General features: G+C 71.6%; 57 protein-coding genes and 1 riboswitch (2 of these 58 only partly in view). Of the genes, 33 read left to right on the top strand and 24 right to left on the bottom strand.

Annotated elements, in window-relative coordinates:
- Positions 1-322, bottom strand: partial view of an acyl-CoA dehydrogenase family protein gene (locus tag ACFRIC_RS19045; protein WP_339127945.1) — the start only. The gene continues 908 nt to the left of window position 1, outside the view; 322 of the gene's 1,230 nt are visible here — the first part of the coding sequence; the start codon lies at positions 320-322; its stop codon lies beyond the left edge, outside the window.
- Between the two features lie 169 nt (positions 323-491).
- Between ACFRIC_RS19045 and ACFRIC_RS19050 the strand changes: the two genes are divergently transcribed.
- Complete coding sequence (locus ACFRIC_RS19050; RefSeq protein ID WP_382787066.1) at positions 492-1,136, top strand: TetR family transcriptional regulator; 645 nt, start codon at positions 492-494, stop codon at positions 1,134-1,136.
- Positions 1,137-1,210: 74 nt separating this feature from the next.
- Here ACFRIC_RS19050 and def read toward each other — a convergent pair whose 3' ends face one another.
- Positions 1,211-1,750 (bottom strand): peptide deformylase, encoded by a 540-nt coding sequence (gene def / locus ACFRIC_RS19055; RefSeq protein ID WP_382787069.1) that lies wholly within the window; start codon positions 1,748-1,750, stop codon positions 1,211-1,213.
- Positions 1,751-1,903: 153 nt separating this feature from the next.
- Here def and ACFRIC_RS19060 point away from each other — a divergent pair, with 153 nt between their 5' ends.
- The 5 genes from ACFRIC_RS19060 to ACFRIC_RS19080 all read left to right on the top strand — a co-directional run bounded on the left by ACFRIC_RS19060 (position 1,904) and on the right by ACFRIC_RS19080 (position 6,596).
- Positions 1,904-3,142 carry a MurT ligase domain-containing protein gene (locus ACFRIC_RS19060; protein WP_339127947.1) on the top strand — a complete coding sequence of 413 codons (1,239 nt, stop codon included), beginning with the start codon at positions 1,904-1,906 and terminating at the stop codon, positions 3,140-3,142.
- A 19-nt stretch (positions 3,143-3,161) separates the two neighbouring features.
- Positions 3,162-3,890, top strand: coding sequence for a glutamine amidotransferase (locus tag ACFRIC_RS19065; RefSeq protein WP_339127948.1), 729 nt, complete (start codon positions 3,162-3,164; stop codon positions 3,888-3,890).
- Between the two features lie 308 nt (positions 3,891-4,198).
- A complete protein-coding gene (locus ACFRIC_RS19070; RefSeq protein WP_037616657.1) occupies positions 4,199-5,224 on the top strand; it encodes a 6-phosphofructokinase in 1,026 nt (341 codons plus the stop codon).
- Positions 5,225-5,361: 137 nt separating this feature from the next.
- Positions 5,362-6,315 carry a cytochrome c oxidase assembly protein gene (locus ACFRIC_RS19075; RefSeq protein WP_382787072.1) on the top strand — a complete coding sequence of 318 codons (954 nt, stop codon included), beginning with the start codon at positions 5,362-5,364 and terminating at the stop codon, positions 6,313-6,315.
- Between the two features lie 122 nt (positions 6,316-6,437).
- Positions 6,438-6,596, top strand: coding sequence for a hypothetical protein (locus ACFRIC_RS19080; RefSeq protein ID WP_261704251.1), 159 nt, complete (start codon positions 6,438-6,440; stop codon positions 6,594-6,596).
- A 151-nt stretch (positions 6,597-6,747) separates the two neighbouring features.
- Here ACFRIC_RS19080 and ACFRIC_RS19085 read toward each other — a convergent pair whose 3' ends face one another.
- Genes ACFRIC_RS19085 through ACFRIC_RS19100 form a run of 4 tightly spaced genes read right to left on the bottom strand, consistent with a single transcriptional unit; the run spans position 6,748 to position 10,939 of the window.
- Positions 6,748-7,953, bottom strand: coding sequence for a sensor histidine kinase (locus tag ACFRIC_RS19085; protein WP_382787076.1), 1,206 nt, complete (start codon positions 7,951-7,953; stop codon positions 6,748-6,750).
- Entirely contained in the window at positions 7,950-9,809 is a 1,860-nt protein-coding gene (locus tag ACFRIC_RS19090) for a cation acetate symporter (protein ID WP_382787079.1), read from the bottom strand. Before ACFRIC_RS19090 ends, ACFRIC_RS19085 begins: the two co-directional genes overlap by 4 nt.
- A gap of 3 nt (positions 9,810-9,812) precedes the next feature.
- Positions 9,813-10,172 (bottom strand): hypothetical protein, encoded by a 360-nt coding sequence (locus tag ACFRIC_RS19095; protein WP_382787082.1) that lies wholly within the window; start codon positions 10,170-10,172, stop codon positions 9,813-9,815.
- 11 nt (positions 10,173-10,183) lie between these two features.
- The gene (locus ACFRIC_RS19100; RefSeq protein WP_382787084.1) at positions 10,184-10,939 is read right to left on the bottom strand and encodes a LytR/AlgR family response regulator transcription factor; all 756 of its coding nucleotides are present in this window, start codon (positions 10,937-10,939) and stop codon (positions 10,184-10,186) included.
- A 98-nt stretch (positions 10,940-11,037) separates the two neighbouring features.
- Between ACFRIC_RS19100 and ACFRIC_RS19105 the strand changes: the two genes are divergently transcribed.
- The 4 genes from ACFRIC_RS19105 (at position 11,038) to ACFRIC_RS19120 (ending at position 14,801) form a co-directional block, all read left to right on the top strand.
- Positions 11,038-11,541, top strand: a complete 504-nt coding sequence (locus ACFRIC_RS19105) for an Lrp/AsnC family transcriptional regulator (RefSeq protein ID WP_151470518.1) — start codon at positions 11,038-11,040, stop codon at positions 11,539-11,541.
- A gap of 125 nt (positions 11,542-11,666) precedes the next feature.
- Entirely contained in the window at positions 11,667-12,479 is an 813-nt protein-coding gene (gene ddaH / locus ACFRIC_RS19110) for a dimethylargininase (RefSeq protein ID WP_382787088.1), read from the top strand.
- Positions 12,476-13,726: an ornithine--oxo-acid transaminase gene (gene rocD / locus ACFRIC_RS19115; protein WP_382787090.1), complete on the top strand. Its 1,251-nt coding sequence runs from the start codon at positions 12,476-12,478 to the stop codon at positions 13,724-13,726. The genes ddaH and rocD overlap by 4 nt, the downstream gene beginning before the upstream one ends.
- A 349-nt stretch (positions 13,727-14,075) precedes the next feature.
- Positions 14,076-14,801, top strand: coding sequence for a lysophospholipid acyltransferase family protein (locus ACFRIC_RS19120; RefSeq protein ID WP_382787093.1), 726 nt, complete (start codon positions 14,076-14,078; stop codon positions 14,799-14,801).
- Positions 14,802-14,888: 87 nt separating this feature from the next.
- On the opposite strand, the gene ACFRIC_RS19125 is transcribed toward ACFRIC_RS19120, so the two are convergent.
- The 3 genes from ACFRIC_RS19125 to ureG form a co-directional block, all read right to left on the bottom strand.
- The gene (locus ACFRIC_RS19125; protein ID WP_382787096.1) at positions 14,889-16,499 is read right to left on the bottom strand and encodes an alpha/beta hydrolase; all 1,611 of its coding nucleotides are present in this window, start codon (positions 16,497-16,499) and stop codon (positions 14,889-14,891) included.
- Between the two features lie 168 nt (positions 16,500-16,667).
- Entirely contained in the window at positions 16,668-17,426 is a 759-nt protein-coding gene (locus ACFRIC_RS19130; RefSeq protein WP_382787099.1) for an urease accessory protein UreD, read from the bottom strand.
- Positions 17,423-18,100 carry an urease accessory protein UreG gene (gene ureG / locus ACFRIC_RS19135; protein ID WP_382787102.1) on the bottom strand — a complete coding sequence of 226 codons (678 nt, stop codon included), beginning with the start codon at positions 18,098-18,100 and terminating at the stop codon, positions 17,423-17,425. Before ureG ends, ACFRIC_RS19130 begins: the two co-directional genes overlap by 4 nt.
- Before the next feature lies 1 nt (position 18,101).
- On the opposite strand from ureG, the gene ACFRIC_RS19140 reads away from it, so the two are divergent.
- Complete coding sequence (locus ACFRIC_RS19140) at positions 18,102-18,299, top strand: pentapeptide repeat-containing protein (RefSeq protein ID WP_382787105.1); 198 nt, start codon at positions 18,102-18,104, stop codon at positions 18,297-18,299.
- 112 nt (positions 18,300-18,411) lie between these two features.
- On the opposite strand, the gene ACFRIC_RS19145 is transcribed toward ACFRIC_RS19140, so the two are convergent.
- From ACFRIC_RS19145 to ACFRIC_RS19165, 5 genes are all read right to left on the bottom strand, one after another.
- The gene (locus ACFRIC_RS19145; RefSeq protein ID WP_382787108.1) at positions 18,412-19,086 is read right to left on the bottom strand and encodes an urease accessory protein UreF; all 675 of its coding nucleotides are present in this window, start codon (positions 19,084-19,086) and stop codon (positions 18,412-18,414) included.
- Positions 19,086-20,807, bottom strand: coding sequence for an urease subunit alpha (locus ACFRIC_RS19150; RefSeq protein WP_382787111.1), 1,722 nt, complete (start codon positions 20,805-20,807; stop codon positions 19,086-19,088). Before ACFRIC_RS19150 ends, ACFRIC_RS19145 begins: the two co-directional genes overlap by 1 nt.
- Positions 20,800-21,111: an urease subunit beta gene (locus tag ACFRIC_RS19155; protein WP_382787114.1), complete on the bottom strand. Its 312-nt coding sequence runs from the start codon at positions 21,109-21,111 to the stop codon at positions 20,800-20,802. The genes ACFRIC_RS19150 and ACFRIC_RS19155 overlap by 8 nt, the downstream gene beginning before the upstream one ends.
- 14 nt (positions 21,112-21,125) lie before the next feature.
- Complete coding sequence (locus ACFRIC_RS19160; protein ID WP_382787117.1) at positions 21,126-21,428, bottom strand: urease subunit gamma; 303 nt, start codon at positions 21,426-21,428, stop codon at positions 21,126-21,128.
- Positions 21,429-21,881: 453 nt separating this feature from the next.
- Positions 21,882-22,160 carry a type II toxin-antitoxin system Phd/YefM family antitoxin gene (locus ACFRIC_RS19165; protein WP_382787120.1) on the bottom strand — a complete coding sequence of 93 codons (279 nt, stop codon included), beginning with the start codon at positions 22,158-22,160 and terminating at the stop codon, positions 21,882-21,884.
- A gap of 187 nt (positions 22,161-22,347) precedes the next feature.
- Between ACFRIC_RS19165 and ACFRIC_RS19170 the strand changes: the two genes are divergently transcribed.
- From ACFRIC_RS19170 to ACFRIC_RS19180, 3 genes are all read left to right on the top strand, one after another.
- Positions 22,348-22,983: an ATP-dependent Clp protease proteolytic subunit gene (locus ACFRIC_RS19170; protein ID WP_382787122.1), complete on the top strand. Its 636-nt coding sequence runs from the start codon at positions 22,348-22,350 to the stop codon at positions 22,981-22,983.
- Between the two features lie 7 nt (positions 22,984-22,990).
- Entirely contained in the window at positions 22,991-23,296 is a 306-nt protein-coding gene (locus ACFRIC_RS19175) for a hypothetical protein (protein ID WP_382787124.1), read from the top strand.
- A gap of 337 nt (positions 23,297-23,633) precedes the next feature.
- Positions 23,634-23,830, top strand: a riboswitch (cyclic di-AMP (ydaO/yuaA leader).
- Positions 23,831-23,833: 3 nt separating this feature from the next.
- A complete protein-coding gene (locus ACFRIC_RS19180; protein WP_351865790.1) occupies positions 23,834-24,307 on the top strand; it encodes a C40 family peptidase in 474 nt (157 codons plus the stop codon).
- Between the two features lie 260 nt (positions 24,308-24,567).
- Here the strand turns inward: ACFRIC_RS19180 and ACFRIC_RS19185 are convergent, their stop codons facing one another.
- A complete protein-coding gene (locus tag ACFRIC_RS19185) occupies positions 24,568-25,029 on the bottom strand; it encodes an ATP-binding protein (RefSeq protein WP_382787127.1) in 462 nt (153 codons plus the stop codon).
- A 212-nt stretch (positions 25,030-25,241) separates the two neighbouring features.
- Here ACFRIC_RS19185 and ACFRIC_RS19190 point away from each other — a divergent pair, with 212 nt between their 5' ends.
- Positions 25,242-26,099: a helix-turn-helix domain-containing protein gene (locus ACFRIC_RS19190; RefSeq protein WP_382787130.1), complete on the top strand. Its 858-nt coding sequence runs from the start codon at positions 25,242-25,244 to the stop codon at positions 26,097-26,099.
- Positions 26,100-26,110: 11 nt separating this feature from the next.
- Positions 26,111-26,335 (top strand): DUF397 domain-containing protein, encoded by a 225-nt coding sequence (locus ACFRIC_RS19195; RefSeq protein WP_382787133.1) that lies wholly within the window; start codon positions 26,111-26,113, stop codon positions 26,333-26,335.
- A gap of 99 nt (positions 26,336-26,434) precedes the next feature.
- Here ACFRIC_RS19195 and ACFRIC_RS19200 read toward each other — a convergent pair whose 3' ends face one another.
- The gene (locus ACFRIC_RS19200; RefSeq protein ID WP_382787136.1) at positions 26,435-27,559 is read right to left on the bottom strand and encodes an 8-amino-7-oxononanoate synthase; all 1,125 of its coding nucleotides are present in this window, start codon (positions 27,557-27,559) and stop codon (positions 26,435-26,437) included.
- Between the two features lie 169 nt (positions 27,560-27,728).
- Between ACFRIC_RS19200 and bioB the strand changes: the two genes are divergently transcribed.
- The 4 genes from bioB (at position 27,729) to ACFRIC_RS19220 (ending at position 31,865) form a co-directional block, all read left to right on the top strand.
- The gene (gene bioB, locus ACFRIC_RS19205) at positions 27,729-28,955 is read left to right on the top strand and encodes a biotin synthase BioB (protein WP_382787139.1); all 1,227 of its coding nucleotides are present in this window, start codon (positions 27,729-27,731) and stop codon (positions 28,953-28,955) included.
- On the top strand, positions 28,948-30,228 hold the full coding sequence (locus ACFRIC_RS19210) for an adenosylmethionine--8-amino-7-oxononanoate transaminase (RefSeq protein ID WP_382787142.1): 1,281 nt from the start codon (positions 28,948-28,950) through the stop codon (positions 30,226-30,228). Before bioB ends, ACFRIC_RS19210 begins: the two co-directional genes overlap by 8 nt.
- Position 30,229: 1 nt before the next feature.
- Positions 30,230-30,946, top strand: a complete 717-nt coding sequence (bioD, locus tag ACFRIC_RS19215; RefSeq protein ID WP_382787145.1) for a dethiobiotin synthase — start codon at positions 30,230-30,232, stop codon at positions 30,944-30,946.
- Between the two features lie 229 nt (positions 30,947-31,175).
- On the top strand, positions 31,176-31,865 hold the full coding sequence (locus tag ACFRIC_RS19220; RefSeq protein ID WP_382787148.1) for a class I SAM-dependent methyltransferase: 690 nt from the start codon (positions 31,176-31,178) through the stop codon (positions 31,863-31,865).
- Between the two features lie 31 nt (positions 31,866-31,896).
- On the opposite strand, the gene ACFRIC_RS19225 is transcribed toward ACFRIC_RS19220, so the two are convergent.
- Together ACFRIC_RS19225 and ACFRIC_RS19230 are read right to left on the bottom strand one after the other, a co-directional pair.
- Entirely contained in the window at positions 31,897-32,271 is a 375-nt protein-coding gene (locus ACFRIC_RS19225) for a fic family toxin-antitoxin system, toxin component (RefSeq protein ID WP_382787151.1), read from the bottom strand.
- A gap of 4 nt (positions 32,272-32,275) precedes the next feature.
- Complete coding sequence (locus ACFRIC_RS19230) at positions 32,276-32,515, bottom strand: toxin-antitoxin system HicB family antitoxin (protein ID WP_339127977.1); 240 nt, start codon at positions 32,513-32,515, stop codon at positions 32,276-32,278.
- 207 nt (positions 32,516-32,722) lie between these two features.
- Between ACFRIC_RS19230 and ACFRIC_RS19235 the strand changes: the two genes are divergently transcribed.
- The 7 genes from ACFRIC_RS19235 to ACFRIC_RS19265 all read left to right on the top strand — a co-directional run bounded on the left by ACFRIC_RS19235 (position 32,723) and on the right by ACFRIC_RS19265 (position 41,287).
- Positions 32,723-33,679, top strand: a complete 957-nt coding sequence (locus tag ACFRIC_RS19235) for an ABC transporter ATP-binding protein (RefSeq protein WP_382787155.1) — start codon at positions 32,723-32,725, stop codon at positions 33,677-33,679.
- Between the two features lie 7 nt (positions 33,680-33,686).
- Positions 33,687-36,251 carry an ABC transporter permease gene (locus tag ACFRIC_RS19240; protein WP_382787158.1) on the top strand — a complete coding sequence of 855 codons (2,565 nt, stop codon included), beginning with the start codon at positions 33,687-33,689 and terminating at the stop codon, positions 36,249-36,251.
- A 121-nt stretch (positions 36,252-36,372) separates the two neighbouring features.
- Positions 36,373-37,290, top strand: a complete 918-nt coding sequence (locus ACFRIC_RS19245) for an LLM class F420-dependent oxidoreductase (RefSeq protein WP_382787161.1) — start codon at positions 36,373-36,375, stop codon at positions 37,288-37,290.
- Between the two features lie 57 nt (positions 37,291-37,347).
- The gene (locus ACFRIC_RS19250) at positions 37,348-37,773 is read left to right on the top strand and encodes a GNAT family N-acetyltransferase (protein ID WP_382787164.1); all 426 of its coding nucleotides are present in this window, start codon (positions 37,348-37,350) and stop codon (positions 37,771-37,773) included.
- 306 nt (positions 37,774-38,079) lie between these two features.
- Positions 38,080-39,405: a hemolysin family protein gene (locus tag ACFRIC_RS19255; protein WP_382787167.1), complete on the top strand. Its 1,326-nt coding sequence runs from the start codon at positions 38,080-38,082 to the stop codon at positions 39,403-39,405.
- Positions 39,402-40,415 (top strand): hemolysin family protein, encoded by a 1,014-nt coding sequence (locus ACFRIC_RS19260; RefSeq protein ID WP_382787170.1) that lies wholly within the window; start codon positions 39,402-39,404, stop codon positions 40,413-40,415. The genes ACFRIC_RS19255 and ACFRIC_RS19260 overlap by 4 nt, the downstream gene beginning before the upstream one ends.
- 74 nt (positions 40,416-40,489) lie before the next feature.
- A complete protein-coding gene (locus tag ACFRIC_RS19265) occupies positions 40,490-41,287 on the top strand; it encodes an SGNH/GDSL hydrolase family protein (RefSeq protein WP_382787173.1) in 798 nt (265 codons plus the stop codon).
- Between the two features lie 722 nt (positions 41,288-42,009).
- On the opposite strand, the gene ACFRIC_RS19270 is transcribed toward ACFRIC_RS19265, so the two are convergent.
- Both ACFRIC_RS19270 and ACFRIC_RS19275 read right to left on the bottom strand, forming a co-directional pair.
- Positions 42,010-43,389 (bottom strand): BN159_2729 family protein, encoded by a 1,380-nt coding sequence (locus ACFRIC_RS19270; protein WP_382787175.1) that lies wholly within the window; start codon positions 43,387-43,389, stop codon positions 42,010-42,012.
- Entirely contained in the window at positions 43,386-43,967 is a 582-nt protein-coding gene (locus ACFRIC_RS19275) for an RNA polymerase sigma factor (protein ID WP_382787178.1), read from the bottom strand. The genes ACFRIC_RS19270 and ACFRIC_RS19275 overlap by 4 nt, the downstream gene beginning before the upstream one ends.
- Positions 43,968-44,931: 964 nt before the next feature.
- Between ACFRIC_RS19275 and ACFRIC_RS19280 the strand changes: the two genes are divergently transcribed.
- The 3 genes from ACFRIC_RS19280 to ACFRIC_RS19290 all read left to right on the top strand — a co-directional run bounded on the left by ACFRIC_RS19280 (position 44,932) and on the right by ACFRIC_RS19290 (position 48,520).
- Positions 44,932-45,444, top strand: a complete 513-nt coding sequence (locus tag ACFRIC_RS19280; protein ID WP_382787181.1) for a hypothetical protein — start codon at positions 44,932-44,934, stop codon at positions 45,442-45,444.
- Between the two features lie 286 nt (positions 45,445-45,730).
- Positions 45,731-47,173 (top strand): adenylosuccinate lyase, encoded by a 1,443-nt coding sequence (gene purB / locus ACFRIC_RS19285; RefSeq protein WP_382787183.1) that lies wholly within the window; start codon positions 45,731-45,733, stop codon positions 47,171-47,173.
- A gap of 531 nt (positions 47,174-47,704) precedes the next feature.
- Positions 47,705-48,520, top strand: a complete 816-nt coding sequence (locus tag ACFRIC_RS19290) for a nucleotidyltransferase domain-containing protein (protein WP_382787185.1) — start codon at positions 47,705-47,707, stop codon at positions 48,518-48,520.
- 21 nt (positions 48,521-48,541) lie between these two features.
- Here the strand turns inward: ACFRIC_RS19290 and ACFRIC_RS19295 are convergent, their stop codons facing one another.
- Genes ACFRIC_RS19295 through ACFRIC_RS19305 form a run of 3 tightly spaced genes read right to left on the bottom strand, consistent with a single transcriptional unit; the run spans position 48,542 to position 50,713 of the window.
- Positions 48,542-48,997 (bottom strand): hypothetical protein, encoded by a 456-nt coding sequence (locus ACFRIC_RS19295; protein ID WP_382787187.1) that lies wholly within the window; start codon positions 48,995-48,997, stop codon positions 48,542-48,544.
- 58 nt (positions 48,998-49,055) lie between these two features.
- A complete protein-coding gene (locus ACFRIC_RS19300; protein ID WP_382787189.1) occupies positions 49,056-49,781 on the bottom strand; it encodes an ABC transporter permease subunit in 726 nt (241 codons plus the stop codon).
- A 2-nt stretch (positions 49,782-49,783) separates the two neighbouring features.
- Positions 49,784-50,713, bottom strand: coding sequence for an ATP-binding cassette domain-containing protein (locus ACFRIC_RS19305; protein WP_382787192.1), 930 nt, complete (start codon positions 50,711-50,713; stop codon positions 49,784-49,786).
- A 108-nt stretch (positions 50,714-50,821) separates the two neighbouring features.
- Between ACFRIC_RS19305 and ACFRIC_RS19310 the strand changes: the two genes are divergently transcribed.
- From ACFRIC_RS19310 to ACFRIC_RS19320, 3 genes are all read left to right on the top strand, one after another.
- Complete coding sequence (locus ACFRIC_RS19310; RefSeq protein WP_382787194.1) at positions 50,822-51,985, top strand: sensor histidine kinase; 1,164 nt, start codon at positions 50,822-50,824, stop codon at positions 51,983-51,985.
- 14 nt (positions 51,986-51,999) lie between these two features.
- Positions 52,000-52,662, top strand: coding sequence for a response regulator (locus ACFRIC_RS19315; protein WP_382787196.1), 663 nt, complete (start codon positions 52,000-52,002; stop codon positions 52,660-52,662).
- A 97-nt stretch (positions 52,663-52,759) separates the two neighbouring features.
- Positions 52,760-53,917, top strand: a complete 1,158-nt coding sequence (locus tag ACFRIC_RS19320; RefSeq protein ID WP_382787198.1) for an ROK family transcriptional regulator — start codon at positions 52,760-52,762, stop codon at positions 53,915-53,917.
- A gap of 37 nt (positions 53,918-53,954) precedes the next feature.
- Here the strand turns inward: ACFRIC_RS19320 and ACFRIC_RS19325 are convergent, their stop codons facing one another.
- Positions 53,955-54,659, bottom strand: partial view of a GntR family transcriptional regulator gene (locus ACFRIC_RS19325; RefSeq protein WP_382787200.1) — the 3' portion only. Its footprint extends 57 nt past the window's final position; only the last 705 of its 762 coding nucleotides appear in the window; its start codon lies beyond the right edge, outside the window — the gene reads right to left on this strand; the stop codon is at positions 53,955-53,957.

Below are 54,659 nucleotides of genomic sequence, written 5' to 3' on the forward strand. Positions count from 1 at the left end.
TCTGTTCCTCGGTGCCGTTGGCGAGGACGCCCACGGCGGCGAGGCCGGTGCCGACGATGGACAGCGCGATGCCCGCGTCGCCCCAGAACAGCTCCTCCATCGCCATGGGTATGCCGAGCCCGGTGGCGTCGAAGTACTGCTGGGCGTAGAAGTCCAGGGAGTAGATGCCGACCTTCGCGGCTTCCTGGATGACCGGCCAGGGAGTCTCTTCGCGCTCGTCCCATTCGGCGGCCGCGGGACGGATCACATCGGCGGCGAAGCCGTGCAGCCAGTCCCGGACCTCCTTCTGTTCGTCGTTGAGCTCCATGGTGAACTCGGCCATGTCCCCTCCAGCGCTGCACTAAACTGTTACTTGCGGTAACTGGAGTCTGTTACTGGCTAGTAGGAAAAGTCAACTCCCGAGCCCGGCTCGGCATCCCGTTCGATACCCATACGACGATCAGTGTTAGTTTGCGCAGGCGTCACCGAATCACCACGGGTGGGGAGAGCACATGGACACCACACAGCGGACCGATCAGCAGAGGTCCGCCGACCGCCGCCGGCGCGAGCTGCTGGAAGCCGCCGACAGAGTGGTGCTCCGCGACGGCCCCGGGGCCTCCATGAACGCCATCGCCGCCGAGGCCGGCATCACCAAGCCCATCCTGTACCGCCACTTCGGCGACAAGGGCGGGCTCTACGCCGCGCTCGCCAAGCGGCACACGGACGCGCTCCTCGAGGCGCTGCGGGCGGCACTGGACGCCCCGGCCGACCGGCGTGAGCGCGTGGAGTCGACGCTCGACACCTATCTGGCCGCCATCGAGGCACGCCCGCAGGTCTACCGCTTCCTGATGCATCCGGCGGAGGGCGGCCAGCCGGGCGACGCCGGGTTCGACGTGGGCAAGTACTCCGCGCCCGTCCTGCGCCGCATGGGCGAGGAGCTGGCCGAGGTGATCGAGGAGCGGGTGGACCTCGGACCGGGCAGCCAGCAACTGGCACGGGTGTGGGGCCACGGCATCGTCGGCATGATGCACGCGGCCGGGGACTGGTGGCTCGGCGAACGGCCGTGCACGCGCGCCGAGTTGGTGCGCAGCCTGGCCGACCTGCTGTGGGGCCGCCTCGCGGCGGCCGGCGACCGGGTCGGCGGCCCCGGGTTCTGACCGGGACTCACCCGGACGTCCCGTCAGGACAGCCCGCTCCGACCGCCGGAGGCGGCCGGAGTCCTGAGCGGCCCTCAGCCGCTCCAGGAGGCTCGCGCCACCTGGCGCAGCAGGCGCCGCCGGCGCCATCCGGTGACCCGGTCCGCGTACACCCCGCCGTCGAGGTGGTCGCACTCGTGCTGGAGGCAGCGGGCGAACCAGCCGGTGCCGTGCACGGTGACCGGCTCGCCGGTGACCGTGCGGCCCTCGACGACCGCGTGGTCGTACCGCTCGGTCCCGGCCTCCAGACCCGGCAGCGAGAGACAGCCCTCCGGTCCGCGCAGGACCACACCGTCCGCCTCGACGAGTCGAGGGTTCACCACATGTCCGACATGACGGACATCGTCGTCGTCAGGGCAGTCGTACACGAAGACCCGCAGACCGACGCCGATCTGGTTCGCGGCGAGCCCGACGCCCTCGGCGGCGTACATCGTCGCGAACATGTCCTCGACGAGCTCCGCGAGTTGGGGGCCGAAATCCGTGACGTCCGGGCAGGCTGTACGCAGGACGGGGTCACCTAGCAGGATGAGGGGCCGGACGCGCCCGTGCGTGCCGGGGATGGAACCGTGTCGCATGGCGGCAAGGGTACGGTCCTGGTAGGCGCGCGCATGTCGCGCCGGCACCGAGGTGGTGCCGCGATTCGGGCCCGTGAGTGGATCTCGATAGGCTGACCCCCACATGTGCCGGGGGCAGGGGCGCGGCGCGTACGCAAGGAGGATCGAGAAACGATGTCAGGCAACTCGGACCCGCTGTCGCCGCGGGCCAAGCTGGCCGTGACGGCGGGCAAGGCGGCGGCTGCCGTCTCGCGAGCCGCCGGACGCGGCAGCGGATCGGTGATCGGCGGCCGGGTGGCGCTCAAGCTCGACCCCGACCTGCTGGCGAGGCTCGCCACGCACCTGGACGTGATCCTGGTGTCGGCGACCAACGGCAAGACCACGACGACCCGGCTGATCGCGGAGGCGCTGCGCGCCGCGGGCCCGGTCGTCTCCAACGCGCTCGGCGCCAACATGCCCGCGGGCATCACCTCGGCGCTGGCCGGCGGCTCGGACGCCAAGTTCGCGGTCATCGAGGTCGACGAGAAGTACCTCGCCGGTGTCGCCCGTGACACCGACCCGAAGTGCATCGCGCTGCTGAACCTCTCGCGCGACCAGCTCGACCGTGCCGCCGAGACCCGGATGATGGCCGAGCACTGGCGCGAGGGTCTGGCCGGCTCCAAGGCCGTCGTGGTCGCCAACGCGGACGACCCGCTGGTCGTGTGGGCCGCCTCCTCCTCGCCGAACGTCATGTGGGTGGCGGCCGGACAGATGTGGAAGGAAGACGCCTGGTCCTGCCCGTCGTGCGGCGGCGTGATGCAGCGCCCCGGCGACGACTGGTTCTGCGGCGAGTGCGGCTTCCGCCGTCCGACGCCGACCTGGGCGCTGTCCGGGGACCACGTCCTCGACCCGCACGGTTCCGCGTGGCCGATCCACCTCCAGCTCCCGGGCCGGGCCAACAAGGCGAACGCCGCCTCCTCGGCCGCCGTGGCCGCGGTCTTCGGAGTGCCGCCGCAGGTCGCCCTGGAGCGCATGTACCAGGTGCAGGCCGTGGCCGGACGCTACGACGTGGTCCAGTTCATGGAGCGCGACCTGCGTCTGCTGCTCGCCAAGAACCCCGCGGGCTGGCTGGAGACCTTCTCCCTGATCGACCCGCCGCCGACCCCGGTCATCCTGTCGGTGAACGCGCGCGGCGCCGACGGCACCGACACCTCCTGGCTCTGGGACGTCGACTACACCCGTCTGACCGGACACCCGATCTTCGTTCTCGGCGACCGCAAGCTCGACCTCGCCGTCCGCCTCGAAGTGGCCAACCAGCAGTTCCAGGTGTGCGACACCCTCGACCAGGCCGTGCAGATGGCACCGCCCGGACGGATCGAGGTCATCGCGAACTACACCGCATTCCAGGACTTGAGGCGTCGTGTCGGCAACTGAGCCACGGAGGACGAAGAGAATGACTGACAACAGCCTGCGGCTGGTGTGGATCTACCCCGACCTGCTGAGCACCTACGGCGACCAGGGCAACGCCCTCGTCGTCGAGCGCCGGGCGCGTCAGCGCGGCCTCGACGTGGCCCGTGTCGACGTGCGCAGCGACCAGCCGGTCCCGACCTCCGGCGACATCTACCTCATCGGCGGCGGCGAGGACCGGCCGCAGCGGCTCGCCGCGGAGCGGCTGCGCCGCGACGGCGGTCTGGAGCGCGCGGTCGGCAACGGCGCGATCGTGTTCTCCGTCTGCGCCGGCTACCAGATCCTCGGCCACGAGTTCATCAACGACCTCGGCCAGCGCGAGCCGGGCCTCGGCCTGCTCGACGTGGTCTCGGTGCGCGGCGAGGGCGAGCGGTGCGTCGGCGACGTCCTCGCGGACATCGACCCGCGGCTCGGTCTGCCCCAGCTCACCGGCTTCGAGAACCACCAGGGCGTCACCCACCTCGGACCCACCGCCCGCCCGTTCGCGAACGTGCGGCTCGGCAAGGGCAACGGCACGGGCGACGGCACCGAGGGCGCGTACAACGACACCGTGTTCGGCACGTACATGCACGGGCCCGTCCTCGCCCGCAACCCGCAGATCGCGGACCTGCTGCTGAAGCTGGCCCTCGACGTCAACGCGCTGCCGCCGACCGACGACCGCTGGTACGAGGCGCTGCGCTCCGAGCGCATCGCGTCCGCCACGCAGCCCGCGTAGGGCCGGCCCGCCCAGGCGGGTCAGAGGAACCGTTTCTCGAGGAGGAACGGTTCCTCTTCGCGTTTCCCGGGGAAGAACGGTTTCCGTCGTCGCAGCGAACGCCGAGGGAACCGTTTCCGCTGCTGCGAGACGGACCCGTCGGACCTCGTCCGGAGCCCGTCTGAAACGGTATCCGCACAGGTGAGCGGGTGCGTCCAGCAGGCGGACGCACGGTACGGCGCGGGCCCCTCCCGCCGGTAGGCTGGCCGCGATCCTCGCCGGACAACGTGGTCCGGTCCCCGGACCACGTTGAGAAGGTATTTCGGGCTATGCGCATTGGTGTCCTCACGTCCGGCGGCGACTGCCCCGGCCTGAACGCCGTCATCCGGTCGGTCGTACACCGTGCCGTCGTCGACCACGGCGACGAGGTCATCGGCTTCCGGGACGGCTGGAAGGGTCTCCTGGAGTGCGACTACCTCAAGCTCGACCTCGACGCGGTGAGCGGGATCCTCGCTCGCGGCGGCACCATGCTCGGCTCCTCCCGGGTCCAGCCCGCGCATCTGCGTGACGGCGTGGAGCGGGCCAAGGGCCACGTCGCGGACCTCGGTCTGGACGCGATCATCCCGATCGGCGGCGAGGGCACGCTGAAGGCGGCCCGTCTGCTGTCGGACGGCGGCCTGCCGATCGTCGGCGTGCCGAAGACCATCGACAACGACATCGCGGTCACGGACGTCACCTTCGGATTCGACACGGCCGTCGGTGTCGCGACCGAGGCCCTCGACCGCCTCAAGACCACCGCCGAGTCCCACCAGCGCGTCCTGATCGTGGAGGTCATGGGCCGCCACACCGGCTGGATCGCGCTGCACTCCGGCATGGCCGCGGGCGCCCATGCCATCGTCGTACCGGAGCGCCCCTTCGACATCGAGGAGCTGGCCGCGCGGGTCGGCGAGCGGTTCGAGGCGGGCAAGCGGTTCGCCATCGTGGTCGCCGCCGAGGGCGCGAAGCCCCGTGAGGGCTCGATGGCCTACGACGAGGGCGGCAAGGACATCTACGGCCACGAGCGCTTCGCGGGCATCGCCCGGCAGCTCTCCATCGAGCTGGAGGAACGGCTCGGCAAGGAGGCCCGGCCGGTCATCCTCGGGCACGTCCAGCGCGGCGGCACCCCCACCGCGTACGACCGCGTGCTCGCGACCCGGTTCGGGTGGCACGCCGTGGAGGCCGTGCACCGCGGCGAGTTCGGGATGATGACCGCCCTGCGCGGCACCGACATCGTGATGGTCTCGCTCGCGGAGGCGGTCGAGACCCTCAAGACGGTTCCGGACGAGCGTTACGCCGAGGCGGAGTGCGTGCTCTGAGCCGTACGCCGTCGGAACCGCCCCCGGTCGCAGTCGCAGCCGGGGGCGGTTCTACTCTGGTGCGGACAGACAGCGCACAACCTCCCCCAGTGCCGTAAAAGGGCCGGGGAGGTATCCCCAGAAACAGGAGCCGGCGGATGGATCACAGCGGGCACGGCATGACCATGGATCTGCCGCCGTTCACGCTGGGGCGGGGGCTCGAGTGGTCCGCGGACCCGTTCTTCCTCGTCGCGTGCCTGCTCGGGCTCGGACTGTACGGCTGGGGAGTCGTCCGGCTGGCCCGGCGCGGCGACGCCTGGTCCTGGGGCCGTACGGCCGCCTTCGTGACCGGCGTGCTGACGGTGATGCTCGTCATGTGCACCCGGCTGAACGACTACGGCATGGTCATGTTCAGCGTGCACATGGTCCAGCACATGGTGATCAGCATGCTGTCCCCGATCCTGATCCTGCTCGGGGCGCCGATCACGCTGGCGCTCCGCGCGCTGCCGGTCGCCGCGAGGCGGGGCGCCAAGGGCCCGCGCGAACTGCTGCTGATGTTCCTGCACAGCCGCTACATGCGCGTCGTCACGCACCCCGCGTTCACCATCCCGATGTTCATCGCGAGTCTGTACGCGCTGTACTTCTCCCCCCTCTTCGACTTCCTGATGGGCTCCACCACGGGCCACATCGTGATGATGTGCCACTTCCTCGCCGTCGGCCTGGTGTTCTTCTGGCCGATCATGGGCGTGGACCCGGGCCCGCACCGGCCGGGCTATCTGATGCGGATGCTGGAGCTGTTCGCGGGGATGCCGTTCCACGCGTTCTTCGGCATCGCGTTGATGATGGCGTCGGGGCCGATGGTCGAGTCGTACAAGAACCCGCCGGCCTCGCTCGGCATCGACGCGCTCGCCGACCAGACCGCCGCGGGCGGGATCGCCTGGGCGTTCAGCGAGATCCCCTCCGTGCTCGTCCTGCTCGCGCTGCTCTTCCAGTGGTACAACTCCGAGCAGCGGCAGGCCAGGCGTCTGGACCGCGCGGCGGACCGGGACGGCGACAAGGAGCTGGAGGCGTACAACGCCTATCTGGCCTCCCTGAACGCACGCGGCAACTGAGTCACGGCCCACCCCCGGGGCCCCGGAGTGCGCACGGCCCTGGCGAAGCGCCTCCCTCCGGGTGAAAATGGCCCCAAAGGCCACGGCCCGCTTCACGGACCCGCCTCGAGGAGGGTGCTGCGATGCCCGGTTCGACGAAGACGATGGGGGTGCTCACCGTGGGCGGGCTCGTCGTGGTGACGGCCTACACGGTGGCACTGGGCAGCAACGGCTGGCTGTGGTTCGGCTGGGTCGTGCTGGGTCTGATCACGGTGGGGATGGTGGCCTCCCGCAGCACCTGACCGGGGGACCTCCGCACGGGACGGCCCCTCCCCCGGCCGCCGACGGCGCCTCACTCCCGGGAACTCCGGCAGCCGGAGGCACCTCACCGCCGAGGACGTCGGGCCGCCGGAGGCGCCTCACTCCCAGGGATGTCCAGCCGCCGGAGGCGGCTCACTGCCGGGGACCTCGGGTCGCCGAGTGGACGCCCGGCTGGTATTTGGGGAGCCGCGCGGTGATCTTCATTCCCGCTCCCACCGCGGTTTCGATGACCAGGCCGTGATCGTCGCCGTACACCTGGCGCAGCCGTTCGTCGACGTTGGACAGTCCGATCCCCCCGGAGGGGCCGACCTCCCCGGACAGGATGCGGCGGAGCCGTTCGGGGTCCATGCCGGTGCCGTTGTCCTCGATGACCACCAGCGCCTCCGCACCGGCGTCCTGTGCCGTGATGCTGATGTGGCTCTTGTCGGTCTTGCCCTCCAGACCGTGTTTGACGGCGTTCTCCACCAGGGGCTGGAGGCAGAGGAAGGGCAGCGCGACCGGCAGCACCTCGGGCGCGATCTGCAGGGTGACGGACAGCCGGTCGCCGAAGCGGGCCCGGACGAGCGCCAGGTAGTGGTCGATGGCGTGCAGCTCGTCGGCGAGGGTGGTGAAGTCGCCGTGCCGCCGGAACGAGTAGCGGGTGAAGTCGGCGAACTCCAGCAGGAGCTCGCGGGCGCGCTCGGGATCGGTGCGGACGAACGAGGCGATCACGGCCAGCGAGTTGAAGATGAAGTGCGGGGATATCTGCGCGCGGAGCGCCTTGATCTCCGCCTCGATCAGCCGGGTCCTGGACCGGTCGAGGTCGGCCAGCTCCAGTTGGACGGAGACCCAGCGCGCGACCTCGCCGGCGGCGCGCACCAGGACCGCGGACTCGCGGGGCGCGCACGCGACGAGCGCTCCGTGGACCCGTTCGTCGACGGTGAGCGGGGCCACGACGGCCCAGCGCAGCGGGCAGTCGGGCTCGTCGCAGGTCAGCCGGAAGGCCTCGCCCCGGCCGGTCTCCAGCGGGGCGCCGAGGCGTTCCATGACCTCGGTGCGGTGATGGGCGCCGACGCCGTCCCAGGCCAGGACCGTGTCCTGGTCGGTGAGGCACAGGGCGTCCGTGCCGAGCAGGGTGCGCAGCCGGCGGGCGGACCGGCGTGCCGTCTCCTCGGTGAGTCCGGCGCGGAGCGGGGGCGCGGCGAGCGAGGCGGTGTGCAGGGTCTGGAAGGTGGCGTGCTCGACCGGGGTGCCGAGTCCTCCGAGGTTCTCGGGCCGCGCGGTACGTCTGCCGAGCCAGAACCCGGCCGCCAGCAGCGGGAGCACGGCCACGCACAGCCCGGCGACGAACCCGCTCACCCGCTCACCACTCCTTCGGTCTCCTGCGTGCCCGCCACGGTGTCCGCGGAAGCGCCCACCGCGGTGCCCGTCGTCGTCCCCGTCGTCCTCGTCGTCGTCCCGGTCGTCGTGCCCGCCGTCGCGCCCGGGGCGCCGACCGCCGCGCGGACCTGGTCGTCGGTGAGTTCCTCCGGGAGGTGGAAGCGGGCGAGGATCGCCGCCGTTCCGGGCGGTACGCGGGCGGCGGTGGCGAGCGACACCACCACCATGGTCACGAAGCCGAGCGGCACCGACCAGAGCGCCGGCCAGGCGAGCAGAGCGCGCAGCGGGCCCGCCGTCCCCGGATAGCCGGCCATGGTCGCGCCGACGGCGACGAGTGCCGCGCCGCCGCCGCCGAGCATTCCGGCCGCCGCGCCGGGCGGGGTGAGCCGTCGCCACCAGATGCCGAGGACCAGCAGCGGGCAGAAGGAGGACGCGGACACGGCGAACGCGAGCCCCACGGCGTCGGCGACGGGCAGCCCGCCCACCAGCACGCTCGCGCCGAGCGGCACGGCCATCGCGAGGACGGTGCCGAGCCGGAAGTGGCGTACGCCCCGCGAGGGCAGGACGTCCTGGGTGAGCACGCCCGCGACCGCCATGGTGAGTCCGGAGGCCGTCGAGAGGAACGCGGCGAAGGCACCGCCCGCGACGAGCGCCCCGAGCAGGTCCGCGCCGGCTCCGCCGATCATCCGGTCGGGCAGCAGCAGGACGGCGGCGTCCGCGTCGCCGGTGAGGCTGAGTTCGGGGGCGTACAGCCGGCCCAGCGCGCCGTAGACGGGCGGCAGGAGATAGAACGCCCCGATGAGGCCGAGGACGGCGACGGTGGTGCGGCGGGCGGCGACCCCGTGCGGGCTGGTGTAGAAGCGGACGACGACGTGCGGCAGGCCCATCGTGCCGAGGAACGTGGCGAGGATCAGTCCGTACGTGGCGTAGAGCGGGCGTTCCTCGCGGCCGGCGGCCGGCGAGGCGGACAGGGCGTCGGCGCTCCCGCGTTCGGCCGCCGGGACCGGGGTTCCCCGGTCGAAGGTGAGCCGGGTGCCGCCGTCGACGCGGTGGGTGCCCTTCGGGAGCCGGACGCGCGTGCCCTCGTACCGCCGGCCGTCGACGGTGCCCGTCGCGGTGACGGTGAGCGGCCGGGACAGTTTCAGGTCGAGTGTGGAATCGATCCGGACGAGGCGCTGTTCGCGGAAGGCCGGCGGTTCCTCGAAGGCGTCGCGCGGGGCGCCGTGGGACTGCCAGGCGAGGATCAGGAAGAGTGCGGGCACGAGCAGGGCGGTGAGCTTGAGCCAGTACTGGAAGGCCTGGACGAAGGTGATGCTGCGCATGCCGCCCGCGGCGACGGTGGCCACCACGACCACGGCGACCAGCACCCCGCCGAACCAGTCGGGCGCGTCGGTCAGCACGGCCAACGTGAGCCCCGCGCCCTGGAGTTGAGGAAGCAGATAGAGCCAGCCGACACCGACGACGAACGCCCCGGCGAGCCTCCTGACGGCCTGGGAGCCGAGCCGGGCCTCCGCGAAGTCGGGCAGGGTGTAGGCGCCGGAGCGGCGCAGGGGCGCCGCGACGAAGAGGAGCAGCACGAGATAGCCGGCGGTGTAGCCGACCGGGTACCAGAGCATGTCGGGTCCCTGGACGAGCACCAGGCCGGCGATGCCGAGGAAGGAGGCGGCGGAGAGGTATTCGCCGCTGATCGCGGCCGCGTTGAGCCGGGGGCCGACGGTGCGCGAGGCGACGTAGAAGTCGGAGGTGGTCCGGGAGATGCGCAGCCCGAACGCGCCGACCAGGACGGTCGCGAGGACGACGAGGGCGACGGCGGGAACGGAGTAGTTCTCGTTCACGGTTCAGCGGTCCTCGACCAGACGCACGAGATCCCTCTCGTTGCGTTCCGCCCGCCGTACGTACCAGCGGGCCAGCAGCACGAGCGGCGGGTACAGGCAGAAGCCGAGGACGGCCCATTCCAGGCCGGCCCCGTCCGGCATCGCGGCGAATACCAGCGGCAGCGGCCCGACGAGCAGGACCAGGACGGCGAACGTGACGCACGCGGCGCGGAGTTGACTGCGCATCAGGGAGCGTACGTAGGTGTGCCCGAGTGTGGTCTGTTCGTCGATCTCGGTCCTCGGCCGGTAGTAGCCGGAGGTCCGCCGGGTGTGCCGGGGCGCTCCGGTGACGACCACGCGGCGTTCGGTGGGGTCCTGCGGCACGCGGGTGCTCCTCAGCTCGTGGTCCGGCGCAGCAGCAGATCGCGCAGTTGGCGGGCGTGGCGGCGGCTGACCTGGAGTTCGACGGAATCGACGAGGACGCTCACCGTGCCCGCGTCCAGGCGGAGTTCGCCGATGTGGCGCAGGGCGACCAGGTGGCGCCGGTGGATGCGGACGAAGCCGCGGGAGCGCCAGCGTTCCTCGAGGGTGGACAGCGGGATGCGCACGAGGTGGCTGCCCTGCGCGGTGTGCAGCCGGGCGTAGTCGCCGTGGGCCTCGACGTGCGTGATGTCCTCGACGGCCACGAAGCGTGTGACACCGCCGAGTTCGACGGATATCTGGTCGGGGTCGGGCTCGTGGACGGGTATGAGGGGCGCGGTGTCGCGGAGTTGGGCGGCCCTGCGGACCGCCTCGGCGAGCCGTTCGCGGCGTACGGGCTTCAGGACGTAGTCGACGGCCTTGAGCTCGAAGGCCTGCACGGCGAATCCCTCGTGGGCGGTGACGAACACGACGAGCGGCGGCTGCGCGAACCCGCCGAGCAGCCGGGCCAGGTCGAGCCCGTCCAGGCCGGGCATGTGGATGTCGAGGAAGACGACGTCGATGGCCTCGGGTCCGCCGGGGCCCGACTGCAGGGCCCGGTTGATCCGGCGCAGCGCCTCGGTCGCGTCGCTCGCTCCCTCGGCGCTGGAGACCCGGGGATCGGCGTTGAGCAGATACAGCAGCTCTTCGAGGGAGGGTTGTTCGTCGTCGACGGCGAGCGCGCGCAGCATGAGAGTGGAGTGTAGGAGCCAAACGCACGGCTGGACATGTGCCGGACACGGCCGTCGTGCCCGGCCGGCCGGTGGCCGCCGCTGGATACAGTGCGGCCATGAACAGCAAGCCCGCGATGTTCGACGAGCTCGACCGCAAGATCATCACGGCCCTGATGGCCAATGCCCGGACGAGTTTCGCGGAGATCGGCGCGGCGATCGGACTGTCCGCGACGGCGGTCAAGCGCCGGGTCGACCGGCTGCGCGAGACGGGCGTGATCACCGGCTTCACGGCCACGGTGAAGCCCGCGGCGCTCGGCTGGCGCACGGAGGCGTACGTGGAGGTGTACTGCGAGGGCGCGGCGCCCCCCAGGCGGCTCGCGGAGGTCGTGCGCAACCATCCGGAGATCACCGCGGCGATGACGGTGACCGGCGGCGCGGACGCGCTGCTGCACGTACGGGCCGTCGACGTGGAGCACTTCGAGGAGGTCCTGGAGCGCATCCGGGTGGAGCCGTTCATCCGGAAGACGATCAGCTATATGGTGCTGTCGCATCTGCTTCCCGAGGCCCCGGAGGCCGGGGCGACCCACGCCGCCCCGGACGACGCAGGAAACGTGCGCTGACCGGGCCGATCACGCAGCAGTGCTGCGTATACGCGCAGCTCTCGTCGCTTGTCGCCCGTGTCCTCCGCTTCTTACCGTTGAGGCATCCCACCAGATGACACCGCAGGAAGCGGAGGAACCTCTCTGTGTCCGAAAGCCGTGTGCCGCGCCCCCGGCGCTTTCTCGTCTGCGAACCCAGACACTTCGCCGTGCAGTACGCGATCAACCCCTGGATGCGTCCCGACACCCCTGTGGACGTCGATCTCGCGCGAACTCAGTGGCAGGCGCTGATCAGCGCCTATCGCGCCCACGGTCACACCGTCGACTCCGTCGAGTCGGTCCCCGGCCTTCCCGACATGGTCTTCGCCGCGAACTGCGCGCTCGTCCTGGAGGGCCGTGTGTTCGGCTCGTCCTTCCACGCACCCGAGCGCCGCCCGGAGTCCACGGCGTACGAGACCTGGTTCAAGACGGCCGGTTTCGACGTCTACCGCCCCGAGTCGGTGTGCGAGGGCGAGGGCGATCTCGTCCCGACGCGCCGCCACATCCTCGCCGGTACGGGTTTTCGCACCACGCCCGAGGCCCATCGCGAGGTCCAGGAGTTCTTCGGCGTCCCGGTGATCGGCCTGCGCCTGGTGGACCCGCACTTCTACCACCTGGACACCGCGCTCTTCGTCCTCGACGACGACAACATCGCGTACTACCCGGAGGCCTTCTCCCCGGGCAGCCGCGAGGTGCTGGGACGGCTGTTCCCGGACGCGGTGATCGCCACCCGTGAGGACGCCCTCGCCTTCGGTCTGAACTCCGTCTCGGACGGCCGTCACGTCTTCATCGCGCCGCGTGCCGAGGCCCTCGCCGCGCAACTCGACCACCATGGGTACGTCCCCGTCCCCGTCGACCTCTCCGAGTTCCACAAGGCCGGCGGCGGCATCAAGTGCTGCACACAGGAGATCCGTTCATGACCGCTCCCGCCCGTGCGACCGCGCCCGCCGACGCCGGTGCGCGCAGCTCCGAGGAACTGATCCGGGCCGAGGGCCCCGTCCTGGCGCACAACTACCACCCGCTGCCCGTCGTCGTCGCGCACGCCGAGGGCACCTGGGTGGAGGACGTCGAGGGGCGCCGCTACCTCGACATGCTGGCGGGGTACTCGGCACTCAACTTCGGCCACCGCAACCCGGTGCTGATCGAGGCGGCGCACCGCCAGCTCGACCGGCTCACCCTGACCTCGCGGGCCTTCCACAACGACCGGCTCGCCGGATTCGCGGAGTCCCTGGCCGCGTTGACGGGCATGGACATGGTCCTGCCGATGAACACGGGCGCCGAGGCGGTGGAGAGCGCCATCAAGGTGGCCCGCAAGTGGGCGTACGAGGTCAAGGGCGTCGAGCCCGGTTCGGCCACCATCGTGGTCGCGGCCGACAACTTCCACGGCCGGACGACGACGATCGTCAGCTTCTCCACCGACGAGACGGCCCGCTCCGGCTTCGGCCCCTTCACGCCGGGCTTCCGGGTCGTGCCGTACAACGACCTGGCCGCGCTCGAAGCGGCGATCGACGAGACGACGGCCGCGGTGCTGATCGAGCCCGTCCAGGGCGAGGCGGGCGTGATCATCCCGGACGACGGCTATCTCGCCGGCGTCCGCGAGCTCACCCGCCGCACCGACTGTCTGTTCGTCGCGGACGAGATCCAGTCCGGCCTCGGCCGCACCGGCACCACGCTGGCGGTGGAACACGAGTCGGTCGTCCCCGACCTGGTGCTGCTCGGCAAGGCGCTCGGCGGCGGCATCGTGCCCGTCTCCGCGGTCGTGGGCCGCCGTGACGTGCTGAGTGTGCTGCGTCCGGGTGAGCACGGCTCGACGTTCGGCGGCAATCCGCTGGCCGCGGCGGTCGGTTCGGCCGTCGTGGGTCTCCTGGAGACCGGCGAGTACCAGCGACGGGCGGCCGAACTGGGCGTCCTGCTGCGGGACGGGCTGACGGCCCTGGTGGGCCGGGGCGTCGAGGGCTTCCGCTCCCGGGGGCTGTGGGCGGGCGTCGACATCGACCCGTCCATCGGCACGGGCCGGGAGATCAGCCAGGGCCTGATGCGCGAGGGAATCCTGGTCAAGGACACCCACGGCTCGACCATCCGGCTGGCACCCCCGCTCACCATCACGGCGGAGGAACTCCGGTCGGCGCTCGGGTCGCTGGAGAAGGTTCTGACCGAAGGGGTCTGAGCAGGGCGTCGGGCGCAGAGCCCGAGCAGGGGTCCCGTGGCGTCGGCGCCACGGGACCCCCGCGTCGGCGGGGAGCCGTCGGGTGACCTGCTGGAAGCGGCCAACCTGCCGCTGCGGCACACCTGTGCGGCCGCGCCGCAGTCGGCCGGTGTCGTCGGGACACGATGACAACACGCCGACCGGGCGGACGGGCGCGGCTCCGGTCGACTCCTGGGGCTCTTGGGAAAGTGCTGGCGCAAGGGGTCGGATACCGGCCAAGAGGCCACAGAGAGTGACATCACGATGGTTACGCCCGGCGACGGCCGCGCCTACACTGATCGCTCCCCGGGGAAGACGAGGAGTGCCCCAAGTGTTTTATCACGTGCTCAAATATGTGCTTCTGGGTCCGCTGCTGAGAGTGACCTTCCGGCCTCGGATCGAGGGCCTTGAACACGTACCGTCGTCGGGCCGGGCCATCGTCGCCGGCAACCACCTGTCCTTCGCGGACCACTTCCTGATGCCGGCGATCCTGAAACGCCGGATCACCTTCCTGGCGAAGGCCGAGTACTTCACCGGGCCCGGCATCAAGGGACGGCTGACGGCGGCGTTCTTCCGCAGCATCGGGCAGATTCCGGTGGACCGCTCCGGCAAGGAGGCCGGGCAGGCGGCGATCCGCGAGGGGCTCGGCGTGCTGAACAAGGACGAGCTGCTCGGGATCTACCCCGAGGGCACGCGCTCGCACGACGGCCGCCTCTACAAAGGCAAGGTCGGCGTCGCCGTGATGGCCCTGCGGGCCCAGGCCCCGGTCGTCCCGTGCGCGATGATCGGCACCTTCGAGGCCCAGCCGCCGGGCCGGAAGCTGCCGCGGATCCACCCCGTGGTGATCCGGTTCGGCAAGCCCCTCGACTTCTCGCGCTACGCCGGGATGGAGGGCGAGAAGGCCGTGCTGCGGGCCATCACCGACGAGATCATGTACGCCATCCTGGCCCTCTCCGAGCAGGAGTACGTCGACCGGTACGCGGCCGAGGTCAAGGCGGAGGAAGCGGCGCAGAAGGCCGAGGCGGGCCGCAAGTTCCGCCGCATGCCGCTGAGTTGAAGTTGACATTGCCGGAGCGGACGCGCGGGGCGCCGACACGGCGAAGGGGGCGGCCGGGGTTCCGGCCGCCCCCTCGTGCTGTCGGGACTACGGCTGCGGCGTGGCGTGCGGCGTGCACGTCACGTCGGCGGCGTCCGTCTTGCCGGTGAGCAGGTAGGAGTCCACCCGCCCGTTGATGCACGGGTTGACCAGTCCGGTCACACCGTGCGAGCCCGCGCCCTGCTCGGTGATGAGGCGGGAGCCCTTGAACCGCTTGTGCAGTTCGACGGCGCCGGCGTACGGCGTGGCGGCGTCATTGGTGGACTGGACGATGAGGACGGCGGGCAGGCCCTTGCCGGTCTTCACCTCCACCGGGGTCTGCTGCTTGACCGGCCAGGTGGCGCACGGCAGGTTCATCCACGCGTTGGCCCAGGTCATGAACGGGTACTGGGCGTTGAGCCGCGTGTTGTCCCGGTCCCACTTCCGCCAGCTCGTGGGCCACTGCGCGTCGGTGCACTCGACGGCCGTGTACACGGCGTTCCCGTTCTCCGAGGAGATGTTGCCCGCCGTGTCCGACAGGTCGGGGGACGCGGCGTCGACGAGCGCCTGGGTGTCACCGGCGACGTACTTGCTGAACACCGAGGCGGTCGGCACCCACGAGGAGTCGTAGTACGGGGCGCTCTGGAAGAAGGAGATCAGCTCGGCGGGGCCGACGACGCCGCCCAGCGGGGCCTTCTTCGCGGTGGCGCGCAGCTTCAGCCACTGGTCCTGCACCTTGGCGCGGGTGTCGCCGAGGTGGAAGGCCGCGTCGTTCTTGGCGACCCAGTCCTCCCAGTCCTTCCAGCGGCCCTCGAAGGCGATGTCCTGCTCCAGGTTGGCCTGGTACCAGATGTTCTCGCGCGACGGGTTGACGACGCTGTCGACGATCATGCGGCGCACGTGGCCCGGGAAGAGCGTGCCGTAGACGGCTCCCAGGTAGGTGCCGTACGAGACGCCGAGGTAGTTGAGCTTCTTCTCACCGAGCGCGGCCCGGATGACGTCGAGGTCGCGTGCCGTGTTGGGCGTGGTCATCTGCGCCAGCACGGCCTTGCCGCTGCGCTCGGCGCAGCCGTCGGCGTACTCCGCGGCCAGCTTGCGCTGGGCCCGCTTGTCGGCCTCGGAGTCCGGGACCGGGTCCGCCTTGGGCGCCTTGACGAACTCCTGCGGGTCGATGCAGGAGATGGGCGCCGAGTGGCCGACTCCGCGCGGGTCGAAGCCCACGAAGTCGTACGCCTTGGCGGTGTTCACCCACAGCGGGGCCTTGGTGGTGACACGGCGCGGGAAGCGCATGCCGGAACCGCCGGGGCCGCCCGGGTTGTAGACGAGCGCTCCCTGGCGCTCCTCCTTGGTACCGGTGTTCCCGATGCGGTCCACGGCCAGCTTGAGCTGCTTGCCGTAGGGGTGGGCGTAGTCCAGCGGCACGCTCACCCAGCCGCACTGGATCGGCTTCTCGAAGCCCCAGTCGGCCGGGCAGTCCTGCCAGTCGATCCCGGCCTTGGCGGCCCGCTCGGCGGCCACGGCCGCGCCGTGCTGCTCGCGGCTCTGCCCGTAGTCGTGGCCGTGCCGCGAGTCGGCGGTGGCCGACGGCGCCGCGACGGCCCCGGCTATCAGGGTCGCCGTGACGAGCACACCGGCCGAACCCAGTGCCGCCACGCGCTTTGTCGGTCTCTTGGACCTCAAGTGTGACCTCCCCGTACATGATTGCGATTGGTACGGGGATCCTTTCGGCTGTGAGGTCCCTGGGAACAGACGCGACCGGTGTTCTTTACCAATCCGATAGCCGGTACGGCATGTTCCGGTGAGCGGTCGGCACGACGTGAACAGCTCTTCCGGGCAACACAATTGACGTCACGTCAATTCACGCAACGCTTCGTCCAGCACCCGTCTCAGCAGCAGCGCGTCGGGGGCGAGCGCCGTCACGAGCACGGCGGGTCCGGCGAGCGGGGTGAGCGCGGCGTACTCCCCGAGCGGTCGTGCCGCCGGCGGGTGCTTCTCGAACTCCGGTCTTACGATCACCAGTTGGCCGAGTGCCCGATGCCCCGCGAGGACGGCGGGCCCGTCCCAGCCGCCGGGCGCGCCGGGGCCGCACGCCACCTCCTGGTCGAGCAGGGCCCGTCCGTCGCGTCGCACGGTGAGACGGCTGGTCAGCCGCCCGGGGTCCTCGCCCACGCGCCCGAGCACCTGCTCCTCACGCAGGACGAGCCGGGCACCGCCCCGCAGCTCGATGCGCGAGGAGACGGACAGGTCGCTGCCGCCGGCCGAGATCAACTGCTCGGGCAGCCACCACAGTTCACCTCCGTCGGCGACGTCGAGGCGCAGGTCGTAGCGGGCCTCCCCTTTGGCCTGTCCGGGCAGCGCGATGGTGGCGGCGGCCGAGCCGACCCGCAGACGCGCGCCCGGACCGACCCGGGCCTCGACGGCGAGGTGATCGCCGCCGAGCGGTCCGCTCATCGCCCCGACGAGCATCACGCGCGCCTCCGGCCCACCGCTTCGGACCCGGCGCAGGGCGAGCGGCCCCTCTCCCTCCAGCACGGGCAGCGAGGTCCCGCCGCGGCCGTCGTCCCTGGCCTCGATCCGCGCGGTGGCGCGGACTCCCGCCGTCGTCACGCGGTCCACTCCGCGAGCCGTTCCCGCACCCAGTCGGCGACCGCGGTGACGCCGACCTCCGTGCGCAACGACTGGAAGACCACGGGAAGTCCGTCCCGCTGCGCCTTGGCGTCGGCCGCCATCCGTCCGAGGTCGGAGCCCACGTACGGCGCCAGGTCGGTCTTGTTCACGACGAGCAGGTCGGCCGTCGTGACTCCGGGTCCGCCCTTGCGCGGGATGTCGTCCCCGCCCGCCACGTCGATCACGAAGACCTGGGCGTCGACGAGGCCCCTGGAGAAGGTCGCGGTGAGGTTGTCGCCGCCGGACTCCACGAGGATCAGATCCAGCGGGCCGATCTCGTCCTCCAGGTCCTCGACCGCTTCGAGGTTGGCGGAGATGTCGTCCCGGATCGCGGTGTGCGGACAGGCGCCGGTCTCGACGGCGGTGATCCGCTCGGGGGGCAGTACCGCCTCCCGCAGCAGGAACTCGGCGTCCTCACGGGTGTAGATGTCGTTGGTGACGACGGCGAGGGACAGTTCGTCGCGCAGCGCCCGGCAGAGCGCGGCGACGGTCGCCGTCTTCCCGGAGCCGACGGGGCCGCCGAGCCCGATGCGCAGGGCACGGCGCCTGCCGTCGGGCCTACGGGCGTCGGCGCTGACGGCGGACGGTCCGTGGTGAGTGTGATCGAGATGCACGGTGCGACTCCAACTTCGTCGGGCTGGGGGGGGGAATCGAGTTCGGCGAGCGGACCGCCGACGGCCGCTCCGGGAGCCGGGCGGTCGGGCGACCCGCCACCCGTCGACGGCCTGTCCGGCGGACCGGCTGACCGATTGCCGGCTGACCGATTGCCGGCTGACCGATTGCCATCTGACCGGTTGCCATCTGACCGGCTGACCGACTGATCGACTGGCGCCACCGGTCGGCCGATGCGGCGTTCTCGGGCTTCCGGCGGTCAGGGGAGGTGCCCGGCGGCCGGAGAACGTGGTCGCCGGAGAGCGTGCGGCCGTCAGGACGCGAACAGCCGTACCGGCCAGGCCGCGTGCGCCTCCGCGCCGATCTCCAGCAGCGGTGCCGACGCCGCGGGAAGCGCCTCGACCCCCTTGTCGAGGACCCGCCGCGCCGCACTCGCCGCCGCGTGGGCGACGACGTCCAGTTCCGGCGCGAGCCGGGCCAGCGCGGCCGTCGCGTCGAACGGGTCGAGGCTCAGCAACCGCACCGTCGCCGACGCGGGCCCGCTGACGCACTCGTACGCGGAGCAGTACGCGGCGTCCTCGGGCCCGAGACCGGCGGCCCGCGCGGTCACGCCCAGCACGACCGGCTGATGTGCCCCCTTGGGGAACTCCCGCGCCAGCGCGTCGAGTTCGGGGGACGGCCAGGTCGCCCTCGCGGCCCGCAGGAGCTGCCGGCCCAGACGGCGCGCCGCGACCCGCAGGGCGAGCGAGGGCGTGCGGGCGTCGGCGGCCGCGTCCAGGGCCACCGGATCGACCCCGAGCGCGCCCGCCGCGGCCAGCGCGGCCGAGACGAGTCCGCTCGTGTGCAGCCGGCCTCGGCAGAAGTCCTGCAGGCTCGCCGCTCCGGTGATCCGCCCGGCCTTGACCGCGGCCTCGGCCCCGCCGGAGTGCGCGTGCCCTCCGGCGGGGAAGCGCCCGTCGGCCAGAACGAGAAGTGCTGCCCTGGACATCAGAAGAGGAAGTAACGCTGGGCCATGGGCAGTTCGGCGGCCGGAGTCGCCTCGACTAGCTCCCCGTCGATGTGCACGGCGAAGCTGTCGGGGTCGATCCGCACGTCGGGCCGGGCGTCGTTCTCCCGCATGTCGGCCTTGGTCACCGCCCGCGTGGACTCGATGGCGACGAACCGCTTGCCCAGCGAGAGCCGTTCCGGCAGTCCGTCCTCGATGGCCAGCGGTGCCACGAAGTTGAACGAGTTCGCGGCGGGAGCCCGCCCGATCGCCCCGAACATCGGCCGGGGCAGCACCGGTTGCGGGGTCGGGATGGAGGCGTTGGCGTCGCCCATCTGCGCGTACGCGATCTGCCCGCCCTTGACGACGAGATGCGGTTTGACCCCGAAGAACGCCGGCTCCCACAGGACCAGGTCGGCAAGCTTGCCGGTCTCCACCGAGCCGATCTCACGGGCGAGTCCCTGCGCGAGCGCCGGGTTGATGGTGTATTTGGCGACATAGCGACGTACCCGATGGTTGTCGGCACGGCCGTCGCCCGGCAGGGCGCCCCGGCGTCGCTTCATCACGTGGGCCGTCTGCCAGGTCCGCATGATCACCTCGCCGACGCGGCCCATGGCCTGGGAGTCGGAGGAGATGATCGAGATGGCCCCGAGGTCGTGGAGTATGTCCTCGGCCCCGATGGTGGACGGCCGGATGCGGGACTCGGCGAAGGCCAGGTCCTCGGGCACCGCGGGGTTCAGGTGGTGGCAGACCATCAGCATGTCGAGGTGTTCCTCGGCCGTGTTGACGGTGTAGGGCCGGGTCGGGTTGGTCGAGCTGGGCAGGACGTACGGCTCGGAGACCACGGTCATGATGTCCGGCGCGTGCCCGCCGCCCGCGCCCTCCGTGTGGTACGCGTGGATTCCGCGTCCGGCGATGGCGGCGAGGGTGTCGGCGACGAACCCGGCTTCGTTCAGGGTGTCGGTGTGGATGGCGACCTGGATGCCGGTGCGGTCGGCGACGGTGAGCGCGGCGTCGATCGCGGCGGGTGTCGAGCCCCAGTCCTCGTGGATCTTCAGCCCGAGCGCGCCGCCCCGGATCTGCGAGAGCATCGCCTCGTGGGAGACGGTGTTGCCCTTGCCGAGCAGACCGAAGTTGACCGGATACCCCTCCATCGCCTCCAGCATCCGCGCCAGATGCCAGGGGCCGGGGGTGACGGTGGTCGCCTTGGAACCCTCGGCGGGACCCGTGCCACCGCCGACGAGCGTCGTGATGCCGGAGGCGAGGGCCTCGTCGGCGATCTGCGGACAGATCAGATGGACGTGGGCGTCGATGGCGCCCGCGGTCATGATCCGTCCGTTGCCCGCGATGATCTCGGTCTCCGGGCCGATCACCAGGTCGGGATGGACGCCGTCCATGGTGTCGGGGTTGCCGGCCTTGCCGATGCCGGAGATGCGGCCGTCGCGGATGCCGACGTCGGCCTTGACGATCCCCCAGTGGTCGACGATCACGACGCCGGTGACGACGGTGTCCGGGGTGCCGTCGGCGCGCGTGGCGCGTGACTGGCCCATGGATTCCCGGATCACCTTGCCCCCGCCGAACACCGCCTCGTCACCGGCGAGGCCGGGCCCGCCCGAGCGGTCCTCCTCGATCTCGATCAGCAGGTCCGTGTCGGCGAGGCGGATGCGGTCGCCGGTGGTCGGACCGAACAGATCGGCGTACGCGGCACGCGAGATCTCAGGCATCGAGGGCACCTCCGGTCTCCCCGCGCAGTCCGGGCACCACGCGGGCGCCGGCGAGCGGGACGAGTTCGACCTCGACCGGGATCCCGGGCTCGAAGCGCACGGCGGTCCCGGCGGCGACGTTGAGCCGCTTGCCGCGGGCGGCCGCGCGGTCGAAGTCCAGACCGGGATTGGCCTCGGCGAAGTGGTAGTGGGAACCGACCTGGACGGGGCGGTCGGCGGCGTTGAGGACGGTCAGCCGGGTGGTCTCACGCCCCTCGTTGAACACGACGGGTCCGTCGGCGAACAGGAACTCTCCGGGAATCACGGCGCTCCCCTCCGTCAGACGATCGGGTCGTGGACGGTGACGAGCTTGGTGCCGTCCGGGAAGGTGGCCTCGACCTGGACGTCGTAGATCATCTCGGGGATGCCCGTCATGACGTCGTCCCGGGTGAGGATCTTGCGCCCGGAGGACATCAGTTCGGCGACGGTACGGCCGTCACGGGCGCCTTCGAGGATGTGCGAGGTGATCAGGGCGACGGCCTCGGGGTGGTTCAGTTTCAGCCCGCGGGCCCGGCGCTTCTCGGCGACATCGGCCGCCACATGGATCAGCAGCCTCTCCTGCTCGTGCGGGGTCAGTTGCACGACGTCCCACCTCACATCCTCGCTCCGGGCCGTGCGGGGCCCGGTGGCCGCGGCCACCGAAACCCCTGGTGGCATGGATGGGCACGCTAGTTGGCCGGAGTTTCGAGGACGTTAACCGGCCCGCGCTCTCCTTCCGGCCCGGCCGAGGAACGCTCCCGGGTCCGCGATGCCGCCCCGCTTGCCCCGTTCTTCCGCCCCGGGCCCCGGGATCACCCCGGACCACCGCGAGGCCGTCGGGGGCCGGACCGTATACGGCGTGCGGCACGAGCCGCGGAGGTGTGCCGCGCGAGGCACCGAGCCGTCACCGGCAGCCGGGACGGCGGGGAAGCCGCCGAGTCGACACGGAGAGCGGGACGGCACGCCCTGCATCGAGTCGACGGAGGGACACGCCATGCATCGAGTCGACAGGGGAAGGGGAGCGGCGGGCACGGTCACACGACGCTCGGGAGGCGGTCAGGAGGCGCTGGGCCCCCGGTGCTCCGCGGCGATGCCGAACCGCTGGTGCTCGCGGGGCGCCGAGGCCACCTCGCGGACGCTGGACAGCGAGCTGACCACCTGGTCGTCCGCCGGCTCCGGGAGATCTTCGAGGCGCTCCAGGTCGGCCGCGGAGACCAGGGCGACGAGTGGCTTGCCGTGCCGCGTCACGACGACGCGCTCACCGCCGTACACGACGCGGTTGATCAGTTCGGCGAGCTCAGCCCTGGCTTGCGTCACCGGAATCTCGTAGGCCATGACGTCCAGCTTAGACCGGGCCTCCCGCACTCCGCGGGGCGCGAGATCCCGCCTGCAGGCCCCGCACGGCACCCTCGGCCACCTTCCCGTCCGGGCATGCCGCCGTTTCTGCTCTCAGCAGGGCCCTCTTCCGCAGAGACGTACGTCCTGTACATTTTTTACAGACGTCGATCTGAGGAGGCGCGCCATGGACAGCCCGTCCGCCCGCTATGTCCTGCCCGAGTTCACGGAACGCACGAGCGCGGGACACCGGACCCTGGACCCCTACGCGAAGCTGCTCAGCGAGCGGATCGTGTTCCTCGGGACGCCGATCGACGACACGTCGGCGAACGACGTGACGGCCCAGTTCATGTACCTCGAACACCAGGCGCCCGAGCAGGACATCTCGCTGTACATCAACTCCCCCGGCGGCTCCTTCGCCGCGATGACCGCGATCTACGACACGATGCGGTTCGTCACCTGCGACGTCGAGACGGTCTGCCTGGGCCGGGCGGCCTCGGCCGCGGCCGTGCTGGTGGCGGGCGGCACTCCGGGCAAGCGGCTCGCGCTGCCGGGGGCCCGCTTCCTGCTCCACCAGCCGTCGGCGGCCGAGCCGCTCCAGGGCCAGGCGAGCGACCTGCTCATCCAGGCCGAGGAGTTGCTGCGGACCCGTCGGACGCTGGAGGAGATGCTTGGGCGCCACACGGGCCGGAGTCCGGAGCAGGTCGCGGCGGACATCGAGCGCGACAGGATCCTCGACGCGCCGGAGGCCCTGGCCTACGGGCTGATCGACCGGATCGTCCCGAGCCGCAGGTCCGCGCTCGACACGCCCGGCGCGAGGTGAGCGGCCGATGATCCCGGACCTTCCCCCGCTGCCCGCGCTGACCCGCGCGGAGGCCGAACTCATCGACCGCTATCTCGACGTCGTCGACCTCCTCGGCCGGATCAACCCCTCCCGCCCCGGAGACACCTATCGCGGCCTGAGGGCGGCTCAGGCACTGGTCGGCAAGGCGGAGGCCCTGCGGGACGCGCTCACGCTGATGCATCAGCGGGGCGAGAGCGAGGTGCACGCCCCGACGCTGGCGCAGGCCCTGCGGGTGCTCGGCGGAGAGCGGCGGGCGGCCCGGGTCACCGTGCCTCCCGAGTCCGGAAGTTGACGGACACCCACCGACGGGCCGGCCCGCGCCGAAGCGGCATGACGTCCGGACCACGACTCAAACGGACCGGATGGTGTACCCCCTGACGGCGTATTCATCGGTCCCTTCCCTGACCCCTCCGAGTTGCGCAACACGCTGAGTCCGGACGCCGGATGAGCCCCGTCGTCGCAGGTGCGGGCCTCATCGCCGTCCCCAACACGTGCTCGAACGGAGGGGTGTTCACTCGAACAGTCGAGTGGTGAGTAAGCCCACAAAACACCGGTTCCGCTCGGATTTTCCGACTCTGATGAGTGAAGATCCCTTCCGACGACAAGCCCCCGCCACAGCGGCGGGGCGGTCCGGGCGGACGCCGAGTCCTGCCGCCGCCCGGATGCCCGGTCGACAGGAGTGGATCGGCAGGAGTGGAGGACCCAGCTAGACGGGTCGCCGGAACAGTTCCGGGCGGCCCTTGGGGTGAAGCCGCAGCAGCGGCCGGGCAACTTCGCCAGCCCGAATCCGACAGGTCATCCTTCACAGGCGGCTGACGAAGGGTTGCGCATGACTGCGCTCAATCGTGTCCCGTCGCTGTGGACCCGGGCCGGTACGGCCTCGGCGCTCACACTTGCCGCCGTCGGCGGCAGCCTGGTGGTTCCCGGTGTCGCACCAGACGCCGAGGCGGCCACCGTCGCGACGCGGGCACTCCAGGTCGCGGCGTCGAAGCACGGCTCCCCCTACCAGTGGGGCGCCACCGGACCGCACCGCTTCGACTGCTCGGGGCTCACGCTCTACTCGTACAAGAAGGCGGGCAAGAAGCTGCCTCGTACGGCCGCGGCCCAGTACAACAAGACGCACCATGTCTCGGCCTCGCACCGCAAGGCCGGTGACCTCGTGTTCTTCCACTCGGGCCGGAACGTGTACCACGTCGGCATCTACGCCGGTAAGGGAAAGATCTGGCACTCCCCGAAGACCGGGGAAGTGGTGAAGCTCCAGAAGATCTGGACGAGAAGCGTCTGGTACGGCAGGGTCGGCTGACCCTTTCGCCCGGGGCGGCGGACCCTCGCCGCCCCGGCGCGAGCGCCCTCAGGGCCGCTGTGACGCCCTCCCGGCCCCTCGCGGGCCGACCGGGGCCGGGGGCGGCCCTTGTGGGCCGACCATGGCCGCCGCGGCTTTCGTGGGGCCACTGACGACCGCCGCGCCTCAATGGCCGCTGACCGCCGCGGCCTCAATGGGCCGCTGACGACCGCCGCCGCCCCCAAGGGCCATGACGACCGGTCGCCCCGTGGCGGCGTCCCTCAGGGCTCCTGGGGCGGCCACCCGGCCGGCACCGGCTGGACGGGCACCGTCCACGGGAGCTCGATGGAGACCGTCTTGCCGCCCTCCCGGGTCGGTACGACGGTGAGCCTGCCGCCGCATTCGGCGGTGAGCCAACGGATGATCACCATGCCGCGGCCGTTGTCCTGCTGGACGGCCGCGGGCAGCCGCTTCGGAAAGCGCGGATGGCTGTCGGTGACCCCGATACGCAGCCGCTCCTCCCGGTCGAGACGCACGCCGACCGTGAAGGTGGGCGACTGCCCGAACGTGTGCTGCACGGCGTTGGTCGCCAGTTCCGACACGATCAGCCGCACGGTCTCGGCGACGTCGCAGTCCCCCGGCAGGCCCCATTCGGACAGCACTTCGGCGACGAAATTTCGGGCCACGGAAACCGAGACCGGTTCGCTCGGCAGGGTGACGGATGCTTCCTGATGGTCTGCCATGGCGACGTTCGTCCCTTTCCCACGGGACCGGAGCCCGACACTGAGCGGATGGTTCGAGTACGGTCCCGGACTGGTGCTTGCGCCAGACTGCCATTACCGGGCCGGTCGCGGGTGCGATCCACCGAGTAATGCATATATCTGTCGCTCGATGCGGTGAACTCTGCGTCGGCAGAGCGTATTCGGACGACTTGGAAGGAGTAAGGAGAACAGCCATGCAGCACGGTCCCGCGGTGCGCCGCCGCAAGCTCGGAGCCGAACTGCGCGCGCTGCGCGCGGGCACGGGGCTCACGAGCGGGGAGGCGGCCCGCCTGCTCGGCTGGCACCAGTCGAAGGTGAGCCGCATCGAAACCGGCACCAGCGGGGTGAAACCGGCCGATGTGGAACGCCTGTTGCACGCGTACGGCGTCGAGGATCCCGAACTGCGCCGGCTCCTGGTCGTGTTGGCGGGCTCCGAGGTCAACGGCCGCCACCACTGGTGGCACGCGTACCGCGGGGTCCTCCCGCCGGAGTACCGGGACTTCATCAGCCTGGAGTCCGGCGCCAGCGCGATGCGCACCCTGGAGACCTCCGTCGTGCCCGGGCTGCTGCAGACACCGGAGTACGCCCGCGCGGTGACGCGGGCCGCCGTGGACGGACTGGAGGAGAGCAAGCTCGACGCCCTGGTCGAAGTGCGTCTGGCCCGGCAGGACGTGCTGCGCTCGGACCCGCCGCTCGAACTGTCCGCCGTCCTGGACGAGGCCGTGCTGCGCCGTGAGGTGGGCGGCCCCGACGTCATGGCACGCCAGCTCCGCCGGCTGCGGGAGGCCGCCGTGCTGCCTCAAGTACGGCTCCAGGTACTGCCGTTCGCGGCCGGCGCGCACATCGGCGTGACCGGCCCTTTCGTTATCTTCTCATTTCCGAACACAACCGATCTGGATGTGGTTGTTCTCGACCACTTGACGAGTAGCCTCTATCTCGAACGGAAAGAGGACCTCCAGGCATACGCCGAGGCCTTCAACGCCCTTCAGTTCCACGCCCTTTCACCCGAGGACTCGTTGGACTACATCGCCTCGATAGGCGACGACACGTAAGGAGGCACGTCATGTCTGCAATGCCTCGGTACGTACCCTCCAGCACTTCGCTGCTCCATGTGCGCTGGCTGCGCAGCAGTCGCAGTACCGGGATGAACAACTGCGTCGAGACCGCACGCCCGGGCACCGGACCCTGGTCCGGAATGGTCGCGGTGCGCGATTCCAAGAACACGGCGGGACCCGCCCTGCTGTTCACCCCGGACGTCTGGGAGGAGTTCATCACCGGGCTGAACTGACCCCGCACGGTTCACCGCTCCACCGCACCACCGGCCGGCCACCCCTGCATCTGTCCGGCCGAACGCTCCACCCGCTCGTCGATCGACCGCTCCACCGGTTCACCGGTTCCGGCTGATCACGTCCACCGCGTGCTCGATCTGCTCCTCGGTGAGGTCCGCGCGGGCCGTCAGTCGCAGCCGCGAAACACCGTCGGGCACCGACGGGGGACGGAAACAGCCGACGGCGAGGCCCGCCTCGCGACAGTCGGCCGCCCATCGCACCGCCCGTTCGGGGGACGGTGCCCGCACGGAGACGACCGCGGCATCCGGTCGTACCGCGGAGAGACCCTCCGCCGTCAATCGCGCGTGCAGCGCCCTGGCCACCTCGCGCGCCCGCGCGGCCCGCTCCGGCTCACGGCGCAGCAGGCGCAGGGCCGCGAGCGCCGCGCCCGCCGCCGCCGGCGCCAGGCCGGTGTCGAAGATGAAGGTGCGCGCCGCGTTGATCAGGTGGTCGATCACGGCCGCCGGGCCGAGGACCGCGCCGCCCTGGCTGCCGAGCGACTTGGACAGCGTGACGGTCACGACGACGTCCGGGTCCCCCGCGAGCCCCGCGGCGTGCGCGGCGCCCCTGCCGCCGTCGCCCAGGACCCCGAGCCCGTGCGCGTCGTCGACGACGAGGCCGGCGCCGTACTCACGGGACGCGAGCGCGAGTTCGGCGAGCGGGGCCGCGTCGCCGTCCACCGAGAAGACCGTGTCGGAGACGGTGACGGCGGGGCCGTCGTGGGTGCCGAGCGCCTTGCGCACGGCGTCGGGGTCCGCGTGCGGGACGACCTGTGTGGTGCCGCGCGCGAGCCGGCAGCCGTCGATCAGGGAGGCGTGGTTGCCCGCGTCCGAGACGATCAGTGAGCCGTGCGGGGCGAGCGCGGTGACGGCGGCGAGGTTGGCCGCGTAGCCGGAGGACAGGACGAGCGCGGACTCGAAGCCGCAGAAGTCGGCCAGTTCGCGTTCCAGCTCGGTGTGGAGTTCGGTGGTGCCGGTGACGAGCCGGGAGCCCGTGGCACCGCCGCCCCACAGGCGTGCGGCACGGGCCGCGCCCTCGGTGACCTCCGGATGGCGGGCGAGCCCGAGGTAGTCGTTGCTCGCGAGATCGAGGAGCGGGGACTCGGCGGGGCGCGGGCGCAACGTACGCACGAGTCCGGCCCGGCGGCGTGCCTCGGCCTGCTCGTCGATCCAGCCGAACGCCATGGGTCCTCCGGGTCTCGCTGTGGTGCGGTGGCGGTGTTTTGTAGGCAGTGAACAGACCCTAGCGGGCGCTCCGGCGGCGCATGATGTGGCAATACCCACACGTCGAACCATCTCTGTTGTGCAAACTCTCCTTGGCCGGGAGCGGTCGCATGGTCCAGGATCGGACCTCATGGACCTGCTGAACACGCTGGTGGACAAGGGGCTTCGGCGCGAGCTGCCGACCCGCGACGAGGCGCTGGCCGTACTGGCCACCTCCGACGACGACGTACTCGACGTGGTGGCCGCGGCCGGCAAGGTGCGCCGTCACTGGTTCGGCCGACGGGTGAAACTGAACTATCTCGTCAACCTGAAGTCGGGCCTGTGCCCCGAGGACTGCTCGTACTGCTCGCAGCGTCTCGGCTCCACGGCCGGCATCCTCAAGTACACCTGGCTCAAGCCGGAGGAGGCCTCCAAGGCCGCGGCGGCCGGGCTGGCCGGGGGCGCCAAGCGGGTCTGCCTGGTGGCCAGCGGGCGCGGTCCGACGGACCGTGACGTGGACCGGGTCTCCGACACGATCAAGGCGATCAAGGACCAGAACGAGAACGTCGAGGTCTGTGCCTGCCTCGGTCTGCTCTCCGACGGCCAGGCCGAGCGGCTGCGCGAGGCCGGCGCGGACGCCTACAACCACAACCTGAACACGTCCGAGGGGACGTACGGGGAGATCACGACCACCCACACGTACGCCGACCGGGTGGACACCGTCCAGAAGGCGCACGCGGCGGGGCTGTCCGCCTGCTCGGGCCTGATCGCGGGCATGGGCGAGTCGGACGAGGACCTCGTCGACGTCGTCTACGCCCTGCGGGAGCTCGACCCGGACTCCGTTCCGGTGAACTTCCTGATCCCGTTCGAGGGAACGCCGCTCGCCAAGGAGTGGAACCTCACCCCGCAGCGCTGTCTGCGCATCCTGGCCATGGTCCGCTTCGTCTGCCCGGACGTGGAGGTCCGGATCGCCGGCGGCCGCGAGGTGCATCTGCGCACCCTCCAGCCGCTGGCCCTGAACCTCGCCAACTCGATCTTCCTCGGTGACTACCTCACCAGCGAGGGCCAGGCGGGCAAGGCCGACCTGGAGATGATCGCGGACGCCGGTTTCGAGGTGGAGAACGCGGGCGAGGTGACGCTGCCCGAGCACCGCGCGCCGTCCGGCGGCTGCGGATCGCACGCGGAGGCGGGGTGCGGTTCGCACGGCGCGGCGGCCGGATGCGGATCGCACGCCGAAGGGGGCTGCGGGTCCCACGAGGGCGGCGGCGTGTGCGGTTCGGCGCCGGTGGCTCCGGCCGAGGCGCCCGCCGAGGCCCGTACGGACCTGGTGTCCGTACGCCGTCGCGGTGCCGGAACGGATCTCGCGCCCAATGCGTGAGCTGTCCACGCGGGAACTGCTCGACCTCGACCGGCGGCACGTCTGGCATCCGTACGGGCCCATGCCCGGCCGCCAGGAACCGCTGGTCGTGGAGTCGGCGAGCGGGGTCCGGCTGCGGCTGGCCGACGGCACGGGCGAGCTGGTCGACGGCATGTCGTCCTGGTGGTCGGCCATCCACGGCTACAACCACCCGGTCCTGAACGACGCGGCTCGCGGCCAGCTCGACCGGATGAGCCATGTGATGTTCGGCGGGCTCACCCACGAGCCCGCCGTCCGGCTGGCGAAGCGGCTGGTCGACATCTCGCCGGACGGTCTGGAGCACGTGTTCCTCGCCGACTCCGGCTCGGTCTCGGTCGAGGTCGCCGTCAAGATGTGCCTCCAGCACTGGCGCTCGCTCGGCCGTCCGGGCAAGCAGCGGCTGCTGACCTGGCGCGGCGGCTACCACGGCGACACCTGGCAGCCCATGTCGGTGTGCGACCCCGAGGGCGGGATGCACGAGCTGTGGCAGGGCGTGCTCCAGCGCCAGGTGTTCGCCGACGCGCCGCCGGCCGCGTACGAGGAGTCGTACGCGGATCATCTGCGCGAGCTGATCGGGCGGCACGCCGACGAACTCGCCGCCGTCATCGTGGAGCCGGTGGTGCAGGGCGCGGGCGGGATGCGCTTCCACTCCCCCGCGTATCTGCGGGTGCTGCGCGAGGCCTGCGACGAGCACGACGTCCTGCTGGTCTTCGACGAGATCGCGACGGGTTTCGGCCGTACGGGTGAGCTGTTCGCGGCGGACCACGCGGGCGTGACCCCCGACGTGATGTGTGTGGGCAAGGCGCTGACGGGCGGCTATCTGACGATGGCGGCGACGCTGTGCACGGCGCGGGTGGCCGACGGCATCTCGCGCGGCGAGGTGCCGGTGCTGGCGCACGGCCCGACGTTCATGGGCAATCCGCTGGCCGCCGCGGTGGCGTGCGCCTCGGTCGACCTGCTGCTCGGGCAGGACTGGCGGACCGAGGTGAAGCGGATCGAGGCGGGACTGACGGAGGGCCTCGCGGAGGCCTCCGCGCTTCCGGGCGTACGGGACGTACGAGTGCTCGGCGCGATCGGAGTGGTCCAGCTCGACCACGAGGTGGACATGAAGGCGGCGACGGCGGCCGCGGTGCGCGAGGGGGTCTGGCTGCGGCCGTTCCGCGACCTCGTCTACACGATGCCGCCGTACGTCACCGGCGACACGGACCTGGCACGGATCACGCGCGCGGTGTGCGCCGCGGCGCGGGAGGGCTGAGATGACGGTACTGGTGATCACGGGTACGGGCACGGAGGTGGGCAAGACGGTCGTCACGGCCGCCGTCGCCGCCACCGCCCTCGCGGCCGGGCGGTCCGTGGCCGTGCTGAAGCCCGCGCAGACGGGTGTACGACCGGACGAGCGCGGCGACGCGGACGAGGTGGCCCGGCTCGCCGGTGCCGTCACGACGCTCGAACTGGGCCGCTATCCGGAGCCGTTGGCACCCGCGACGGCGGCCCGGCGGGCCGGACTGCCGCCGGTGTCCCCGCGGTCGGCGGCGGAGGCCGCGGCGAAGCTCGCCACCGAGCACGATCTGGTGCTGGTCGAGGGCGCGGGCGGTCTGCTCGTCCGGTTCGACCACGAGGACGGGACGCTCGCGGACGTGGCCCGGATGCTGGACGCGCCCGTGCTGGTCGTCGCTTCGGCGGGGCTGGGAACGCTCAACACGACGGAACTGACGGCTCGTGAACTGCGTCTCCGGGAGCTGGAGTTCGCGGGAGTCGTGATCGGGAGCTGGCCGGACTCCCCCGATCTGGCGATGCGCTGCAATCTCGCGGACCTGCCGGCGGTGTCCGGGGCTCCCCTGCTGGGCGCCGTCCCGGCGGGCGCGGGCGCCCTGTCCCCCGCCGACTTCCGTGCCGGGGCGCCGGGTTGGCTGGATCACCGCATGGGCGGCCGCTGGAACGCCGGGGTCTTCGCGGCGGCGCACACGGCCTGACCAGGCCGCGGCCCCGGCGGGCGCGTCACCCACCCCACACGGCCCGGCCCAGGGCTCGGCGGGCACCTCTCGCGGCGCTCTCGGCCGGACGGCGCCCGCCCGTGAGCCGCCGCGGCCCGGGCGGGCGGCTCCCGGCGGGGTCGACTCGGCCTCCGGGTGACGCGCCGCGCGTGCGGCGGCCTTCCCGGGGGGACAATTCCGGTGAACCCTGTCTCCCGGGAGGTCCGAGATGCCGTTCAAGCCGCTCCGGTCGGCCGACTCCGGCAAGGTCTCCGCGGAGGCCGTGCACCATCCGGTGTTCGCCCGCTCCTACGCCCGCTTCAGCGTCGGCGCCGAGACCCGGCTGGGAATGGGCCGGTTGCGTGAACGGCTGCTCGCCGGGCTGTCCGGGCGGGTGATCGAGATCGGCGCGGGCAACGGCCTGAACTTCGCCCACTACCCGGGCACCGTGTCGGAGGTCGTGGCCATCGAGCCCGAGCGGCTGCTGCGGCAGTTGGCGATGGAGGCGGCGCTGCGCTGCGAGGTGCCCGTCGATGTGGCGCCGGGCGCCGCGGAGGCCCTGCCGGTCAAGAGCGAGGCGTACGACGCCGCCGTGCTCTCGCTCGTGCTGTGCAGCGTGCGGGACGTGCCGAAGGCGCTGTCCGAGGTGCGGCGGGTGCTGCGCCCGGGTGGCACCGTGCGGTTCTTCGAGCACGGCAAGGGCGGCGGGCGAATCATGGGTTCCGTCCAGCGGGGCCTGGACGCCACGGTGTGGCCGCGGCTGTGCGGCGGCTGTCACGTGGCCCGCGACCCGATCGCCGCGCTGCGTGAGGCGGGGTTCGAACTGGGCCCGTACCGGCGGCTGTCGATGCCCGAGAAGGGGCCGCGCCTGCCCACGTCCTACTGCGTCCTGGGCACGGCCCACCGGCCGCTCGACTGACGAGCGTGCCCAGGGGGCTGCCACGCCGGGGTCACAGACTCCAGCGGCGCAGTTCGTGGGCGATGTCGTGGACGGTCGCCTCGCCGCTCTTCACCAGCCGTGCCAGTTCCCTCACCTGTTCGGGCGAGGTGACGACCTTCAGGCCGCTGGCGACGAGATAGGCGTAGGCGACGGCCGAGGCGAACATCGCGTTGGAGCGTTCGAGCGCCGGGACGTGCAGCAGGAGTTGGAGCAGGGCGGCGGCGCGGGCGTGCGGACTGTCGTACACGGGAATGCCGAGGATCTCCGCCTCGTGCCGGCTGACCGCGGCGACGAGTGCTCCCCAGTCGGTGACCTGGGGGTCTCCCGGTGTCTTCTGTTCGGCGATCATGAGGAGCCAGGCAAGGTCGACTCGGAGACTGCTCAAGGGATCAACGACGACCTTCGCTGGTGCCTTCACGCTCCGCGCCGAACTCCTCGGCGAAGACGGACTCGTACTGCTTCATGAAATCGGCGGCGGCCTCCACGAAGGTGTGGCCCACCTCCCCGGTGTCCTGGCGGACCAGTTCCTCGATGTAGCGGTTCACGCTCATCCCCCGTTCCAGGGCTCTCTCCCGGGCGGCGCGCGCTGTGCCTTCGTCCACCCGGACGTTCAGCTGTGTCTTCGCCATCCTTTGAAGCTAGCGCGGAATCGCTAGCACGGGCAAGGGGAGCCGGGATGGAGAACCCCGGTGGAGATTGCCCCTTACATCGATATCAGGGCCCCACCCTGGGGCGGAGACCGTACGGCACCTACGAGGGATACCGGGTGTGCGTCCGATCACACTACGCTCGGGCCGGACCAAGGGTCCGGACATCCATCCCAGGAGGAGGCGGTCTTGTCCACAGCTGCTGCCGAGCAGATCCCCGGCCGCGCGGAGGGGGACGGGATCGCCGCCCGCGCCCGCGGCCTGACCAAGGCGTACGGTTCCGGCGAGACCGCGGTGCTGGCCCTCGACTCGGTCGACGTGGACATCGCGCGCGGCCGGTTCACCGCCGTCATGGGTCCCTCGGGCTCCGGGAAGTCCACCCTCATGCACTGTCTGGCGGGCCTGGACACCGTCTCGGCCGGGCAGGTGTGGCTGGGCGACACCGAGATCACCGGGCTGAAGGACCGCGAGCTGACCCGGCTGCGGCGGGACCGGATCGGCTTCATGTTCCAGTCGTTCAACCTGATCCCCACCCTCAACGCGGCCGAGAACATCACGCTGCCGATGGACATCGCGGGCCAGAAGCCCGACCAGAAGTGGCTCGACCAGGTCATCGACACCCTCGGACTGCGCGAGCGGCTGAAGCACCGGCCCGCCCAGCTCTCCGGGGGACAGCAGCAGCGCGTCGCCTGCGCCCGGGCGCTCGCCTCCCGGCCCGAGCTGATCTTCGCGGACGAGCCGACCGGCAATCTGGACTCGCGAGCCGGCCTCGAAGTCCTCGGATTCCTGCGCGAGGCCGTGGACGAGCTGGGCCAGACCGTCGTCATGGTCACCCACGATCCCGGTGCGGCCGCCCACTCCGACCTGGTCCTCTTCCTCGCGGACGGGCGGATCGTGGACGAGATGGAGCGACCCTCCGCGGACGCCGTGCTGGAGCGGATGAAGCGTTTCGACACCGTCCGGGTGACCTTCGACGACGGCCGCGGCGGGCCCGGTGGAGCGGCGTCCGAGGGCGAGAGTGCGGCCACGGCGGACACCAGGGGCGCGGGCGCCACGGCCCCCGCCGCCGGTGAAGCGGCCCACGGCAGCCCCGGCGACACCGCTCCCGGCGGCGGCTCCGGCGACGTAACCCCCGACAAGGACTGAGGCGGTCGTGCTCAAGGCGACACTGCGAAGCTTTCTCGCGCACAAAGGGCGACTGCTGCTGTCGGCCCTGGCCATCGTGCTGTCCGTGGCCTTCGTCGCGGGCAGTCTCATCTTCTCGGACACGGTGACCCGTACGTTCGACCGGCTCTTCGCCTCCACCGCGGCCGATGTGACCGTGGAACCGAAGAACGATCTGACCTCGCAACTGCCCACCGGCGCGACCGAGACCGTCCCCGCCTCCCTCGCGGACCGGCTCGCCGGAGTCGACGGAGTCGCCGCGACCCACGTGGACGCTTCGGTGGAGAACGCCCCGGTCGTCGACAGCGCGAACAAGTCGGTCGGACCGACGACGGGCGCCCCGACGATCGTCACCAACTGGGAGATCACCGAACGCAGTCCGGTGAAGCTGACCTCCGGTCACGAACCCCACGGCGCGGGCGAGGCTCTGCTCGACGCGGACACCGCCGACAAGAAGCACCTCGGTGTCGGCGACACGCTCACGGTGCAGGCGCAGCCCGGCTCCTTCAAGGTGCGGATCGTCGGCATCGCCACCTTCACCACCACCAACCCCGGTGCCGCGCTGATCTTCCTCGACACCCCGACCGCGCAGTCCAAGCTGCTCGGCCGCCCCGACGCCGCCACGAGCATCTCCGTGGACGCCGCGCCGGGTGTCGACGACGCCGTGCTCAAGAAGCGCGTCTCCGCCGAACTCGGCTCCGGGCCCTACGACGTGAAGACGGCCGAGGAGCAGGCGAAGTCGTCCGCCGAGCAGCTCGGCGGATTCCTCGACGTCATCAAGTACGTGATGCTCGGCTTCGCCGGGATCGCGGTGCTCGTCGGCATATTCCTCATCGTCAACACCTTCTCCATGCTGATCGCCCAGCGCACCCGGGAACTCGGACTGCTGCGGGCGCTGGGCGCCGACCGCCGGCAGGTGCGCCGGTCGGTGCTCACCGAGGCGCTGCTCCTCGGCCTGGTCGGATCGACCCTCGGCCTAGCGGCCGGGATCGGGCTGGCGATCGGGCTGATCAAGCTGATGTCCGCCTTCGGCATGAACCTCAAGTCCACGGAGATGGTGATCGGTTGGGGAACCCCCGTGGCGGCGTACGTCGTCGGCGTGGGCGTCACCTACGTCGCCGCCTATCTCCCGGCCAGGCGGGCCGCGGGCGTCTCTCCCATGGCCGCCCTCTCGGACGCCGAAGTCGCGGGCGTGGGACGGCCGTTGCGGGTACGGGCCGTGGTCGGCGGGGTCGTCGGCGCGGCCGGGGCCGCGGCCCTGGCCGGATGCGCGGCCTCGTCGAAGACCTCGACCTCGGCGTCGCTGCTGGGACTCGGTGTCGTCCTCACCCTGATCGCCACGGTGATCGCCGGTCCGCTGCTCGTACGCCCCGTGATCCGGGTCCTCGGCGGCGCGTTCCCGGCGCTCTTCGGACCGGTGGGCCGGATGAGCCAGCGCAACGCGCTGCGCAATCCACGGCGCACCGGCGCCACCGCGGCCGCCCTCATGGTCGGTCTCGCCCTGGTCGGCGGGATGTCCGTGGCCAGCGCGTCCATGAGCAAGTCCTTCGACCAGCAGATCGACAAAACCCTCGGCGCCGACTTCGTGCTCCAGAACGCCAATTACGTGCCGTTCTCGCACGAGGTCACGGACAAGGTGCGGGCCACCGAGGGCGTCGGACTGGTCGTCCGGCAGCGCTTCACCCCGGTCGCGGTCGAACTGCCCGACGGCAAGCGGGTGGAGACGACCGCCTCGGCCTACGATCCGCGTCTCGACGACGTCGCCCACCTCACGTACACGCGGGGCGATTCGGCGGCGGCGCTCGGCGAGGGACGTATCGCGATGGACGCGACGTTCGCCGAGGACCACGACGTGCGGGTCGGCAGCACGATTCCCGTCGAGTTCCCCGCCGGCCGCAGGACGACCCTGACCGTGGGCGCGCTCACGGACCAGGACGGCGGAGGGTTCGGGACACAGGGCGGACTCTTCTTCGGCTTCGGCACCATCGAGAAGTACGTGCCCGGCGGGCAGGACTCGGCGCTGTACGTCAACGCGGCCCCGGGCACCTCACCGGAGCGGCTGCGGCCGCGGCTGGAGAAGACCCTGGAGCCGTATCCGCAGGTCCAGGTCCGTGACCAGGCCGACTACAAGAAGCTCGTCCACGACCAGATCGCCGTGCTGCTCTACCTCGTGTACGCGCTGCTGGGGCTGGCGATCGTCATCGCGGTGCTCGGCGTGGTCAACACCCTCGCGCTGTCCGTCGTGGAGCGCACCCGCGAGATCGGGCTGCTGCGCGCCATCGGTCTCGGCCGGCGTCAACTGCGCCGGATGATCCGTCTGGAGTCCGTGGTGATCGCCGTGTTCGGCGCGGTCCTCGGGCTGGCGCTCGGGATCATCTGGGGTGTCTGCGTCCAGCAGGTGCTCGCGCTGCAGGGCATGAAGGCGCTCGCCATCCCCTGGACGACGATCGTCGCGGTCGTGATCGGCTCGGCGGTCGTCGGCATCGTCGCGGCCCTGCTCCCGGCCCTGCGGGCGTCGCGCATGAACGTCCTGGCGGCGATCGCGCACGAGTGACCGACCCGGCCCGGTCCCGGCATCCGGGGCCGGGCCGGCCGACCGCCGACCCGCTCAAGGCCGGGCCGCGGCGAGTCCTCCGACGGAAGAGACCGCCGAAGTCACGTGGAAGGGACCCCCGATGCCACGCCCGTTCCGTTTCGGCGTCAGCCTCATCGCTCCCGCGACCGGTGCCGAGTGGGCCGACCGGTGCCGCCGCGCCGAGGAACTCGGCTACGACGTCATCACCGTCGCCGACCACCTGGGCATGCCCGCCCCGTTCCCCTCACTGGTGGCCGCGGCGCAGGCGACACGACGGCCCCGGCTCGGCACGTTCGTGCTCAACGCGGCCTTCTGGAACCCCGCGCTGCTCGCCCGCGAGGTGGCCACCACGGACGCGCTGACCGGCGGCCGTCTCGAACTCGGCCTCGGCACCGGCTACGTACCGGCCGAACACGAGACGGCGGGACTGCCCTTCGGCACCCCGCGCGAGAGGGTCGACCATCTTCTGCGCACGGTCGAGGAGCTGGAGCGCCTGCTCGGCCCGGACGGACTCTCCGCCGGCACGCCGTGGCCGGGCGGGGAGGCACCCCGGACGCCGGGCGGCGGACCGCCTCGGGTGCCCCTGCTGATCGGGGCCAACGGCGACCGGATGTTCCGCCTGGCCGCGGAGCACGCGGACATCGCCTCGTTCACGGGAGCCCGCACCGGGCGCAACGGCACCCTCGAACCGCTGTCGGCCGACGAACTCGACGGACGCGTCACGCTCCACCGGAAGGCGTCCGCCGGACGCGAGGAACCGGCCGAGCTCAACCTGCTGATCCAGATCGTCGCCGTCACCGACGACCGCGCCGCCGCCGTCCGTCCGTGGCTGCCCCGGCTCCCGCATCTGACCGAACGCGAGGTGCTGGACCTGCCCATCGTCCTGATCGGTACCTCGGACCAGATCGTCGGCCAGGTCCTGGACCTGCGCGAGCGCTTCGGCTTCTCGTATCTGACGGTCTTGGAGCCGAACCTGGAGGCCTTCGCTCCCGTGGTCCGCGCACTGAGCGGCCGGTGATCGTCCGCATGTCGGAAATCCCGTTCCGGCGCCTGGTCGCCGTGATGAGATCGGACCATGACCGACTTGCGGATACGGGCCGCGCGGCCCGAGGACCTCGACGCCGTGCTCGCCTTCTGGAAGGTGGCCGCCGAGGACGCCAGCATCAGTGACGACCGCGACGGCGTGGAGCGCCTGGTCGACCGCGATCCCGGGGCGCTCCTGCTCGCGGAGCGCGAAGGGGAGCTGGTGGGCACGGTGATCGCCGGCTTCGACGGCTGGCGCTGCCACCTGTACCGGCTGGCGGTCCGTCCGGACCGGCGGCGCCTCGGCGTGGGCTCCGCGCTGCTGGCCGCGGCCGAGGACCGTTTCGTACGGCTGGGCGGGCGGCGTGGTGACGCGATGGTGCTGAAACGGAACGAGACCGCCCACCATGCCTGGCGGGCCGCCGGGTATACGCCGGAGGAGCACTGGCGGCGCTGGGTGAAGCCGCTCACGGACTAGGACTCCCACGCGTCGGCGTCGGGGGTCGTGGGGAGGCGGACACCGGGCCGACGGCGGGTCTCCCGCCTGCGCCACCGGGCCGACGGCGGGGGTCCCGAAAGTGCGGGGTCCGACGACGGTACCCCCGGAGAAGCTACTTTGCCGATCCTTTACCCTTGTTGGACCCGACCATCGCTTCTCCGACGAAAGGTGTGAGCGTCCGCCCATGGGCGAGCCTCCCAGTACCCGCGGCCGTGCCGCGCACGGTCGACGCGGACATCGCGCGATCCCCCTGTCCCTGGCCGATCATGGGACGGAGGTGACCCGATGACCGAAGTGTTCCTCCTGCTCGTCGCAGTTCTGCTCTCGCTGGCCTGCGGCGGCTTCGTCGCGGCCGAGTTCTCTCTGACCACGGTCGAGCGCAGCGAGCTGGAACGGGCCGTCGAACGCGGCGAGCGGGGCGCCTCCGGAGCCCTCAAGGCCGTACGGAACCTCACCTTCCAGCTCTCCGGCGCCCAGCTCGGCATCACCGTGACGAACCTTGTGGTCGGCATGCTCTCCGAGGCGTCGATCGCCAAGCTCATCGCGGGCCCCCTGGAATCACTGGGCGTGCCGCCCTCCGCGTCCAACTCCGTGGCGCTGATCATCGGTACGGCGCTCTCGACGGTCTTCCTGATGGTCGTGGGCGAGCTGGTGCCCAAGAACTGGGCGATCTCCTCACCGCTGGCCGTGGCCAAGCGGGTGGCGACGCCGCAGCGCTGGTTCAGCGCCGCGTTCCGCCCGTTCATCGCCCATCTGAACAACACCGCGAACCACGTCGTCCGCCGGTTCGGCCTCGAACCCGCCGAGGAGCTGGCCTCCGCCCGCGGACCCCAGGAGCTCGTGGCGCTCGCCCGGCACTCCGCCAAGGAGGGCGCCCTGGAGGCGGACACCGCCGAACTGTTCGTACGCACCCTGAACCTCGCCGACCTGACCGCGGAGAACGTGATGACACCGCGCGTCCAGGTCATCGCGCTGGACGTCCAGGCGACCTGCGAGGACGTGGCGAACGCGACCCGGGCCACCGGCCTGTCGCGGTTCCCGGTCTACCACGAGAGCCTCGACGAGGTCGTCGGCGTCGCCCACATCAGGGACGTGCTGACCGTGCACGCCACGAGCCGGACACAGACCCCCGTCTCCCGGATCATGCGCGAGCCGCTGTTCGTACCGGAGTCGCTGACCGTGGACAGGCTCCTGGACCGGCTGGCCGGCAAGCGCACGATGGCCGTGGTCATCGACGAGTACGGCGGCACGGCCGGCGTCGCCACCCTGGAGGACATCGTGGAGGAGGTCGTCGGCGAGGTCCGCGACGAGCACGACCCGCACGAGACGCCCGACCTCGCCCCGGCCGGCACCGACGCCGCGGGCCGGGCGCTGTACTCGGCCGACGGCTCCGCCCGCACCGACCAGCTCGCCCGGGTCGGACTGCGGGTGCCCGAGGGGCCGTACGAGACCCTGGCGGGGTTCATCGCGACCGAACTCGGCCGGATCCCCGCCGAGGGGGACAGCGTCGAGGCCGACGGCTGGCGGTTCGACGTCGTGGACGCCTCGGGGCGGCGCGCCGCGCGAGTCCTGCTGCACGCCCCGGACGACGCCGAGGAGAGCACGCGATGACCGTCGTACAACTGCTGATCGGACTCGCGACCCTCGTCGTGAACGGCTTCTTCGTCGGCGCCGAGTTCGGGCTGATCTCGGTGCGCCGCAGCCAGATCGAACCGCACGCCGAGCGGGGCGACCGTCGGGCGCGCAGTGTGCTCTGGGGCCTCGAACACGTCTCGGCGCTGCTCGCGACCGCGCAGCTCGGCATCACGCTGTGCACCCTGGTGCTCGGCATCGTCGCCGAACCGGCCATCGCGCACCTGCTGGAGCCGGTGTTCCACGCCGTGGGCGTCCCGTCCGGCGCGGGTCACGCGGTCTCCTTCGTCATCGCGCTCACCCTGGCGACGTATCTGCACATGCTGCTCGGCGAGATGGTGCCGAAGAACGTGGCCCTCGCGGAACCCGTGCGGACGGCGCTGGTGCTCGGGCCGCCGCTGGTCGCCCTCTCCCGCGCCCTGCGCCCGGTGATCTTCGCGGTCAACGCCTTCGCCAACGGCCTGCTGAAGCTGCTGCGGGTCGAGACGAAGGACGAGGTCGCGGCGACCTTCTCCGACGACGAGCTGGCCCGCCTGGTCAAGGACTCCAGCGCGGCGGGGCTCATCGACCACCGTGCCCAGGAGCGGCTGCGGGACGCCCTGGAGCTGGGGCGCCGCCCGGTGCACGACGTCGTGCTCCCGGTGGAACGCGTCGTCTACGCGCGCGTGGGTGTCACTCCGGAGGAGCTGGAGCGGCTGTCGGGCGAGTCGGGGTTCTCCCGCTTCCCGGTGGTCGACGAGGGGCGCCGGATCGTGGGCTATCTGCACGTCAAGGACGCGCTGGACGCGGTCCCTCGCGAGGTGCCGTTCCGCGTGGAGGACATGCGGCCCATCGCCCGCGTCCGGGAGAGCACGCCCCTGGACGACGTCCTGACCGCGATGCGCCGCAGCCGCACGCATCTCGCCGGGGTCATGGGCAGCGACGGACGGCTCACGGGACTGGTGACGATGGAGGACGTCCTGAGGGAACTGTTCGGGCAGCCGGCGTAGGGGCGTTGCGGACTGCCGGTCAGGACGGCCCGACCGACCGACGGGTATGTGTTCGGGTTACCATCTTTCACGCCATGCAGATGAATGCCTCATACACCAGCCTCGTCGCGGTCGGCGACTCCTTCACCGAGGGCATGTCGGACCTGTTGCCCGACGGCTCGTACCGAGGATGGGCCGACCTCCTCGCCGGCCGCATGGCGGCCCGGGCGCCTGGTTTTCGCTACGCCAACCTCGCGGTGCGCGGCAAGCTGATCGGGCAGATCGTCGACGAGCAGGTGGACGTGGCCGTCGCCATGCGGCCCGATGTGATCACGCTGGTCGGCGGCCTCAACGACACGCTGCGGCCGAAGGTCGACATGGGACGCGTCCGCGGTCTCCTGGAGGAGGCCGTGGAGCGGCTGGCCCCGGCCTGCGAGCAGCTCGTCCTGATGCGCAGCCCGGGCCGCAACGGCCCGGTCCTCGAACGCTTCCGGCCCCGCATGGAGGAGCTGTTCACCGTCGTCGACGCGCTCGCCGAGCGGCACGGCGCCCTGGTGGTGGACCTCTACGGGGCACCTTCGCTCGCCGACCCGCGCTCGTGGGACGTCGACCGGCTGCACTTGACCGCCGACGGGCATCGCCGGGTCGCGGAAGCCGTGTGGCAGACCCTCGGATACGAGGCCGAGGACCCGGAGTGGCACGTCCCGTCGGCGCCCACCGCGCCCCCCGGCTGGGTCTCCCGCCGCACGGCCGACGCCCGCTTCGCCCGGCAGCATCTGCTGCCGTGGATCGGGCGACGGCTGACGGGTCGCTCGTCCGGTGACGGACTGCCGGCGAAGCGCCCGGAGCTCCTGCCCTACGAGGGTCCTGTCACGGGCGGCCACGGAGGCTGAGCCGGCTCGCTCGGCGCCGAGCCGGCTTCACATCACGTCGACTCCACGTCGCGTCGGCTCGAACGGGCGGCTTCCGCCGTATCACTCTCGCGAGTGACACGGCGGCCCATGCTCCGCATAGGGGAGGACGCTACCGGATCACCCCTCGGTCGCCACAGGGCGCACGGGGGGGCGCTCGACAGCGCGGGTATGGAGTTGATGCGCCCACTCACGCGCCCGTAGGTACGGCCGGGCCCGGCGCGTACGCCGGGCCCCGCCGACGGCCCCTCCAGCTTTGCGGAGCATGGAGAGGAGCCGTCTCGCCATCCCGTGGAGGAGGGCAAGTAACAGGCCAGCCGGGAGTTCCCGCTGGAATCAACATCAAAGCACTCGAGCCTTGGCCTGAGAAGTACGCCCCAGGGCACCGGCCGGGGAACTTACGGACCACTGTCCCCACGCGTGGCCGGGCCAAAGGCACGTGCGTACCTTTTGGCACCGACACGCCACCGGTGGACCGATCAGGGCCGATGTGCCCCATCGGCACCCTTGCGGCGGACTGTCGGCAGGGTGGGAAACCAGCCATCCCCGACCACCCCGCCTACTACCGGCGGGGATCGCTCTGCGCCAGGTTCAGTACACAGATCGTGAGCATGTGTGGACGCACCGCCCCGGTTCGCCTCATGCAGAGGCGCGGGGCACCACGAGTGAGAAACGGCCAGCCGAAGCGGCGCGCCCGGCGACGATCAGGCGCTGTCCCCGGTGATTCCGCCGGAGGGCAGGGGGGTCGCCGTCAACGGGCCGTGCGCCATGACGATCGAGGCGAGCGGGTACGGGGGACCGTCGGTGCCGCGCAGGACCAGCAGCGGCATCCCGCGTTCGTCCTGGCGCCGTCCGAGCGAGAGCCAGATCCGGTCGGCGCGGTCGACCTGCCCCATCCCGAGGTCGTAGATCCGCCCCCAGAGGAAGAACGGGTCGGCGGCCGTGTCGCTCGCCTCCTGGAGGAGCTCGGGGACACCGTGCGCGGTGAGGTGGACGGCGACACCGTCGAGGGTTCCGGCGGCCACCTGAGCGTGCCCGGCCGTCCTGGTCCGGACGTTGCGGGGAGCGCCGATCGCGTCGAGCCAGTACTCCCAGTCGTCCAGGCAGGTGGCCTTGATGGCCACGGTGACCCGCTCCCCGTCCGCCGAGATCTGCATGGCCTCCAGGCGTGCGAGGTGGTCGGACTGCAGGCTCGCGGCGACGGAGACCGCGCGGGCGGAGGCGCTGCCCCATCCGACCTGGCGCGACCGCGCGGCGGCCGGCCTCACCCTCGGGACCTGGCCGTCGACGCGCTGCGGTACCGGCGTCGCCCCGCGCTCCGCCATGACCCGTCCGGCGCCGCGGTCGGCGAGATGCAGGACGATCGCGCCGCGCGCGGGTGGCACGAGCGGCGAGGACAGGGCGGCGCGGTCGTGCCGGGGCTCGGGGTTCTCGGTACCGGTACCCGGCCCCTGGTGCTCCGGCCCCTGGTGCTCCGGAACGGACGCGGGGGCGCGATCGTGCCGGGGCTCGGACTCCTCGTCGGCGGCCACGGGTTCCTCACCGTCCGGCCCGGCCGCGGGGGCATGGTCGTGGCGCGGCTCGGGACCGCCGGCCCCGGGGCCGCGCTCCCCACGGACCGGCGCGGACGCCGACACGGGCACGGGCAGGAACTCGGGCACGGACGCGGGTGTGGAAGCGGGCAGGGGCAGGGGTAGGGGTGCCCGGTCGTGCCGCGGCTCGATGTCGTCGCCGGTGGCCCGTACCCCGCCGTTCGGCTCGGGGGCGGACGCGTCCTCCTGGCGCGGTTCGACGTCGTCGCCGGGGATCAGTCCCTTGCGGTTCAGCGCGGTGGCGATCCGCATCGCGACCTCGCTCGGGTAACCGCAGTCCTCGACGATCGTGTCCACGGCCGCGTGATAGGCCTCCGGGCAGTTCTGCACGGCCTCGACCTGTGTCCGCAGCCGTTCGAGGGCACCGGCACCGCCGGCCTCCACCAGACGCCCCTGCGCCTCCAGGTCGGCGACGAACTCCCGGGCGAACGCGCTGAGTTGCTCGGCGAGATTGGCTTCGACGACCGAACGGATCCCGGGCACCGTCGTCATGCCGCCACCCCCAGATATTCGCTGCGCAGCTTGGCCAGAGCCCTGAACTGCAGGGTCTTCACAGCGCCTTCGGACCGTGACATCTGGCGCGCCGTCTCCAGCACGGAGAACTCCATCAGGAACCGGCGCGTGAGGACCTCGCGCTGTGGTGGCCGCAGTTGGTCCAGGGCCCGGCGCAGCAACTCCTCGTCCAGACTGATCAGTACGGTGTCCTCGGTGCTGACCGTCAGGTCCTCGTCGAAGCCGAGCATGTCCTCGACGACGAACTCACGTCGCTGGGCACTCTTGCAATGGTCGATGACCTTGTTCCGGGCGATGGTGATCAGCCACCCGACAAAACCGATGCCGCGATAAGTGAAGGTCTCGCGTTTCATCCAGGCGTTGAGAAAGGTCTCGCCGGTGATGTCCTCGGCGACCTGCCGATTGCGTACACGGCGCTGTACGTAAGCCAGTACCGCGGGGTGATGCAGAGCGTAGAGCTCCCCGAAAGCGTCCCGGTCCCCCGCGAGCGCACGGGCGATAAGGGCCGGTTCTCTGGTGTCGAACCGCGGTGTGGCGGCGTTAGCCTCGGCGATCAAGGCCTACTCCGTTCATGAGTGGATGAACTGTGGTGGGCAGGTGCTGCGACGGTCCGCTCCGGCCATGGCCGGGCTCGGGCGCCGGATGACCGGGTCGTCGTGTCCGAAGGTTTCGAGGCGTCCCCCGCGGTTGCCTCGCAGCTCCAGTGCCTGGTCGAGCCGATGCCGAGGCGGTGCAAATAGGGTCCCCTCAAAGGGACTTGCATACGTGCGACTAACTCACAGTCATGCAACATATGCAACTTGCGTACACGTACGCAAGTTGCTTCGCCGGTATGAAGACGAGACTTTTTGTGGGGAACTGACGTGCGAAGCGTCCCCCTTGGCCTGCCATGACTCTTAAACACCTATTGACCTGCGAAGATGCACGCATGCAAGTCGCGTGCAAGTTGCATACACGCGCGCTACTCTCCGGAACATGCGGAGCATGGAAGAGTCCCCCCACGAGTCCCGCGGTGAGCGACAAGCTCTCGCAAGGAGGGTGGGCGAGTACCTCACAAATGCCGCGACAGCGGCCGGGTACGACGTACGCCCACGAGCCGGTGGCCGGGCTCAACTGGCCATCGCGATTGGAGTGAGCCTGACGACGATCAGCAGAACGCTGGAAGGAAAGACCCTCCCCCTTCCCTCGCAACTGACGACATGGGCGTCAGTACTTGGCCTCGACCAGCGAGAGATGTTGGTGAACAGCGGCATGCTTCCGCCGGAACACGGGCCTCAGCCTGCGACACGGAGGGTAGCCTCAGTATCACTCACCCCGGAGGAGGCCATGGACGCATGGGGAATCACTGATCTCAGAATCCGCACAATGCTCAGCGGGAACATCGTCCAAGCTATCGAGCTTCAAAAGGATCTCGATGCCGACGACAGCCGGGGGGCCACTGCAAGGGGGTAACAAGACGTGGCGTACAGACTGGCAACCGCGTCCGCCGCCAGCTGCACAGCCGGCTGGACATTCGTGGGCGTGGGCGTCTGGCACCATGCATGGGAAGCGGCGACAGTCGGGATCGGCCTGTTAACCATGGGCGTGGCCGGGGCACTTGCGGCCCTGCTCCGTCACACGGTGACGCAGGTCGATGCCCGTACACGACACGATCTCAGCGTCCTGGCGGAACACCGACGACGCCTCGAGCTGGACATACAAAAACGCGAGCTGGACCTGGCCCAGCGCGAAAAAGCCATGGCCCGCAGGGCCACCATCACAGCCATCAGACTCGGCAGTCATGCCAGAGCCCTCGACGAGGCGCGCAACGCGAACACGGTGCTGCGCGCCAAGAACTCCCAGCTCATGCAGGAGATCGAGGAAGTCAACGACGAGCGCAATCAACTGATCACGGCAGAGCTCTCCTTCGCCCACGACCGATTCACGTCGAAGACCTACGGGGGCTTGCGCGCTGTCGTCGGCAGCGAGCAGCCCCACCCCGATCCGCACGCGCAGGCCGGCTACGGAAGCCGCCCCCCGCGTTCCGGATCATGAGCACCACCCTGCGAAAACGTTCCACCGAGCCATCCATCCCTTCATACGGTGAACAACTCCCCTCCGTTCAAAGGAGTTGAGCGTCAATCCGCCGCGATGACCGGCGGACGCAGGAGCGACGACGCGGTACGTGGTGCCCGCCCGAGCGCGACACCTCCGTCCCGTCCCCGCACCTCCTCACGCACGCCCCGGTCCGCCGGGGGGTGCCGCTCCGCCACGACCTGCGCATCCGGGACGCCGCGGACATAACAGGAGCCCGGCCGGACTGCCGGTATGCTCCATACACGTGACCACCGCGCCTGCTAAGCCCCGTATCCCCAACGTCCTCGCCGGACGCTACGCCTCCGCCGAGCTCGCCACGCTCTGGTCCCCCGAGCAGAAGGTCAAGCTGGAGCGTCAGCTCTGGCTCGCCGTGCTGCAGGCCCAGAAGGACCTCGGGATCGAGGTGCCGGACGCCGCCGTCGCCGATTACGAGCGCGTCCTCGACCAGGTCGACCTCGCCTCCATCGCCGAGCGCGAGAAGATCACCCGGCATGACGTGAAGGCACGGATCGAGGAGTTCAACGACCTCGCCGGCCACGAGCACGTGCACAAGGGCATGACGTCCCGCGACCTCACCGAGAACGTCGAGCAGCTTCAGATCCGGCTCTCGCTGGAGCTGATGCGCGACCGTACGGTGGCGGTCCTCGCCCGGCTGGCCAAGCTCGCCGGCGAGTACGCCGAGCTGGTCATGGCCGGCCGCTCGCACAACGTGGCCGCGCAGGCCACCACCCTCGGCAAGCGCTTCGCGACCGCCGCGGACGAGATGCTCGTCGCCTACGGCCGCCTCGAGGAACTCCTCGGCCGCTACCCGCTGCGCGGCATCAAGGGCCCGGTCGGCACGGCCCAGGACATGCTCGACCTGCTGGGCGGCGACGCGGCCAAGCTCGCCGACCTGGAGCAGCGGATCGCCGGGCACCTCGGCTTCTCGCAGGCCTTCACCTCCGTCGGCCAGGTCTACCCGCGCTCGCTCGACTACGACGTCGTGACTGCGCTGGTCCAGCTCGCGGCCGCCCCGTCCTCGACCGCCAAGACGATCCGTCTGATGGCCGGGCACGAGCTGGTCACCGAGGGTTTCAAGCCCGGCCAGGTCGGCTCCTCCGCGATGCCGCACAAGATGAACACCCGCTCCTGCGAGCGTGTCAACGGCCTGATGGTCATCCTGCGCGGCTACGCGTCGATGACCGGCGAGCTGGCCGGCGACCAGTGGAACGAGGGCGACGTGTCGTGCTCGGTGGTGCGCCGGGTCGCCCTGCCGGACGCGTTCTTCGCCCTCGACGGTCTGCTGGAGACGTTCCTGACCGTCCTCGACGAGTTCGGCGCCTTCCCCGCCGTCGTCGCCCGTGAGCTCGACCGCTACCTGCCGTTCCTCGCGACGACCAAGGTCCTCATGGGCGCGGTGCGCGCCGGTGTCGGCCGCGAGGTCGCCCACGAGGCGATCAAGGAGAACGCCGTCGCCTCCGCCCTGGCCATGCGTGAGCAGGGCGCCGACCGCAACGAGCTGCTCGACAAGCTCGCCGCCGACGAGCGGATCCCGCTGGACCGCGCGCAGCTCGACGAGCTGATGGCCGACAAGCTGTCCTTCACGGGAGCCGCGGCCGACCAGGTGGCCGTCGTCGTGGGCCGTGTCGAGGAGATCGTGAAGCAGCACCCGGAGGCCGCGGGCTACACGCCCGGCGCGATCCTCTGACCCACCTCGCACCAGCGGACCGGAAGGCCGCCCGCGACCGGCTCACGCCGTCGTCGCGGGCGGCCTTCCGCCGTTCCCGGCGGCGCCGACCGTGCCCCGGCGGCACGGAGCCCGTACCCCCAAGCGGCCCGCGGCCGCACCGGCCGCGGTGTGCGGACGGGCTGACGGCGGGCGGCGGGCAGCGGGCAGCGGGCGGCGGGCGGCGGGCGGCGGTGCCGAAGGCGGTACGCGGTCCGCGCCAAGCGCACGTCAACAGCCCCGCGACGGCGGCGCGCAGCCCGTGCCGGCCGCGGTTCACAGCCGGGCGAAGGCGGCGGGCAGCGGTGCCGAAGGCGGTACGCGGTCCGCGCCAAGCGCACGTCAACAGCCCCGCGACGGCGGCGCGCAGCCCGAGCCGACCGCGGTTGACAGCCGGGCGAAGACGGTGGGCGGCATGGACCGAAGTCCGGACGCAGCGGCCGCGCCGCACGGCGTGTGCGGTCAGGGCGAAATGGGTCGCGGGTGGAGATCCGTCTCGGCAGAATCCGGGGTATGGAGCGTCTGGCGGAAATCGCGAGCCGGCTGGCCGAGGTGGACGGTGTCGTCGGTGTGTGTCTGGGAGGCAGCCGGGCCACCGGTTCGCACGGTCCCGACTCCGACTTCGATCTCGGCCTCTATTACCGGCCCCCGCTGGACACCCCGGCCCTGCGGCTGCTCGCGGCCGAGCTGACCGGTGGCCCGGTGGAGGTGACCGAGCCGGGCGGCTGGGGGCCCTGGGTGGACGGTGGCGGCTGGCTGACCGTCGACGGTCACCGCGTCGACTGGATCTACCGCGACCTGGACCGGGTGCACCGCGTCTGGCGGGACTGCCTCGCCGGGCGGTTCGAGATCGGGATGCAGCCCGGACATCCCCTGGGCGTGTACTCGCATTCCTACGCCGGTGAGGTGGCCGTCGGCCAGGTCCTCGCCGATCCCGGCGGTGAGCTCCGGGATCTGCGGGAGCTGACACGCCACTACCCCGAACCACTGCGCGAGGCGCTCATGGACAACGCGCGCTGGGAGGCGCCGTTCATCCTGGCCGCCGCCCGCAAGGGGGCCGCTCGCGGTGATGTCTTCTACGTCTCCGGCTGCCTCTTCCGCGCGGTCGGACTTCTGGCGCAGGCCCTCCACGCCCATGCCCGACGCTGGGTGCTCAACGAGAAGGGGGCGGTCCTCGCCGCGGGAGAACTCGCCGTCGCCCCGGCGGACTTCGCCGGGCGGGCTCACGGGCTGTTCGCCGCGCTCGGCACCACCCCGGAGACGCTGACCGCCGCGCTCGACGACGCCGACCGGCTCGTCGCCGACGTGCTCACTCGCCTCGACCGCTGATCAGGCCCCAAGGGTCCCGCGTCACGGCGGGTCGATCTCCGTGATCACCGCGAGCAGTCTGAACTCCTGGTCCTCGCCGAGGCGGGAGATGCCGAGGGCGACCCAGCGGCCCACCTCTTCGGCCCGCCACACCTGCGCGTTCCTCATGTGCGCGCCCAGGGAGGCCCAGGGCTCCGGTATTCGCTCGTCGCCCTGTTGGGCGCGCAGGAACACGCCGTCGAGACTCATCCAGTCCGGCTTCCCCCACCGGTCGGCGAGCCGCTGCGCGAGGGCTTCCCGCAGGGCCTCGAACTGCTCGGCCTCCTCCTGTTCCCCCTGCCCGCCTCCTGTGGAACCTCCGCTCCGCTCCAACTCGACGACATGGAACCCGGGTCCCCCCGGACCGCCGTACGACCCGGCGACCGACCCGCCGTGCCCCGTGGGAAAGTCCTCGGCGCACAGCCGGTCGATCGTGGCGAGTTGCTGCGCGATGGTCATGACGTCCAGTAAAGCCGCCACCACTGACAATTGGTGAGGCGTCAGGAAGCCAGTGCGCTCAGGCGTCCCGGCGCCGGACGCACCACGCGCCCGCGCCCAGGGCCGCCGCCGTCCACAGCGCCGTCACCGCGAGCCCGCTCCAGGGTCCGAGCGCGCCGTCCCACGACGCGTGCAGGACCGTCTGACCGGCCTTGTCCGGCAGGAAGTCCGCCACGCCCCCCGACGCCGACCCGACGACGAAGGACACGATGAGGAGGAACGGGATCAGGATGCCCAGGGTGGCGACCCCGCTGCGCAGGACGGCCGCCAGTCCCGCCGCGAACAGGGCCATCAAGGACAGGTAGACCGCGCAGCCCACCACGCCCCTCAGCTCCGCCGTCCAGGTCAGGGTGTCCGCCCGGGATCCGAGCACCGATGTCCCGACCACCAGGCTGAGCACGCCGGTGACCAGGCCGATCCCCAGAGCCGGCACACCGATCGCCACCGTCTTCGCCAGGAACCAGCGCCCCCGGTCGGGAACCGCGGCCAGCGACACACGGAGCGCGCCGCTCTGGTACTCGGCCGAGACCGCCTGGGCTCCGAAGGTGATGGCCGCGATCTGGCCGAAACTGACCCCGAAGAACGCCGAGAACAGCGGGTCGAAATCCGGGTTGTCGGAGTCGTCGAGGCCGGCGAGCGCGGAGAACGCGACCGTGGCCACGAGGACGGTCGCCAGTCCCCACAGGAGCGCACGGAGCGTCCGGATCTTGATCCATTCCGCGCGGAGTGCGGGTGCGAAGGACATGGTCAGGCCTCCTGGGGTTGGGTCGGGGCGGCGGCGAACTCGGTCTCGGTGGCTGTCAGGTCCAGATAGGCCTGCTCCAACGTGCCCTCCTCCGCGGCGAGTTCGAGAATGGAGAGGCCAGCGGCGGAGGTGAGGCGCCCGATGTCCTCCAGCCGCGCGTCGTACGCGGTCCAGCGGCCCTCCTCGCCCTCGACGGCCTCGATGCCGTGCTCCGCGAACAGGCCCCCCAGCGCGCGGCTGTCCGTGCTGCGCACCCGGACGCGGGGCTGCACGCGCGCGTCGATGAACTCGCGCATCGGCGTGTCGGCCAGCAGCCTGCCGCGGCCGAGGACGACGAGCTGGTCGGCGAACGAGGCGGTCTCGTTCATGAGGTGGCTGGAGACGAGGACGGTGCGCCCCTCCCGGGCCAGCCGGCGCAGCAGCTCGCGGATCCAGATGATCCCCTCGGGGTCCAGCCCGTTGGAGGGTTCGTCCAGGAGCACCACGGGCGGGTCGCCCAGCAGGGCGGCCGCGATGCCCAGGCGCTGACGCATGCCCAGGGAGTACGTCTTCACCCGGCGCCGGGCCACCGCGGCGAGCCCCGTCTCATCCAGCACCTCGTCGACCCGGCGTTGGGGGATCCGGTTGGTGGCGGCCAGCGCCAGCAGGTGGTTCCGGGCGGTCCGCGATCCGTGGGCGGCTCCCGCGTCGAGCAGGGCGCCCACCTTGCGGAGCGGTTCGTCGAGCGTGGCGTACGCGCGGCCGCCGATGGTGGCGGTGCCGGAGGTGGGCCGGTCCAGGCCCAGCACGAGCCGCATGGTGGTGGACTTCCCGGCGCCGTTGGGGCCGAGGAATCCGGTGACGCGGCCCGGGAGGACGCTGAAGGTCAGGTGGTCCACGGCGCGCCTGCCGCCGTACTCCTTGGTCAGGTCTTGGACGTCGATGCTGGTCATGGGCCCAGCCTGGCCGCCGTGGGCCGCCGCCCGCCTCCCCCGCGGGTGGAGATCGTCTCCCCCGCCCGGGGGAGGTCCGTTGTCGGTGCCCGCTGGCAGGATGGCGCGATGGCCCGATTTCTGCGTCCGCTGCTGTGGGGGACGACGTACACGCGGTTGCTGCACCTGTGGGTGCCGATGCTGTTCGTCAGCGTGTGGCTCTTCATCGACATGTCGAGGCCATGGGTGCCCGCGCTGATGCTCATTCCGCTGGGGCTGATCCCGGCCGTGCGGCGGGGCGAGGGGGTGCAGGCGCGGTTCATGCTGGCGCCGGGCGAGCGAAGCGGTGAGGACACGGCGTTCTCGGTGGCCCCCTCGGCCGGCCTGCGGGACCGGTGGCGGACCGTGCTCTGGCTGGAGGCGCGCCTGCTGCTGAGTGTGGCGACCTCGGTGGTCACCGTGTGGCTGCCCATGTTCGCCGTCGACCTCACCCGGGCGGCCCTCGGCTACTGGCCGTCGGGCGACCCCGTGATCCGGCTCCTGGACCCGCACTGGAGCTGCGCGCTGCTCATTCCCCTGCCCCTGCTCGCCCTGTACGGCGGGGTGGTCGGCCTGGGCGAGCTGACCACGGCGCTGGCCCGGCGGCTCCTCGGCCCCTCCCCCACCGAGCGCCTCGCCGCGCTGGAGGAACGCACCGAACAACTGCTGGAGCGCAACCGCATAGCCCGGGAGCTGCACGACTCCATCGGGCACGCTCTCACCGTCGCGGTGGTGCAGGCGGGCGCCGCGCGCGCGGCCGGCGACCCGGACTTCACCGAGCGTGCGCTGACCGCCATCGAGGAGACCGGGAGAGCGGCTCTGGAGGACCTGGAGCGGGTGCTCGGAGTGCTGCGCGAGGCGGAACGCCCGGTGAGCGGCCGCCCGACGCTGACCGACGCCGACCGGCTGCTGGAGTCGGCGCGCACGTCGGGGGCCGAGGTGGACGCCGAGGTGTCGGGCCCTCTGGAGACGGTGGCCGGTCCTGTGTCCAGGGAGGGCTACCGCATCCTCCAGGAGTCGCTCACCAATGTGCTCCGGCACGCCGGAAGTGTTCCGGTGCGGGTGCGGATCGACGTCAGGGACGGCGCGCTCTCCCTGGAGGTCCGCAATCCGCTGCCGGACGGCAGAGTGGTGGCCGGGCGGGGCAGCGGTCTGCGCGGCATACGGGAGCGGGCCGCGCTGCTCGGCGGCAGCGCCCGGACGGGCCCGCACGAGGGTGACTGGCAGGTCCATGCAGAGTTGCCGTTGCACTGATCTACGCTGGCCGGATGCCGGTCACCGTTCTGCTCGTCGACGACGAACCCCTCGTCCGCGCGGGACTGCGCGCCGTCCTGGAGGCGCAGCCCGACATCGAGGTCGTCGGCGAGGCCGCCGACGGGGCCGCGGTAATCCCGCTGGTCCGGCAGTTGCGGCCGGACGTGGTCGCCATGGATGTCCGGATGCCTCTGATGGACGGCATCGAGGCCACCCGCGCGCTGCTGCGGACGGTCGCCGACCCGCCCAAGATCCTCGTGGTGACGACCTTCGAGAACGACGAGTACGTCTACGAGGCGCTGCGCGCGGGAGCGGACGGCTTCCTGCTGAAGCGGGCGCGGCCGGCCGAGATCGTGCACGCGGTGCGCCTGGTGGCCGAGGGCGAGTCCCTGCTGTTCCCCGCCTCCGTGCGGCAGTTGGCGGCCGACTACGGCGAGGGCGGGGCCAGTCCGGCGGCGCGGGCGGTCATGGAACGGGCCGCGCTGACCGAGCGCGAGGCGGACGTGCTGCGGCTGATGGCCCGGGGGATGTCCAACGCCGAGATCGCCGCGCGGCTGGTCGTCGGCACGGAGACGGTCAAGTCGCACGTCAGCTCCGTACTGGCGAAGCTGGGGGCCCGGGACCGTACTCAGGCGGTCATCGCGGCCTACGAATCGGGGTTCGTGGCGCCGGGCTGACCGCGCCCCGCGGAGCGAAAGGGTCCCCGGCTCTCGCCGGGGTCCCCCGCGACGAGTACGATCCGGCCAACACGCGTACAAGCTGGGAGGACGGACGTTGGGGCGGTTGACCGGCGGGGATCCGTCTCTGCTGCGACGGATCAATTCCGCGGTGGTCCTGCACGCCTTGCGTGCCACGGACTGCGCGACCCTCACCGAGATCACCCGGGTGACCGGACTGTCACGGCCGACGGTCGAAGGCGTCGTCGAGGGGCTGATCGAGAACGGGCTCGTCGTCGAGAAGGCGGCCGAGGAGGGTGCCACGCGGCGCCAGGGGCGTCCGGCGCGCAGGTTCCGGTTCCGGGCCGAGGCGGGGCACCTGCTGGGCCTGGAGATCGGCCCGCACCGCGTCGCGGCCCTGCTCGCGGACCTGGACGGGCGCGTGATGGGCGCGATGGCCAAGGACGTGGACGAGAGGGCGTCCGCCGACGAGCGGCTGGAACGGCTGCGGATGGCGGTCGCCGAGCTGCTGCGCAGGGCGGGAGTCGCCCGCAGCTCGCTGCGCGCGGTGGGCGTGGGCAGTCCCGGGATCGTCGAGGCGGACGGCACCGTGCGCCTGGGCACGGCGCTGCCCGAATGGACGGGCCTGCCACTGGGCGAGCGGCTGAGCCGCTCCTTCAAGTGCCCGGTGCTCGTGGAGAACGACGCCAACGCGGCGGCGGTCGCGGAGCACTGGAAGGGCGCGGCGACCGAGTCGGACGACGTCGTGTTCGTCCTGGCAGGACTGAGCCCGGGCGCCGGAGCGTTGATCGGCGGGCGGCTGCACCGGGGGTTCGGCGGCGCGGCCGGTGAGATCGGCGCGCTGCATCTGCTGGGCCGTGACGTCACGCCCGAGACGCTGCTCTCGACGACGGACGAGCCGTTGCATCCGCTCGACGAGCCGGCCGTCGCCAAGGTGTTCGCGCTGGCCAAGGACGGCGACCAGCGGGCGCGCGCGGCGGTCGAGCGCTTCATCCAGCGCCTGGTGCACGACGTGGCGGCCCTGGTCCTCGCCCTGGACCCGGAGCTGGTCGTCATCGGTGGCTGGGCGGCCGGTCTGGACGGCGTGCTGGAGCCGCTGCGCAGGGAGTTGGCGCGCTATTGTCTGCGTCCGCCCAAGGTCGCCCTCTCCATGCTGGGAGAGGCTGCGGTGGCGACGGGTGCGCTGCGGCTGGCCCTCGACCATGTCGAGGAGCAGTTGTTCGCGGTGGAGGGAACCGTGACCGCGCGCCGCTGAGGCGCGAGCGACGCGGCGGTCCGGACCGGACGACGGCTCAGGAGGCGCGGCGCTCCGGGTCGTGGTGGATCTCCACCCCGCCCGAATCACCGAACGTGAGCCGGCAGGTGTCGGCGCGGTACGTGGCCACCGACACCGCCACGGTGCGCCCCTCGGTGAAGAAGCGGGTCGTGACGACGAGGACGGGCGCCCCGGGAAGACGGTCGAGCTCCTTGGCGTCGTCCGCGCGGGCCGAGCCCAGCTCGACGGCACGGTCCTGGCCCTCGAGGTCCAGGCGCTGGAGCTCGCGCAGCACGGCACGCGCGCGTGCGGCGCCCGAGGGCGCGTCGATCGCCGACAGGTCCGGCACCGAGGACGCCGGGATGTACAGGAGCTCGGCGGCGACGGGCTGGCCGTGCGTCACCAGGGAACGGCGCACGGTGTGGACCTGCTCGCCGTCCGCGCTCTCCAGGATGCCGGCCACCGGCGCGGGGGGCGCCGCCACCGTGCAGTCCGCGGCGTGCCAGGCGTCACCGGCCGCCCCCGGCCACACGTGCTGTTCGGTTCCGACGGCCACACCCACGCGCGGGGGCGCGACGGTGGTGCCCACGCCGCGGCGGCGCTGCAGCCGGCCTTCCAGTTCGAGCTGTTCGAGTGCCTGCCGCAGGGTCGCCCGGGCGACACCGAAGCGGGCCGCCAGATCACGTTCGTTGGGCAGGATCTCGCCCACGGTGAACTCGGAGTCCAGTGCCTCGCTGAGCAC

It is taken from the genome of Streptomyces sp. NPDC056738 (assembly GCF_042790435.1).
Taxonomy (GTDB): domain Bacteria; phylum Actinomycetota; class Actinomycetes; order Streptomycetales; family Streptomycetaceae; genus Streptomyces.

What these genes read in the sequence shown, in the direction of transcription:
- ACFRIC_RS19050 (WP_382787066.1), top strand. Translation starts at nt 492, where the DNA reads ATGGACACCACACAGCGGACCGATCAGCAGAGGTCCGCCGACCGCCGC.
- def (WP_382787069.1), bottom strand. Translation starts at nt 1,750, where the DNA reads ATGCGACACGGTTCCATCCCCGGCACGCACGGGCGCGTCCGGCCCCTC.
- ACFRIC_RS19060 (WP_339127947.1), top strand. Translation starts at nt 1,904, where the DNA reads ATGTCAGGCAACTCGGACCCGCTGTCGCCGCGGGCCAAGCTGGCCGTG.
- ACFRIC_RS19065 (WP_339127948.1), top strand. Translation starts at nt 3,162, where the DNA reads ATGACTGACAACAGCCTGCGGCTGGTGTGGATCTACCCCGACCTGCTG.
- ACFRIC_RS19070 (WP_037616657.1), top strand. Translation starts at nt 4,199, where the DNA reads ATGCGCATTGGTGTCCTCACGTCCGGCGGCGACTGCCCCGGCCTGAAC.
- ACFRIC_RS19075 (WP_382787072.1), top strand. Translation starts at nt 5,362, where the DNA reads ATGGATCACAGCGGGCACGGCATGACCATGGATCTGCCGCCGTTCACG.
- ACFRIC_RS19080 (WP_261704251.1), top strand. Translation starts at nt 6,438, where the DNA reads ATGCCCGGTTCGACGAAGACGATGGGGGTGCTCACCGTGGGCGGGCTC.
- ACFRIC_RS19100 (WP_382787084.1), bottom strand. Translation starts at nt 10,939, where the DNA reads ATGCTGCGCGCGCTCGCCGTCGACGACGAACAACCCTCCCTCGAAGAG.
- ACFRIC_RS19105 (WP_151470518.1), top strand. Translation starts at nt 11,038, where the DNA reads ATGAACAGCAAGCCCGCGATGTTCGACGAGCTCGACCGCAAGATCATC.
- rocD (WP_382787090.1), top strand. Translation starts at nt 12,476, where the DNA reads ATGACCGCTCCCGCCCGTGCGACCGCGCCCGCCGACGCCGGTGCGCGC.
- ACFRIC_RS19145 (WP_382787108.1), bottom strand. Translation starts at nt 19,086, where the DNA reads ATGTCCAGGGCAGCACTTCTCGTTCTGGCCGACGGGCGCTTCCCCGCC.
- ACFRIC_RS19150 (WP_382787111.1), bottom strand. Translation starts at nt 20,807, where the DNA reads ATGCCTGAGATCTCGCGTGCCGCGTACGCCGATCTGTTCGGTCCGACC.
- ACFRIC_RS19165 (WP_382787120.1), bottom strand. Translation starts at nt 22,160, where the DNA reads ATGGCCTACGAGATTCCGGTGACGCAAGCCAGGGCTGAGCTCGCCGAA.
- ACFRIC_RS19170 (WP_382787122.1), top strand. Translation starts at nt 22,348, where the DNA reads ATGGACAGCCCGTCCGCCCGCTATGTCCTGCCCGAGTTCACGGAACGC.
- ACFRIC_RS19175 (WP_382787124.1), top strand. Translation starts at nt 22,991, where the DNA reads ATGATCCCGGACCTTCCCCCGCTGCCCGCGCTGACCCGCGCGGAGGCC.
- ACFRIC_RS19180 (WP_351865790.1), top strand. Translation starts at nt 23,834, where the DNA reads ATGACTGCGCTCAATCGTGTCCCGTCGCTGTGGACCCGGGCCGGTACG.
- ACFRIC_RS19185 (WP_382787127.1), bottom strand. Translation starts at nt 25,029, where the DNA reads ATGGCAGACCATCAGGAAGCATCCGTCACCCTGCCGAGCGAACCGGTC.
- ACFRIC_RS19190 (WP_382787130.1), top strand. Translation starts at nt 25,242, where the DNA reads ATGCAGCACGGTCCCGCGGTGCGCCGCCGCAAGCTCGGAGCCGAACTG.
- ACFRIC_RS19195 (WP_382787133.1), top strand. Translation starts at nt 26,111, where the DNA reads ATGTCTGCAATGCCTCGGTACGTACCCTCCAGCACTTCGCTGCTCCAT.
- ACFRIC_RS19200 (WP_382787136.1), bottom strand. Translation starts at nt 27,559, where the DNA reads ATGGCGTTCGGCTGGATCGACGAGCAGGCCGAGGCACGCCGCCGGGCC.
- bioB (WP_382787139.1), top strand. Translation starts at nt 27,729, where the DNA reads ATGGACCTGCTGAACACGCTGGTGGACAAGGGGCTTCGGCGCGAGCTG.
- ACFRIC_RS19210 (WP_382787142.1), top strand. Translation starts at nt 28,948, where the DNA reads ATGCGTGAGCTGTCCACGCGGGAACTGCTCGACCTCGACCGGCGGCAC.
- bioD (WP_382787145.1), top strand. Translation starts at nt 30,230, where the DNA reads ATGACGGTACTGGTGATCACGGGTACGGGCACGGAGGTGGGCAAGACG.
- ACFRIC_RS19220 (WP_382787148.1), top strand. Translation starts at nt 31,176, where the DNA reads ATGCCGTTCAAGCCGCTCCGGTCGGCCGACTCCGGCAAGGTCTCCGCG.
- ACFRIC_RS19230 (WP_339127977.1), bottom strand. Translation starts at nt 32,515, where the DNA reads ATGGCGAAGACACAGCTGAACGTCCGGGTGGACGAAGGCACAGCGCGC.
- ACFRIC_RS19245 (WP_382787161.1), top strand. Translation starts at nt 36,373, where the DNA reads ATGCCACGCCCGTTCCGTTTCGGCGTCAGCCTCATCGCTCCCGCGACC.
- ACFRIC_RS19250 (WP_382787164.1), top strand. Translation starts at nt 37,348, where the DNA reads ATGACCGACTTGCGGATACGGGCCGCGCGGCCCGAGGACCTCGACGCC.
- ACFRIC_RS19255 (WP_382787167.1), top strand. Translation starts at nt 38,080, where the DNA reads ATGACCGAAGTGTTCCTCCTGCTCGTCGCAGTTCTGCTCTCGCTGGCC.
- ACFRIC_RS19260 (WP_382787170.1), top strand. Translation starts at nt 39,402, where the DNA reads ATGACCGTCGTACAACTGCTGATCGGACTCGCGACCCTCGTCGTGAAC.
- ACFRIC_RS19265 (WP_382787173.1), top strand. Translation starts at nt 40,490, where the DNA reads ATGCAGATGAATGCCTCATACACCAGCCTCGTCGCGGTCGGCGACTCC.
- ACFRIC_RS19270 (WP_382787175.1), bottom strand. Translation starts at nt 43,389, where the DNA reads ATGACGACGGTGCCCGGGATCCGTTCGGTCGTCGAAGCCAATCTCGCC.
- ACFRIC_RS19290 (WP_382787185.1), top strand. Translation starts at nt 47,705, where the DNA reads ATGGAGCGTCTGGCGGAAATCGCGAGCCGGCTGGCCGAGGTGGACGGT.
- ACFRIC_RS19295 (WP_382787187.1), bottom strand. Translation starts at nt 48,997, where the DNA reads ATGACCATCGCGCAGCAACTCGCCACGATCGACCGGCTGTGCGCCGAG.
- ACFRIC_RS19300 (WP_382787189.1), bottom strand. Translation starts at nt 49,781, where the DNA reads ATGTCCTTCGCACCCGCACTCCGCGCGGAATGGATCAAGATCCGGACG.
- ACFRIC_RS19305 (WP_382787192.1), bottom strand. Translation starts at nt 50,713, where the DNA reads ATGACCAGCATCGACGTCCAAGACCTGACCAAGGAGTACGGCGGCAGG.
- ACFRIC_RS19310 (WP_382787194.1), top strand. Translation starts at nt 50,822, where the DNA reads ATGGCCCGATTTCTGCGTCCGCTGCTGTGGGGGACGACGTACACGCGG.
- ACFRIC_RS19315 (WP_382787196.1), top strand. Translation starts at nt 52,000, where the DNA reads ATGCCGGTCACCGTTCTGCTCGTCGACGACGAACCCCTCGTCCGCGCG.